Annotated in this window: 59 protein-coding genes, 1 tRNA gene and 1 pseudogene (2 of these 61 running past the window's edge); 18 read left to right on the forward strand and 43 right to left on the reverse strand. The window is 39.5% G+C overall.

What is annotated here, in order from left to right; all coding sequences use genetic code 11:
- The 4 genes from IGI52_RS09340 to IGI52_RS09355 all read right to left on the reverse strand — a co-directional run.
- Positions 1–1,608: the 5' portion of a hydantoinase/oxoprolinase family protein gene (locus tag IGI52_RS09340; RefSeq protein ID WP_438781139.1), read on the reverse strand. It extends 516 nt beyond the left edge of the window; only the first 1,608 of its 2,124 coding nucleotides appear in the window; its start codon is at positions 1,606–1,608; the stop codon falls past the left edge of the window.
- Between the two features lie 17 nt (positions 1,609–1,625).
- Complete coding sequence (locus tag IGI52_RS09345; protein ID WP_438781141.1) at positions 1,626–2,939, reverse strand: citrate transporter; 1,314 nt, start codon at positions 2,937–2,939, stop codon at positions 1,626–1,628.
- 154 nt (positions 2,940–3,093) lie between these two features.
- Positions 3,094–4,269: a Gfo/Idh/MocA family protein gene (locus IGI52_RS09350; protein WP_438781143.1), complete on the reverse strand. Its 1,176-nt coding sequence runs from the start codon at positions 4,267–4,269 to the stop codon at positions 3,094–3,096.
- Between the two features lie 23 nt (positions 4,270–4,292).
- Entirely contained in the window at positions 4,293–5,522 is a 1,230-nt protein-coding gene (locus tag IGI52_RS09355) for an MFS transporter (RefSeq protein ID WP_438781144.1), read from the reverse strand.
- Positions 5,523–5,757: 235 nt separating this feature from the next.
- Here IGI52_RS09355 and IGI52_RS09360 point away from each other — a divergent pair, with 235 nt between their 5' ends.
- Both IGI52_RS09360 and IGI52_RS09365 read left to right on the forward strand, forming a co-directional pair.
- Positions 5,758–6,654 (forward strand): LysR family transcriptional regulator, encoded by an 897-nt coding sequence (locus IGI52_RS09360; protein ID WP_016181389.1) that lies wholly within the window; start codon positions 5,758–5,760, stop codon positions 6,652–6,654.
- 221 nt (positions 6,655–6,875) lie between these two features.
- On the forward strand, positions 6,876–7,592 hold the full coding sequence (locus IGI52_RS09365) for a hypothetical protein (RefSeq protein WP_016181388.1): 717 nt from the start codon (positions 6,876–6,878) through the stop codon (positions 7,590–7,592).
- Between the two features lie 221 nt (positions 7,593–7,813).
- Here IGI52_RS09365 and IGI52_RS09370 read toward each other — a convergent pair whose 3' ends face one another.
- Positions 7,814–7,957, reverse strand: a complete 144-nt coding sequence (locus tag IGI52_RS09370; protein ID WP_438781146.1) for a hypothetical protein — start codon at positions 7,955–7,957, stop codon at positions 7,814–7,816.
- Between the two features lie 555 nt (positions 7,958–8,512).
- Here IGI52_RS09370 and IGI52_RS09375 point away from each other — a divergent pair.
- The 7 genes from IGI52_RS09375 to IGI52_RS09405 all read left to right on the forward strand — a co-directional run bounded on the left by IGI52_RS09375 (position 8,513) and on the right by IGI52_RS09405 (position 11,967).
- Positions 8,513–8,716, forward strand: a complete 204-nt coding sequence (locus tag IGI52_RS09375; protein ID WP_016181385.1) for a hypothetical protein — start codon at positions 8,513–8,515, stop codon at positions 8,714–8,716.
- A 17-nt stretch (positions 8,717–8,733) separates the two neighbouring features.
- Positions 8,734–8,946, forward strand: coding sequence for a DUF2922 domain-containing protein (locus IGI52_RS09380; protein WP_438781147.1), 213 nt, complete (start codon positions 8,734–8,736; stop codon positions 8,944–8,946).
- 63 nt (positions 8,947–9,009) lie between these two features.
- Positions 9,010–9,393: a hypothetical protein gene (locus tag IGI52_RS09385; RefSeq protein ID WP_438781148.1), complete on the forward strand. Its 384-nt coding sequence runs from the start codon at positions 9,010–9,012 to the stop codon at positions 9,391–9,393.
- Positions 9,394–9,438: 45 nt separating this feature from the next.
- The gene (locus tag IGI52_RS09390; protein ID WP_438781149.1) at positions 9,439–10,101 is read left to right on the forward strand and encodes a hypothetical protein; all 663 of its coding nucleotides are present in this window, start codon (positions 9,439–9,441) and stop codon (positions 10,099–10,101) included.
- 102 nt (positions 10,102–10,203) lie between these two features.
- Positions 10,204–10,635 carry a phage holin family protein gene (locus IGI52_RS09395; RefSeq protein ID WP_016181381.1) on the forward strand — a complete coding sequence of 144 codons (432 nt, stop codon included), beginning with the start codon at positions 10,204–10,206 and terminating at the stop codon, positions 10,633–10,635.
- Positions 10,636–10,648: 13 nt separating this feature from the next.
- Entirely contained in the window at positions 10,649–11,446 is a 798-nt protein-coding gene (locus IGI52_RS09400) for a peptidoglycan amidohydrolase family protein (protein WP_396002680.1), read from the forward strand.
- Between the two features lie 74 nt (positions 11,447–11,520).
- Complete coding sequence (locus IGI52_RS09405; protein ID WP_102871629.1) at positions 11,521–11,967, forward strand: hypothetical protein; 447 nt, start codon at positions 11,521–11,523, stop codon at positions 11,965–11,967.
- 85 nt (positions 11,968–12,052) lie between these two features.
- Here the strand turns inward: IGI52_RS09405 and IGI52_RS09410 are convergent, their stop codons facing one another.
- Complete coding sequence (locus tag IGI52_RS09410; RefSeq protein WP_240668030.1) at positions 12,053–12,589, reverse strand: TetR/AcrR family transcriptional regulator; 537 nt, start codon at positions 12,587–12,589, stop codon at positions 12,053–12,055.
- 196 nt (positions 12,590–12,785) lie between these two features.
- On the opposite strand from IGI52_RS09410, the gene IGI52_RS09415 reads away from it, so the two are divergent.
- Positions 12,786–13,634 carry an oxidoreductase gene (locus tag IGI52_RS09415; RefSeq protein WP_438782243.1) on the forward strand — a complete coding sequence of 283 codons (849 nt, stop codon included), beginning with the start codon at positions 12,786–12,788 and terminating at the stop codon, positions 13,632–13,634.
- A gap of 111 nt (positions 13,635–13,745) precedes the next feature.
- Here the strand turns inward: IGI52_RS09415 and IGI52_RS09420 are convergent, their stop codons facing one another.
- The 11 genes from IGI52_RS09420 to IGI52_RS09470 are packed head-to-tail and all read right to left on the reverse strand — an operon-like array spanning position 13,746 to position 26,493.
- A complete protein-coding gene (locus IGI52_RS09420; protein WP_438781151.1) occupies positions 13,746–14,855 on the reverse strand; it encodes an ABC transporter ATP-binding protein in 1,110 nt (369 codons plus the stop codon).
- A complete protein-coding gene (gene pgmB / locus IGI52_RS09425) occupies positions 14,852–15,520 on the reverse strand; it encodes a beta-phosphoglucomutase (RefSeq protein ID WP_438781152.1) in 669 nt (222 codons plus the stop codon). The genes IGI52_RS09420 and pgmB overlap by 4 nt, the downstream gene beginning before the upstream one ends.
- Positions 15,513–16,634: a glycerate kinase gene (locus IGI52_RS09430; RefSeq protein WP_438781153.1), complete on the reverse strand. Its 1,122-nt coding sequence runs from the start codon at positions 16,632–16,634 to the stop codon at positions 15,513–15,515. Before IGI52_RS09430 ends, pgmB begins: the two co-directional genes overlap by 8 nt.
- Before the next feature lie 4 nt (positions 16,635–16,638).
- Positions 16,639–18,810 carry a glycoside hydrolase family 65 protein gene (locus tag IGI52_RS09435; RefSeq protein WP_438781154.1) on the reverse strand — a complete coding sequence of 724 codons (2,172 nt, stop codon included), beginning with the start codon at positions 18,808–18,810 and terminating at the stop codon, positions 16,639–16,641.
- Positions 18,807–19,838, reverse strand: coding sequence for a Gfo/Idh/MocA family protein (locus IGI52_RS09440; protein ID WP_311894063.1), 1,032 nt, complete (start codon positions 19,836–19,838; stop codon positions 18,807–18,809). Before IGI52_RS09440 ends, IGI52_RS09435 begins: the two co-directional genes overlap by 4 nt.
- Before the next feature lie 39 nt (positions 19,839–19,877).
- Positions 19,878–20,678 carry a sugar phosphate isomerase/epimerase family protein gene (locus IGI52_RS09445; protein WP_438781155.1) on the reverse strand — a complete coding sequence of 267 codons (801 nt, stop codon included), beginning with the start codon at positions 20,676–20,678 and terminating at the stop codon, positions 19,878–19,880.
- Between the two features lie 40 nt (positions 20,679–20,718).
- Positions 20,719–21,768, reverse strand: coding sequence for a zinc-dependent alcohol dehydrogenase (locus IGI52_RS09450; RefSeq protein ID WP_438781156.1), 1,050 nt, complete (start codon positions 21,766–21,768; stop codon positions 20,719–20,721).
- 23 nt (positions 21,769–21,791) lie between these two features.
- Entirely contained in the window at positions 21,792–22,631 is an 840-nt protein-coding gene (locus tag IGI52_RS09455) for a carbohydrate ABC transporter permease (protein WP_137439744.1), read from the reverse strand.
- The gene (locus tag IGI52_RS09460) at positions 22,624–23,499 is read right to left on the reverse strand and encodes a carbohydrate ABC transporter permease (protein ID WP_016181368.1); all 876 of its coding nucleotides are present in this window, start codon (positions 23,497–23,499) and stop codon (positions 22,624–22,626) included. The genes IGI52_RS09455 and IGI52_RS09460 overlap by 8 nt, the downstream gene beginning before the upstream one ends.
- Before the next feature lie 9 nt (positions 23,500–23,508).
- Positions 23,509–24,798 (reverse strand): ABC transporter substrate-binding protein, encoded by a 1,290-nt coding sequence (locus IGI52_RS09465; protein ID WP_438781158.1) that lies wholly within the window; start codon positions 24,796–24,798, stop codon positions 23,509–23,511.
- A gap of 24 nt (positions 24,799–24,822) precedes the next feature.
- The gene (locus tag IGI52_RS09470; protein ID WP_438781159.1) at positions 24,823–26,493 is read right to left on the reverse strand and encodes an alpha-amylase family glycosyl hydrolase; all 1,671 of its coding nucleotides are present in this window, start codon (positions 26,491–26,493) and stop codon (positions 24,823–24,825) included.
- 174 nt (positions 26,494–26,667) lie between these two features.
- Here IGI52_RS09470 and IGI52_RS09475 point away from each other — a divergent pair, with 174 nt between their 5' ends.
- A complete protein-coding gene (locus tag IGI52_RS09475) occupies positions 26,668–27,687 on the forward strand; it encodes a LacI family DNA-binding transcriptional regulator (RefSeq protein WP_438781160.1) in 1,020 nt (339 codons plus the stop codon).
- Positions 27,688–27,870: 183 nt separating this feature from the next.
- Here the strand turns inward: IGI52_RS09475 and IGI52_RS09480 are convergent, their stop codons facing one another.
- The 6 genes from IGI52_RS09480 to IGI52_RS09505 form a co-directional block, all read right to left on the reverse strand.
- Positions 27,871–29,418: a bifunctional metallophosphatase/5'-nucleotidase gene (locus IGI52_RS09480; RefSeq protein ID WP_438781161.1), complete on the reverse strand. Its 1,548-nt coding sequence runs from the start codon at positions 29,416–29,418 to the stop codon at positions 27,871–27,873.
- Positions 29,419–29,500: 82 nt separating this feature from the next.
- A complete protein-coding gene (locus IGI52_RS09485) occupies positions 29,501–30,301 on the reverse strand; it encodes a metallophosphoesterase family protein (RefSeq protein WP_127979534.1) in 801 nt (266 codons plus the stop codon).
- A gap of 3 nt (positions 30,302–30,304) precedes the next feature.
- Positions 30,305–31,087 (reverse strand): phosphonate ABC transporter, permease protein PhnE, encoded by a 783-nt coding sequence (gene phnE / locus IGI52_RS09490; protein WP_016181362.1) that lies wholly within the window; start codon positions 31,085–31,087, stop codon positions 30,305–30,307.
- Positions 31,084–31,863, reverse strand: coding sequence for a phosphonate ABC transporter, permease protein PhnE (gene phnE / locus IGI52_RS09495; protein ID WP_438781163.1), 780 nt, complete (start codon positions 31,861–31,863; stop codon positions 31,084–31,086). Before phnE (IGI52_RS09495) ends, phnE (IGI52_RS09490) begins: the two co-directional genes overlap by 4 nt.
- Positions 31,835–32,626, reverse strand: coding sequence for a phosphonate ABC transporter ATP-binding protein (gene phnC / locus IGI52_RS09500; RefSeq protein ID WP_438781164.1), 792 nt, complete (start codon positions 32,624–32,626; stop codon positions 31,835–31,837). The genes phnE (IGI52_RS09495) and phnC overlap by 29 nt, the downstream gene beginning before the upstream one ends.
- A gap of 56 nt (positions 32,627–32,682) precedes the next feature.
- Positions 32,683–33,615 carry a phosphate/phosphite/phosphonate ABC transporter substrate-binding protein gene (locus tag IGI52_RS09505; RefSeq protein WP_016181359.1) on the reverse strand — a complete coding sequence of 311 codons (933 nt, stop codon included), beginning with the start codon at positions 33,613–33,615 and terminating at the stop codon, positions 32,683–32,685.
- 196 nt (positions 33,616–33,811) lie between these two features.
- Between IGI52_RS09505 and IGI52_RS09510 the strand changes: the two genes are divergently transcribed.
- Positions 33,812–34,489 carry a cyclic nucleotide-binding domain-containing protein gene (locus IGI52_RS09510; protein WP_049221533.1) on the forward strand — a complete coding sequence of 226 codons (678 nt, stop codon included), beginning with the start codon at positions 33,812–33,814 and terminating at the stop codon, positions 34,487–34,489.
- Between the two features lie 108 nt (positions 34,490–34,597).
- Here the strand turns inward: IGI52_RS09510 and IGI52_RS09515 are convergent, their stop codons facing one another.
- The 6 genes from IGI52_RS09515 to IGI52_RS09540 all read right to left on the reverse strand — a co-directional run bounded on the left by IGI52_RS09515 (position 34,598) and on the right by IGI52_RS09540 (position 39,408).
- Positions 34,598–35,206 (reverse strand): hypothetical protein, encoded by a 609-nt coding sequence (locus IGI52_RS09515; protein ID WP_438781165.1) that lies wholly within the window; start codon positions 35,204–35,206, stop codon positions 34,598–34,600.
- Between the two features lie 97 nt (positions 35,207–35,303).
- On the reverse strand, positions 35,304–35,852 hold the full coding sequence (locus IGI52_RS09520; RefSeq protein WP_438781166.1) for a hypothetical protein: 549 nt from the start codon (positions 35,850–35,852) through the stop codon (positions 35,304–35,306).
- A gap of 527 nt (positions 35,853–36,379) precedes the next feature.
- On the reverse strand, positions 36,380–36,943 hold the full coding sequence (efp, locus tag IGI52_RS09525) for an elongation factor P (RefSeq protein ID WP_016181355.1): 564 nt from the start codon (positions 36,941–36,943) through the stop codon (positions 36,380–36,382).
- A 172-nt stretch (positions 36,944–37,115) separates the two neighbouring features.
- On the reverse strand, positions 37,116–37,748 hold the full coding sequence (locus tag IGI52_RS09530; protein ID WP_311863644.1) for a YczE/YyaS/YitT family protein: 633 nt from the start codon (positions 37,746–37,748) through the stop codon (positions 37,116–37,118).
- A gap of 266 nt (positions 37,749–38,014) precedes the next feature.
- A complete protein-coding gene (locus IGI52_RS09535) occupies positions 38,015–38,512 on the reverse strand; it encodes an HD domain-containing protein (protein WP_034876793.1) in 498 nt (165 codons plus the stop codon).
- Positions 38,513–38,646: 134 nt separating this feature from the next.
- A complete protein-coding gene (locus tag IGI52_RS09540) occupies positions 38,647–39,408 on the reverse strand; it encodes a TrmH family RNA methyltransferase (protein WP_438782244.1) in 762 nt (253 codons plus the stop codon).
- Positions 39,409–39,525: 117 nt separating this feature from the next.
- Between IGI52_RS09540 and IGI52_RS09545 the strand changes: the two genes are divergently transcribed.
- Positions 39,526–39,798: an acylphosphatase gene (locus IGI52_RS09545; protein WP_438781168.1), complete on the forward strand. Its 273-nt coding sequence runs from the start codon at positions 39,526–39,528 to the stop codon at positions 39,796–39,798.
- A 105-nt stretch (positions 39,799–39,903) separates the two neighbouring features.
- On the forward strand, positions 39,904–40,836 hold the full coding sequence (gene yidC, locus IGI52_RS09550; RefSeq protein WP_048721625.1) for a membrane protein insertase YidC: 933 nt from the start codon (positions 39,904–39,906) through the stop codon (positions 40,834–40,836).
- An 819-nt stretch (positions 40,837–41,655) separates the two neighbouring features.
- Here the strand turns inward: yidC and IGI52_RS09555 are convergent.
- The 10 genes from IGI52_RS09555 to IGI52_RS09600 form a co-directional block, all read right to left on the reverse strand.
- Complete coding sequence (locus IGI52_RS09555) at positions 41,656–42,855, reverse strand: ABC transporter permease (protein WP_016181348.1); 1,200 nt, start codon at positions 42,853–42,855, stop codon at positions 41,656–41,658.
- Positions 42,852–43,538: an ABC transporter ATP-binding protein gene (locus IGI52_RS09560; protein ID WP_016181347.1), complete on the reverse strand. Its 687-nt coding sequence runs from the start codon at positions 43,536–43,538 to the stop codon at positions 42,852–42,854. Before IGI52_RS09560 ends, IGI52_RS09555 begins: the two co-directional genes overlap by 4 nt.
- The gene (locus IGI52_RS09565; RefSeq protein WP_127979545.1) at positions 43,539–44,753 is read right to left on the reverse strand and encodes an efflux RND transporter periplasmic adaptor subunit; all 1,215 of its coding nucleotides are present in this window, start codon (positions 44,751–44,753) and stop codon (positions 43,539–43,541) included.
- A gap of 4 nt (positions 44,754–44,757) precedes the next feature.
- Positions 44,758–45,231, reverse strand: a complete 474-nt coding sequence (locus IGI52_RS09570; RefSeq protein ID WP_016181345.1) for a hypothetical protein — start codon at positions 45,229–45,231, stop codon at positions 44,758–44,760.
- A 193-nt stretch (positions 45,232–45,424) separates the two neighbouring features.
- Positions 45,425–45,841: a hypothetical protein gene (locus IGI52_RS09575; protein WP_438781169.1), complete on the reverse strand. Its 417-nt coding sequence runs from the start codon at positions 45,839–45,841 to the stop codon at positions 45,425–45,427.
- A gap of 81 nt (positions 45,842–45,922) precedes the next feature.
- Positions 45,923–46,393 carry a hypothetical protein gene (locus tag IGI52_RS09580; protein WP_016181343.1) on the reverse strand — a complete coding sequence of 157 codons (471 nt, stop codon included), beginning with the start codon at positions 46,391–46,393 and terminating at the stop codon, positions 45,923–45,925.
- Positions 46,390–46,599, reverse strand: coding sequence for a helix-turn-helix transcriptional regulator (locus IGI52_RS09585; protein ID WP_016181342.1), 210 nt, complete (start codon positions 46,597–46,599; stop codon positions 46,390–46,392). Before IGI52_RS09585 ends, IGI52_RS09580 begins: the two co-directional genes overlap by 4 nt.
- A gap of 161 nt (positions 46,600–46,760) precedes the next feature.
- On the reverse strand, positions 46,761–47,009 hold the full coding sequence (locus tag IGI52_RS09590; RefSeq protein WP_438781170.1) for a hypothetical protein: 249 nt from the start codon (positions 47,007–47,009) through the stop codon (positions 46,761–46,763).
- Between the two features lie 98 nt (positions 47,010–47,107).
- Positions 47,108–48,160 carry a 1-aminocyclopropane-1-carboxylate deaminase/D-cysteine desulfhydrase gene (locus IGI52_RS09595; RefSeq protein WP_438781171.1) on the reverse strand — a complete coding sequence of 351 codons (1,053 nt, stop codon included), beginning with the start codon at positions 48,158–48,160 and terminating at the stop codon, positions 47,108–47,110.
- Between the two features lie 123 nt (positions 48,161–48,283).
- Positions 48,284–48,355 (reverse strand) — tRNA-Glu (locus tag IGI52_RS09600).
- Between the two features lie 245 nt (positions 48,356–48,600).
- On the opposite strand from IGI52_RS09600, the pseudogene IGI52_RS09605 reads away from it, so the two are divergent.
- The 4 genes and pseudogenes from IGI52_RS09605 (at position 48,601) to IGI52_RS09620 (ending at position 53,058) form a co-directional block, all read left to right on the forward strand.
- Positions 48,601–49,231, forward strand: a pseudogene (locus IGI52_RS09605) (helix-turn-helix transcriptional regulator).
- An 11-nt stretch (positions 49,232–49,242) separates the two neighbouring features.
- A complete protein-coding gene (locus IGI52_RS09610; protein WP_016181338.1) occupies positions 49,243–50,055 on the forward strand; it encodes a pyruvate, water dikinase regulatory protein in 813 nt (270 codons plus the stop codon).
- Positions 50,056–50,069: 14 nt separating this feature from the next.
- Positions 50,070–52,004, forward strand: coding sequence for a fructose-bisphosphatase class III (locus IGI52_RS09615; RefSeq protein ID WP_049220055.1), 1,935 nt, complete (start codon positions 50,070–50,072; stop codon positions 52,002–52,004).
- A gap of 112 nt (positions 52,005–52,116) precedes the next feature.
- Positions 52,117–53,058 (forward strand): AEC family transporter, encoded by a 942-nt coding sequence (locus IGI52_RS09620; RefSeq protein ID WP_016181336.1) that lies wholly within the window; start codon positions 52,117–52,119, stop codon positions 53,056–53,058.
- 32 nt (positions 53,059–53,090) lie between these two features.
- Here IGI52_RS09620 and glyS read toward each other — a convergent pair whose 3' ends face one another.
- From glyS to hisIE, 4 genes are all read right to left on the reverse strand, one after another.
- A complete protein-coding gene (gene glyS, locus IGI52_RS09625; RefSeq protein WP_438781172.1) occupies positions 53,091–55,169 on the reverse strand; it encodes a glycine--tRNA ligase subunit beta in 2,079 nt (692 codons plus the stop codon).
- Between the two features lies 1 nt (position 55,170).
- Positions 55,171–56,058 carry a glycine--tRNA ligase subunit alpha gene (gene glyQ, locus IGI52_RS09630; RefSeq protein ID WP_049220060.1) on the reverse strand — a complete coding sequence of 296 codons (888 nt, stop codon included), beginning with the start codon at positions 56,056–56,058 and terminating at the stop codon, positions 55,171–55,173.
- Positions 56,059–56,573: 515 nt separating this feature from the next.
- The gene (locus IGI52_RS09635; protein WP_127979551.1) at positions 56,574–57,401 is read right to left on the reverse strand and encodes a histidinol-phosphatase; all 828 of its coding nucleotides are present in this window, start codon (positions 57,399–57,401) and stop codon (positions 56,574–56,576) included.
- A 25-nt stretch (positions 57,402–57,426) separates the two neighbouring features.
- Positions 57,427–57,671, reverse strand: the final stretch of a protein-coding gene (gene hisIE, locus IGI52_RS09640) for a bifunctional phosphoribosyl-AMP cyclohydrolase/phosphoribosyl-ATP diphosphatase HisIE (protein ID WP_438781173.1). Its footprint extends 388 nt past the window's final position; 245 of the gene's 633 nt are visible here — the last part of the coding sequence; its start codon lies off the right edge, out of view; it ends in the stop codon at positions 57,427–57,429.

Here is a 57,671-nt window from a genome sequence, read left to right on the forward strand (position 1 = left end):
TTCCTTAACGGCACCACTTTCGATGGCCTTATTCAACGCTTCGTTGCGAATTTGTTGAATCTCCTGTTTAGATGGATTAGGGATAATTCGTTCAACCACGTCCTGTACCATCGAGAGCGCAACGCCAATCGATGAGATCACCTCTGCATTTTCAGGGATGCTGTAGTTCAGTTCCATCTTTTCCGCACAGTAGCTTAATAAAGAGGAGGCACCGCCGCCAACACCCACTAACGACAATTGTTCCTTCTCCAGTTTGTACTTACGAGCAAGTCCCATGATTACTGGTTCGATTTTCTCAAAAGCCTTTTCGAGAATAGCCGTAGCAGTCTCCTCAATACTCAAGTTTAAATACTCAGCTAATGGAGCCATCGCCTTGCGAGCTGCTGTTACATTTCCGTAAGAAAAATGCTCCTTTTTCACTAAACCAAGTACATTTGCCGCACAGGTATTTGTCAATGTTACGCGCTTGCCATTTCTCAGTCGAATCGCCACATAATCAGCGGAATCTCCTGTCCTCGGTGCAAAGAATTCTAGCTGCGGATCAATAATTTCTTCCTCTGGAGTAAACACGGCATAGTCCATCCCTCCGATATGAGCACTGCGTGGGCCCACGTCAATCAGCTTATGCTGTCCAGCACGAACCATACTGCCTCCAGCAACGCCCAACACTCGCACATCCAGCGAACTGATGTAGGTACTACGTCCATTAATCTGAGAATAATCAATCACTGGACGACCATCCTTGATCACACCGATATTGGTCGAAGTTCCACCAACTTCAAAGTAAATCCCGTTCGAGGCTCTCAAATAAATCAAGGCTCCCATCACACTCGCGGCGGGCCCAGAAAGCATGGTCAATACTGGCCGCTTCTTCATTTCCTTGACATCCATCACACCGCCGTCACCTCGCATGATCATCAAAGGAACATCAACGCCTGTCCCCTTCACGCCTGTTTCGGTAGAATCAGCTGTTTCCAACATTTTCGGTAAAATAGATCCATTGATGACCGCTGTCCGCGTCCTGCGAGATAATCCATAAAGCTTGGTGATTTCCGAAGCCATCGTGGCCTTCAACCCTTTTGCATGCAAGACATCATTGATCTGCCGCTCTGAAGCCAAATCATCAACACCAAATGCGCCGCTCGTGACAAACACCTGACACCCTTCTGCACAAAGCTCATCAATTGCCTGAACAATCCGTTCCTCACTAAGCTTCTTTTTATGAATGAAACGGCTGCTGATTTGAATCTCACGCCCAGTTCCCAATTCCAAACGGTTCAAGCTGGTCTGACGTTTTGTCAAAAAGGCTTCAAAGCTGCCTCCAGCTGTCGCAATAACTCCCACCTTCGCCACATCACCTTCCAAAAGTGCATTGGTCGCCTGTGTGGTACTGTGTGCGACAAAAACAACCTCATCTGCTGAAATATCATGTTCTTCTAAACATTTTAGAAAAGAAGCAACGACGCCCTCCGCAACCCCTGCTTGCGCAGCATGTGTCGTTTTTACAGAAGATTTTCCGATGATTTGTTTTGTTTGATTATCGATTGCCACTGCCTTGGTATGTGTACCACCAACGTCGATGCCTACTCGAATTTTTCTTTTCTCCATCTGTCATCCTCACCTTCTTAGCCGAACCAGAAATAGGTCAGCAGCTCCAATACGATACAAATAATGATTCCCGGAATAAAAGCCATTTTCATGTAGCTTTTACTTTCGATCTGAGCATACCCCAGCCCCCATGAAACCCATGAGGTAGTGATATCGAAATGTCCCATACCGATCAGGATCGATATAAATAGCGGATAAAGAAATTCAACCGACCAGTCGGCGTTTTGCTGACTGACGACAGCAAGGATCGCTGCCCCGCTGCCAACTAGATTCATCGGTCCACGAAACCAAGTAAACGGTGATAGGAAAATAAACAGTAGACACAGTAACAATGTCGATTGAGGAATGACTCCACCAAGCATTGCTTGAAAATAAGGACCAGCAAAGGATGCAGCCGCATTGAACATGGCAAGACATAACCAGAAACCCACCAGCGAAGCTGTATCCTTGACCGCATCCGCATATTGCTTTGTCAACATCCGACTGATCGAACGAAAATCAGCGCCCAGCTCCTGGCAAACAACTAAAGCAAATAAGCCGCTAAGAATAAAGCACAGGATCATCGGCAATCTTAAAAGAATCACCCCAATCACTGGCAAAAATGGTGTAACTAACGCTAAATTCGGCGCGTTTTTAACTGTTGGAGCTGCTGCTGTCGCTTCCCAGTTAAAGAACTTCGCTTCCCGTTTCATATAGATCAGTGAAAATATTGCTATGATCACCAGCATGACAGCAAATGCTGTAATTCCAAACGGAAAATAATCTGAGTATGTATAGTCAGCCTCCCCCGTGTTAAAAAAAGCCCGATATTGTGTGAAATTGATTGGATTCAGGAAAATTCCCGCAGCAACTGAGCCTGTATAAGAAAACAAGGCGATACCCTTTGGTATACCAATAGAAAATAATATTGGCAGCACCACAACAGCGATAGATATAACAGGACCGGCACCTGTCAGAGAAGTAAAAATGATTCCAGTGATTAAGCTTACCAAAATAAGAATAAGTGCAGAATTATCTCCTCCAAGCTCGACGGATTTTCGGATGATCGTCGAGGCAATCTCAGTATCCAAAAGTACTCGGCCAAACCAAGCCCCAAAAAAGATATTAACTAAGACACCACCCCAACTCTCCGGTGCTCGTTGATAGACCGCCTGCAGCATATCGACAGCAACTGAAACACTGCTTCCTGTTGCCAGTTGATTGATGATTGGAACAATCGTCCATAACGTCGCCATCAAAATAAAGCCGATCATTAAATTGTGTCCTTTAATCGAATACACAACCAACCCGACAAATGACAGCACTAAAATCAATCCACTTATAAAAGACATCATTCTCCCCCTTACTCCTAAAAGCCTGAATCACTTACCAGACCCTTTACTCAGTCACTTCTTGAACTGACTGGAATCGGCACAAAATAATCAGTTATTTTGCCCCAATTCCTCGTCAGCCACTTATTTATTTGAATACATCGTAATCGATCGATCAGAAATCGACTCTGCGGCCTTCTTCTGCTGACAAATACGCTGCATAGATTACTTTAATCGTATCATAAGCTAGATCCAGACCAGACAACGGCTCGCGATTTTCTGCAACCGCATCAACAAAATCTTGGAACTGGTTCAAATAACCTCTTAAGGTTTCTTCTGAAACAAAGACCTTGTTCCAGCCAAGCTTCTCCTGCAGCTGTTCCGAGATATAGACATCCTCTAAGCCATCCTCATCAAGGAAATAGGTAGATAAGTTGTCCGCAGGTGTAATCGTATTAACTAAGGCGCTATCATTCGTGTACACTTCCACGTAGTTTTTCACGCCGCCCAGTGTATTGTCGTTAGAAATAGAAATTGCTTTCGTTCCGTCAGTAAACGTGATAATGATCGTCGCGAAATCTTCTGTATCGACTGACTTCGCTGGGAAATAGCGTTTATCATGTTCATTTAAATTTGGTGCTAACCTTGCCGTTTCAGCTGTTACACTTTGAATCCCAATTTCTTCCCCACGTGCTCTCGCTTCCCGTTCTTTTAAGAACAGCATGCCGCCGATTGGATGACTGCCTAGACGAATCAGGGAACCGCCACCTGCTAATGACCAGTGAGCAGAAGCTGGAGAAGTGGATGAACGAATGCTTTCTTCCCCCTTCATATACATGATCTTGCTTTTCTTCGCTTCAATGATTTCAGCTGAGCGTAAAATATTTGGTGAGTACACATAATTCTCCGCATACATGAACAACACATCTGAGGCTTCAAATTTTGTCCGACATTCATCGATATCCTTTAGAAGACTTTCGTACATTTTAGCTTTTGGAACAGTTAAACCAATCGGCTCTTCCTCGTCCTCTTCACCGAAATAACCAGTCAATGGTTTTTCACAAATGACATGCTTTCCAGCCTCCAACGCTTGATAGGCAAGCTCTAAATGAGTCACTGGCGGTGTGATAATATCGATCACATCAATTTCCGGATCTTCAAGGATTTCTTCATAGGTTTTAGCGACCTGTTCAATAATGTCCCATTTTTTACATAACGCAACTGCTTTTTCTTCAACCACGTCATAAACATATTTGATTTTGAAGTCCACACCACTCACTCTTGTGTAGGCATTTGTATGGAAATTTCCCGCAAATCCTGCGCCGATAATCGCTGCTCTTACTTTTTTCATCTATTCATTCTCCTCAACTCGAATTATTTACTTGCTTCTGCTAAATTAGTGATTTCCTTCATACTGATAAAAGCTTCTGGACCAAAAACTTTTTTATATCTGACAAATACGATTAGCGCTAGAAAAAAGGCTAACCCAGATACCGCCGCGTTATAAACCATCGTATTCATCGTATTCGTATTAGCCAGCCAGCCGGTAATAACAGGTGCTGAAAATACGGCAATCGAATTCAGACTATAGACCATGCCGGTGATCTTCCCTTTGCTTCCTGGGAAAAGCTCAGCCATTGTGGTCAATCCTAATTGCAACATGCCGCTGGTAAAGCCGGTCACCATCACGGTGATAAAACACAAGAGCGGTGATGGAGCAATCGTTAACGCGATCAAACAAACCATCGTGATCAATGGATAGATCAAACAGATAACGATCGGGCGAACACGATCTCTTACTAGATAGCCCGTAACGAAGACACCAATCACGACACCCAAGCTGAAATAAGTCAACATTTTAGATGCGGCAGCAACACTCATTCCCGCATATTCCTCAGCCACTTTCGCCATCCAGACCTGCACGACTGTAAAAATCGTCGTCGAGGTGAAGCCCATTAAAATAAGGCAGACTCCCTCGATTGCCATCTTCGGTTTTTCATAAAAAGTTCGTTTGACTTCTTTTTCTGCTGCACCAGATTGGGTAGACAATGCAGGAAAGCCACGAGTAAACATAAAGACAATATTCAAAACAAGATAGCCAATCACAATATAAAAGGACAGGCTGTAATTCAGATTTTTTTGAATAATAAAACTAAATATGAACGGTATGATAAACTGCCCGGCTGCCGAAAAGAACTTGATTGCTAGATTCGCTGTTCCTGCTGATGTCGGAAAAATTTCCATCAGCGCAGGATAGGTCCCTGCATCAATGAAGGAGTTACACATCCCTGCCAACACCGCAAAGAACAATGCGATCGGCACATTCGGACTGAGCAAAATCCCCATAAAGTAAACGATAAAACCCACCATACCAATGAGAATGAACGGCTTTCGTCCAAACTTATCAGAAAGCACTCCTGAGATAAATAAAACAATAAATTTCCCGATACCGATACCGGAAACAACTAAACCAAAGCCAGTTCTATCCGTTCCAAACTGCTCCATCAAGGCATCCATATTCATTGAAAGAATAATGACACTTACGCCGATCACTATATAGTTCAAATACATGCAGACAGCAGTCAAAAAATACTTATTCTTCATTTTCTACCTCCAATATTGTGTTAGTTTTCACAATAAGATATAAAATTAATCGTTTACATAACAAAACTGTCAGTAATAGTTATGGATAAAAAAGCGCTTTTCTTTCCAAAACCACTATAAAACGAATCCATGATAGAAACAATCTCAATTCTCCGCATTATTCATAACAAAAAAGTTATATATCAATCTGTGAAAAATGATACAATTATAAAAAGAAATCTTGGAGGGGAACCGATTGAATATCAAAAATCTAGAAGCCTTCTGTCGTTTGGCAGAGTTAGAGCATTATGGAAAAACAGCTGATGAACTAGGGATCGCTCAACCGACGCTTAGTCGTACGATTAAACGTATAGAAGAAGAGCTTGGAGTTGTCCTATTCAGACATCATGGACGGAACATCCATTTAACCAAAATCGGGAAAATTTACTATGAAAGTGTCCAACAGGGGCTCGAAAAAATTGCTGCCGGGACGAAATCTGTTCGCGATTTAGTCGATCCGTACTCAGGAAGTATTGATCTAGGCTTCATCTTTACCCTAGGTCCAGAGATTATTCCACAGCTGCTGCAGCAATTCCGCAGTGATAGCCATCGCAGGAATTTCAAGTTTAAATTCTGGCAGGGAAATAGTCCAAGGCTGATCGAAAATGTAAAGAATGAGACCTGTGATTTTGCCTTATGCTCCTTTTTGAAGGACGAGCCTGAAATCGAGTTTATCCACATATTAGATCAGCCGTTGGTAGCTATCGTTGCTAATAGTAATCCTCTTGCGTCAAAAGAAACTGTTTCACTAAAGGAACTATCAGAATACTCCATGATCTTATCCCTAGATAAAACCTATTACATGGAAAAGCTCTTTGAAAAGCAGCAGTTGCCCCTGAAAATCTCCTGCCGCGTAGAAGAGGATCAGGCATTGGCCGGACTCGTTTCCATCGATATCGGGGTGGCCATTTTACCCTTTAATAATTTACTAGAATTTCATGATGTCAAAGTTTTACAATTGGAGGAGTCGCAATCCCGCTGTGTCTATCTCGCGAAAAAGAAAGATGCATTGCTGACCTCAGCTGCATTAGAATTTGAGCGGTTTCTAACAAATAAAGAATTCCAAGAAAAGCTTCTGCCAGAGCCTAAATAATAGGAAAAACAGCCGATCCACGAAAGGGGTCGGCTGTTCTATGGCATTACTTTTCGGTACTCACTCTATCTATGAGTCCCTACACAAAACATAATTATGTCTTTAAATACTTCTTTTTTGCTGTTTAATAAAAAATCGTGAAAGTATTATTTCTACTTTTTCAACTTTGTTATATATTCTACATGCAAAGAATAATTCTAACGTTTTTGAGGAGGAGTATTATGGATAATTTTGAGTATCTGGATGACAAACAGTGGTCACCGTTATGGGAACGTTACTTGGCAAATGCATTGGCTTTTGATCCTTCACTGGCTCATGAAATAAACTGTATTATACCAATTCCCCAAAAAACAGGTGTCCTGATTTTTACAGATGATCATATCTATTTTAGTAAAGTCAGCGCAATAGCAACACTTCACCGTTTTTCTTTAAAACATTCTTTTCCCGAATATCGAGTACTTTCGCTTTGTTTAAAAGAAACAGGCTGCTTTGGAAAATACAAATTTCCTTGGGTCTGCCCTTACTTTTGCTTGTTCCCATTAGAGGGAAAAGACCAAACGACCTGGATTAATCCCTATAAAATCTCTTCTATTTTCAAACGTCAGGGACAGCACTACGCAGAAATGACTAACGGACTTCATCTGATCCTTCCTGTCCAACGAAGACGAGTTATTTCTAGAGCAGAGCTTGCTTGTCTTATTTTAGCTACTATGCGCCGTGGCTTTTTTCACTTTGTCATTCCTGGATATATGCCACTAGATTATTTGTACTTTCCCAATACTGCATTTGCGGACACTCTTCGTGCTCAATCAAAATTAAAGAAGTTTCGAACCGCTTTAGGTGAGCTTAACCATCTTTATAACAGAACTTATTCTCTTTATCACTGTGAAGAGCTGATTGATGATCCTCGAGATATCGATGGGATTGACTGGCTGTGAGTTGATATTAAAAAACATGCTGATGACTAGAATGGACATCAGCATGTTTTTTCAGTCTTTCTAACCACGTCTTTTTATTTGATGAGACTAAATATTAAACATTCGAGTCTAAGGTAACACTAGATAGCCTATTCCGTCTCTGACTTCCACTTTCTCAGCGTCTCAATATCTATGCCGCTTGTCTCTGATATCTTTCAATGAGAGAGAGGTTTGCATTAAGTTTAGAATCGCATTCGTTTCTCTTCCCGATACCTTTTTCGCTCTTCTTCTCGTCCGATTTTCTTTCCCTTTGCTATGCCTTCATCCCTAGCGTACTCCAACTCTGCTTCTGCTATTGCTTTGGCTTTATCGATTTTCATGATCATTTCCTTTTCCTTCTCTTCCAATGTTAAGAAGTCTGTCTTCTTTTTTCGCTTCTTTGATATAGTCAGGGCGTCAGTCTCCCGAATTCTAAGTCTAATAAATCTTTGACGAACGCTTTTAGAATATGCTGGGAATCCTCCGTAGTTAATAATTTTTTGAATAATAGATCGTTGGTTGGTAAATACACTTGCATCTCTTTTCCTGCCTTTCAAACAGCAGGTTTTCTCGCCTACATTATCGCATGGCAAAACAACCGCTATCAAAGTCCTCTTACTCTAAAATACGCAGAAAAATGGAAAGTATTTACTTCAAATCAGCGATCTCTTTTTAGTAAAACTCTTTATTGTAAACCAAATAGAAATCGATTTCAAATCGCAATTTGACACTTCCCCCCCTCAATTTGACCTGTTTTGGGCAAAAATAGGGGGTTTTTACCTCGAAATGAGTCAAATTGAGGGGGGTAGCGGTTATTTTGCGATTCGCATATTTTCGAAAAATTGATTATCTTTTAGTCACCGGCCGGAACAAAAATCATTTATCGAAATGGAGGAAGAAAAATGATCCAAAAAATTGGCAACAAATTACAAGTTCAAATTGATGCAGGCGAAGACAAACCAAAGAAAATGACTTTTCAAAACGTAATCGATGAACCCACCGAGGAAGACGTTCTTGAACTGGGAAATATCTTAACAGAGCTTTCACCTGAAGGCAGCAATCTAGATGGCGTGATCCTAACAAGTCAATCACGTTATACCAAATAATAGAAGGAGGAAAAAATATGGTAAAAATCGTCGCAGTTTTTAAAAACAGTCTAGGAAAGAGTCATACCTGGAGCTTCTTGAATCCAGATCAAAAAAAGACAGACGCAGAGGTCAAAAGCTTGCTGCAACGTCTGACTAACGTAAAATTATTTCACAAAGATGGCGCGGTTCTCTTCGACTCGGTCGAAAGCGCGAAATATGTCGAAACAACTGAGAAAGTTATTTTCTAAGTAATAGGAATTTGAGAAGTGCGGTAGCGCTGCCGCCCTTCTCTATTAAAAGGAGGAAAAAATATGAATGAGCAGCTTTTGTCGCATCAGCAGATCTTTTCACTTAAACCGCAAACGTTAGAAAAACGTATCATGGAATATTACCAAGAAACACAAAACAGTAGTTTAACGATCAAATATATCTTAGCTTTACGCGTGAGATGCCAGTTAGGTGCGCAGGAGTTTGCTCACATTTTGCAGGATCTTGTTCGCTATCTTTTTATGAATACCAAGGCCACACGTACTATGAAGCGGTTCTTCTATTATTTTCAGGATTACTTCATGGATTCTGAGTGGAAACGATTACGCTTAAAAGTCTTTCCATTAAGAAACTTTGGCGAGAAAGTCCAATCAATTGTTCGATCACTCATTTCAACTGTCAGACCAGAAGAAACTACAGAGTCATGATAACCACCTACGCAAATAAAAAATAAAAGAAAGGAAACGAAAAAGATGAAACAGGATTTAGTAGTAACATTTGGAAAAAGCAACGGCAAAGAACACAACTGGACCTATAAAGGGTTAAACCCTAACCTGTCAACGCCAGAAATCAAAGAAGCTTGCGAACTATTAACGACACTAGATATTTTTGAACAAGATGGCGTAAAACTATTTGATTCAGTGGTTACAGCAAAAGTCTTAACTCATAGAGAACGTCTAATCTTTGATCCAGAAAATGATTGCGCGCCTGACGAGCCACAGTCCAACGAACCAAATTGTGCAGAGGAACGCTATTTTGAAGTCAGCGATACATCAGAAAAAACAAAAGAAAACCTTCCATTCAATGTAATGAATTCTCGGACACCTTTTATTGCGTCTATCTCGAATTTAGCATTAGATCAACCACGTGGGCGTCATTATGAACAATTGACGCAGGTTCAACCGCTAGAAACTACAGAAGTCTCAATAAAAGTAAAAAAGGATGCACTTCCACCATCAAATAAACATCATCAGGTGGAAACTATTGATAACGGCGGTCAAAAACAGGAGTCTGATACAAATCGTATCTCCAAAGCGGAAAATCCTAACACAAAAAAAGATAAAGGACTGTTTCAGCGTATCTTCGGAAGAAGGGGTAAAAACAAAGAAGACCCTGCCAGCAATCAACGAGAATAAGCTTTTTCACAACTAAATCCTGTTAATCATGCGTAGGAAGAACTAGCATCCCCTACGATCACGATCCTAGGGGTGTATTTGAAGAAAGAGCAGGTATTTTAAATGAAACTTATCGTATTTTCAGCTGGAGGAACCCTTCTCGATTATCTATTCGGAGGAAGCGTCCCAATCATTGGTATCTTTTTGTCTATGACTGGTTTGGACCTTCTAACGGGATATGGCAAAGCACTGAAAAGTCATACATGGGCATCCTCCATTAATCTTTATGGCCTATTTACCAAATTCATCACCTTTTCAACGATTATTTGTGCCGCTGCATTAGATAAGATCGCACCGATTGTCGGTATTACCTTACCCGTCAATGTGGCACTGATCTGGACGGTTTTATTGATCATCTATGAAATCGGCTCCATCTTGGAAAATGCCCATGACTTTGGTCTGAAGATCACTTGGCTCCAAAAGTGGCTGCAGATTTTTGAAAGCAAAGTCGATGACTATCCTGATAAAGATGATCAGGAAAATAATGTTCAATAAGGAGGCGGACTTATTGCCTAACACTGAAACAGCTTTGCAATACGGGCTGGCATTACGTGGAAAGATTTGCTATTCCATGTCATACAGACTTGGTGAACGTTCGATGGATTGCTCTAGCTTTGTATTCCGTTCGCTGATTGCTGCTGGCTTTCTTCCGAAAAATGCTTTCATCGGCAACACGGAGACACTCTTTGGATTAAATGGAACTTTACTGAAGGAAATTAATCGCAATGATGTTCGTCGCGGCGATTTATGGGTTGCAGGTCATGAAGGAGCGTCACTAGGATCAGCGGGACACACTGGCTGGTTCTTGAAAGATATCTATGGAGACGCCTTGCACTGTACGTATTCCAAAGGCTGTCAAAACATTGCAGTGACGAAAGCGATCGGCTGGATGGGTGATTATTCAGGCTTGCCTGTACGCTATTTTCGGGTGAAAAATACCAGTGTCAGCGGTCCAGGTGAAAATAGCAGTCAGCAGCGAATCTTATCAATCGATGGTTCTTGGGGACCAGCGACTACTAGACGCCTACAGGAAATGTTGAATTGTTCAATTAAAGATGGGATCATCAGCGGTCAGATTGTAAACCGTGCCAATCAATTCATTCCTTCTGTTCGGTTTGGTTACGGCGGATCAAATGTGATCCGTGCACTCCAGATCTTATTACGTGTGTCGTCAGATGGAAATTTTGGCCCTATCACCTGTCTTGCCTTACAGCAAAGGATGGGGACAATTGCAGATGGTATAATCAGCCCAGAATCTGATTGTGTAAAGGTTCTGCAAGATCGATTGAATAAAGGAACGCTATGACGAAATGTATTCTGAATGATGACACCGTAATTTTTGATCGTGGAGTTGATAATTAATAGAAATGAGGGGATAAAATGATCCAAACTAAAATCTTATCTGCGCCAAAATACAACTCATTTTTTGAACGGCAGGCAATCGAACGATTACTCCATTTAAATCATTATTTTCCTACAAAAAGCCATTACCCCATCCGACGACTTCGAATCAAGGAAAAACATGTCGTACCAAGTAATTATCAGGATGGGCAATGGCACCTTTGTCCTGGTTGTAAACACGCATTCCTTGAAGAACTGGGGGATTATATCTACAGCTATCATCCCAGCAACTTGAATCTTGCAAACAACTTCATCAGGTTTGATCGAAAAAAGTGGGAGAACGCAGTTTATTGCTGCTCGAAGGAATGTTTAACCAAAGTAGTCGTGAGATTTGCTCTCGCCAGTGTAACGGATCAGGGAAAGAAGTTTATCCATATGAGGCGAATCCGTATGGATATAAAAGAAGTTATTGAGAACTTTCATTGATTCAGACAGATCATTACAAAACACTCAAGATGGAAGGACCGCTGTATCGCAGGTAATCCATTTTGAGTGTTTTTTTGTTAACCCTTCACTTACAATACTCACAAAACAACTCTGCCATATATTCTTCATCCTCTTTGAAGTCACTTAAAACCCACTCTACTAACATGTTAAAGAAACCACCACATAAGAATTTGATTGTATATTTTTCTTTTTCGGGAGAATAAAATTTATCACAGACGAATTCTTTGCATATCTCTTCTAAAAATGAATTACTTTTATCAAGCAGCAAATAAGACAAATTGGAGTCTATCAAGTTCATCATAAGCGTCTTTTCTGTTTTAAAACTAGAAAAGAACATTAAAACGATGTCATAGGTATTGTTTAATCCGATATCAGATACTTTCTTTTCATACTTCGCAAAAAAAGTATCTAAATAATCCGTTATAACATCTTCCAATACCTCGTAATTCCTATAAAAGGCCATTCTAGAGACGCCCGCTTTTGTCGTTACCTCTGTAATTGAGATTTTATGAAACTCTTTTGTCTTCATTAAAAGCATCAGTGCAATGAAGATGCTTTCTTTTGTGATTGCATTTCTATAACTATTCAGCTTGTTTGCCATTACAATATCCCCCAATCTGTAACGTTTCATGCTTTTGCCCTTGAAGCATCTTATTTAGATTACTATACTGCAATCACCAAGACGTTTCAATCGTAACGTCAAAAGGAAGGGAAATGATAAGTATGAATGAAAATAGAAATAGTAAAAAAGATGGACAGAAAAAGAACTGGCCTCTCAGGTTGGTAAAAATGTTATTATTACTGGTACCGGAGGATTGGGTTATGAAGCAGCAATATCTTTGGCAGGCGCAGGGGCGAACGTCATCATCGCCGGACGCAATGCCAATAAAGGAGCGAAAGCCGTTCAATCAATCAAAAACGAGTATCCTCATGCAACAATTAACTTTCAAAAACTAGATCTGGCTGATTTAGCCTCAATAGAAAATTTCGGGAAAATTATACAATCAACATTTGAAAAATTAGATATTCTAATCAATAATGCAGATGTTATAGCAACACCTGAGCGGAGGGTAACAAAGGATAACTTTGAACTACAGCTTGGAACAAATTATCTAGGTCATTTTGCATTAACTGCTCAGCTTCTTCCTCTTCTTCGCAAAACACCCAATGCTCGTGTCGTAACGGTTAGCAGCATGGCTCATCGTTCAGGAGAAATTCATTTTGATGATTTGCAATTAGAACAGAACTACGATCCAAATGTCGCTTATTCGCAATCAAAATTGGCTTGTTTAATGTTTGCTTTAGAGCTTCATAAGCGTAGCATTGCTTCAAATTGGGGAATTTCCAGCATCGGTGTTCATCCTGGTGGCGTTGCAACAGATTTAATGGATAATGGTCCTGGCAAAAATCTCTATACGAGGTTAATTTATCATACACTGCAAACACCTAGTCAAGGAGCCCGCGCCTCTTTACTTGCAGCGACATCCCCAGAAGTAAAAAGTGGTGACTTTTATGGCCCAACAAGAATGATGGAAATATATGGCTATCCTAAGTTAGTCAAACCTGCAAAACAGGCATTAGATGCAGAGGTCTCATCGCAGCTATGGGATCTGTCATGTGACTTAATTCATGTTGATTTTAAATAAAGTAGGCGATTACTAATTTACTTAGAAAATTCGAAAAATGTAATAGCCAATCGAACGAACTGCTAGCAAGTAAGGTTCGTTCGATTGGCTATTTCTTTTTCATGTTTAAAACTAAAGTAACTTAATGACTTCTCCTGATTCCTTGTCGAAGAAATGTGCTTTTCCTAAGTTGAAAACTAATTCTACTTGTGCGCCTGGTTTATGAAAATCACGTGCATCAACCTTGGAAACAAACTCCGTTTCACCGACTTTAGTGTATAAAAGTGTTTCTGCACCTAATAACTCAGAAACCATTACTTCCGCTTGCACAACTGCTCCGTCTGAAGAATCAATTGCGATCTGCTCGCTATGGATATCTTCTGGACGAATACCGAAAGTAAGTGTTTTTCCTTCATAGCCCTTGCGAACCAATGTGTTCTTTTCACCCTCAGGAATTTTCAAGCTTAAACCATAACCGTCTTTTATGAAGCCATCCTTTAATGTTACTTCAAAGAAATTCATTGCAGGTGAACCAATAAAACCAGCAACAAAGGCATTTTTCGGAGTGTCATAAACTTGTTGAGGCGTTCCAACCTGTTGAATCACTCCATCTCTCATGATGACAATTCGATCGGCCATTGTCATAGCTTCCGTCTGGTCATGGGTAACATAAATTGTTGTAGTTTCTAAACGTTGATGCAGCTTAGCAATTTCTGCTCGCATGGATACTCTTAATTTGGCATCTAAGTTAGATAGAGGTTCATCCATCAAGAACACTTTTGCATCTCGAACAATTGCCCGACCTAAAGCTACCCTTTGGCGCTGTCCGCCAGATAAAGCTGCTGGTTTTCTTTTAAGGTATTCAGTCAGTCCTAAAATCTCTGCAGCATTTTCCACTCGTTGTTTGATTTCAGCAGGATCATATTTTCTTAGCTTTAGACCGAAAGCCATATTGTCAAAAACGGTCATATGCGGATACAACGCATAGTTTTGAAAAACCATGGCAATATCCCGATCTTTGGGTGCTACTTCGTTCATGACTTGATCACCTATTTTCAGTTCACCCTCTGTTATCTCTTCCAATCCTGCTATCATTCGCAAAGTCGTTGATTTGCCACAACCTGAAGGACCTACGAAAACGATAAACTCTTTATCATCAATCTCTAAATTGAAATCAGTAACTGAATATTTTTCTGCATTGTCATATTTCTTATGAATATGTTTTAGTGTGAGCTGCGTCATTTAATATCCCCATCCTTCTTACTTTTTAATACCGATAAATCAAGATTCTCTAAGGTTTCAACAAGCACATCTGCATGTGGTAAGCTTTTTCGGTTTCCTACGCCGATAGCCAACATTCCAGCTTTTTTAGCCGCTTCAATCCCCGCATAGGCGTCTTCAAAAACGATGCACTGACTTGCAGGAATACCTATTCTTTTAGCCCCTAATAAAAATACTTCTGGATCAGGTTTCGCTTTTGAAACATCGTTACCATCAACAATCACATCAAAATAATCCTGTAATTTTGTATTTTTCAAAATCAATCCTGAATTTTTACTCGCAGAGCCGAGAGCAATTTTTAATTTTCTATCCTTTAGCTGATTCAGCAATTCAATTACACCAGGTAAAATTTCTCGTTCATCCATCTGGCTAATATAGCGAACATACTCTTTATTTTTTTGTTCCATAAATTTGTTACGTTCATCTTCTGAATAGCTTTTATTTCCTAATGATAGCAGGATATCCAACGACTTTATTCTGGAAACACCCTTTAAGCGTTCATTGTCTTCTTCTGTAAATGGAATGTCTAATTGATCTGCTAGTTTTTTCCATGCTAAAAAGTGATACTTTGCAGTATCAACCAACACACCGTCAAGATCAAAAATAGCACCTAAATACTCAGTCAATACAGTTACTCCTTACATTCTTTATTAATCTAGCAATCGATAAGCTGGTTCGTCTCAAATTTACCTCGGCATTATCCAATGCTTCACTTAAACTTTCAGGCTGTCCAATAATCGAGAAACACGCGCTAATCCCATAAGCTTCATAATCACTGAGCACTTGATCAACGCTGCCGCAGATCGCTAATACAGTTGTTTTAGCAGGCGCTCGCTTAGCTATTCCAACAGGAGCTTTCCCCGCCATACTCTGCTGATCCATTCTACCTTCGCCAACAATAATGAAATCAGCGTCTTGTGCTCGCTGATCAAAATCTAGTACATCTAAAACAAAATCGATTCCATGAATGATTTTGCCCTTAGCGAACCCTGCGATTCCAGCAGCCAAACCACCGCCTGCACCACTTCCGGGGGTATCAATTAACGTTTGATTGATTAAGCGATAAACTTGTTTCAATGCTTCATCCGTTTTTGATATCTCTTCGGTTTTTAAACCTTTCTGCGGTCCAAAAATAAAACTAGCGCCAGATGCACCACATAAAACATTCGTTACATCTGTCACCGCATAGATTTCTGCCGTCAATTCTTGTACATCTGTGTCATCTATTCTGACAATTTTTGACAAACTTCGCCCATTCGGTTGCAATAGATTTCCTTCTTTGTCATAAAATCTATAGCCTAAGCCTGCAGCAAGTCCGATTCCTCCATCAACGGTTGCACTTCCGCCAACACCGATATAAATTTTCTTCATCCCTTTTTCTTGAAGACGAATGATTAATTCTCCAAGACCAATCGTAAGGATATCCAACGGTCGGCGTTGTTCCTCAGAAAACATCGGCAAACCAACTAAATCTGCCATTTCAAAAAAAGCTTGATCTTGAAAATGCATGTATCGCATGGAGAATGGCTCACCATTCCAGCCGCTAACTGTCTCCCATCTTTCTTCCATCGAAATAGTTTGCGATAAAGCATCCAATGTTCCTTCACCACCATCACCTACTGGTAAAAGTTCAATCGTTGCAGATGGAAAAACTTGTTGGAAACTTTCTCCTAGGATAGTTGCTGCTTTTTTAGCAGAAAGACTACCTTTGAATGAATCTGGCATCATTAAAATTTTCATCGTATTACCTTCTGCTCCATTCTAATTTGTCTGCTAATAAATAGTTCTGACCTTCGATCATGATTGGCAGCTGCTTGGTAGATTCTTTTTTTAATAAAACAGAGTCTTGGGTCATCTGAACAGTAATCTTTTCATTTCTCCAATAAAAGTTGAACGTGAGCTGCTTCCATGCATTCGGAAGCTGTGGATTAATTTCTAGCACATCACCTTTTTTAATACCTGCAAAGCCAAAAATTACCGTCAGCCAAACCGCTCCCAATGCTGCACCGTGAACCCCTTCATCACTTGTATGGGGCTGATCATTCAAATCAATTCGACAAGCTGCTTGAAACATCTCATAAGCCCACTCTGCTTCATGAATTCTAGCTGCAACAATCGCGTGAATCGCTTTACTTAATGATGAATCATGAATTGTTCGATCTTCATAATAATAGAGATTTTGTTTGATTGTTTCAAAGCTAAATAGATCTGGCTGTAAATAAAACAGCATGACTAAGTCTGCTTGCTTTAGAATCTGCCGATCAATGACTTCTTGTCGAGAATACTCGGTCAGAATTAATTGATTCCCTGCCTGTTCCTTATACTTTGATAAGTCAATTACTGGTTTTTCCAAGAATGTATCGTCTTGTGGAATTAAGCCATCAGTATTTTTATCTGGTAAATAGAGTTTGTCTAGAAATTGTCTAAATTGTTCTTGCAACTGCTCATCACCGACCTGCTGCTCCAAAGCAGATCGTACATTATAGGCGGCTAAATAATTGGTATACGCATTATTATTGACGTGTTCCGTATATTCATCCGGACCAATCACATCATGAATTTCAATCCGCCCATTTATCTCAACACCACGGCTCAACCAAAAAAGAGCTGTTTCCTTTAATAGTTCTTTCCCATAATTATCCATAAATTCCTGGTCAGCCGTCGCTTGATAAAGATCCATCACAGCATAAGCGATATCCGCAACAATATGATGCTCTGCTACAGCCGATGATATAATTTGCCGTTTCCCAGTACGAATATTTATCGCTGCGTATTTTGGTGTCTCTTCATACCCTGTTAAGGCGCTTTCCCAAGGAAATAAAGCACCTCGATAGTTATTCTGTCGCGCTTTTTCTTTTGCTCCAGCCAATCTTAAAAATCGATATTTCAATAATTTTTTTGCCGTATCGGGCTCATTATGCAAGAAAAAAGGAAGAATGAATATTTCTGTATCCCAAAATACATGACCTTTGTAGCCTTCACCTGTTAACCCTTTTGCTGCCACACTGAATTGGGAATCATCGGGGGTCATAATTTGCAGATGATAGCATGCAAAATCTAAAGCCAATTGGTCAAAGGCATTTTGACTATTGACGACTACCCGATGTTCTGACCAAAAATCATGCCAAGATTTTTTTGTTTCCTTCGCAATTTTTTCATAAGATATTTCCTGGGCTGCAGCCTTTTTAGCAGACTCCAATGGATCATCAGCTTCTAAGCTGGAATATATATAAGCCACTTTTTCAAAAACGAATGAATCATTTTTCTGACAGTTCTCTTGAATGTTTGTTTGAATTTTTCTATTTTTCGCTGAAATAATTCCTGATTTATTTAGACGCATAGCCAGACCTACTGTCAAATGACTCTCAATCGTCTCATATTCAGCTACTAATAGGCGTTCATCATACACACGTATATCACGTTCGATTAAATGCTGGTTGCCACCGTTAGAAACTTGACCATCAATCCCCGTTTTGATGGAAATTTCAGCTGAACCACTCAATGGCTCTACGATCAGTTGAAAAGCAATCTGTTCCTTATTTTTTTGACTAACAATCCGTTTATTTGTAATTTTGAACCAATCGCCTTGTTCCGTTTGCCATTTTAATGAACGATTCAATTCTCCTGTTGATAAATCTAGCGAACGCTGATAATCTCTCACTTGCGGACTATTTAAGGAAAAAATCTCGCCATTTATTCTTAACTCTTGTTCTGTGATATCAGGCAGATTGACTAATTCAGCTGCCTCTGTACCGATCGTTCGATCAAAAATGCCCCGGACAAAAAAACCTCTATCCTGATTTCGATACTTTTCCTCATGTACTGCACGAACTCCTAAATAGCCGTTTCCCGTCGTCATTAGAGTTGCTTCTTTATTTAGTGTTTCTTCCTCAAATTGATTAAATTCTATTTTCATAGTTCTACTTTTTCACCTATTTCAGCCGATTGATATAATGCTGCAATCACTTTTTGTATAATATAGCCCTGTCTGCCGTCAGCAATTATTGCTTGTGGATCTCCAGCAACTTTACGACAAAAATGATCTATACTGGTAAAATGATTATTCGTTTCCTTACTTTCGATTTGTTTAATAACTTTAAGTTCCCCAGCTTGATCTGTATAAATTTTACCAGGATAGAGATTTGCACCTGCTTCGTCACCGCAAAGCTGAACATCTAAAACCTTATCCGCTTGTATATTTAACGCGAAAGATGTATTGATCCGAAGAATCCCGCCATTTTCAAATTCTAATGTTCCAAACAAGGAATCCTCTACTGTGTATTTTTCCGGGTCCCAAAATCCAAATGAACCTTGGTTCTTACGAGGACCGATTTTTTGATATTGATAACCCGAAACTGCCTTGATTTTTGGAAAATCCAATAGATATAACGCCGTATCCAACATATGTATTCCATAATCAATCAGCGGACCGCCGCCTTGAAGTGTTTTATCAATAAAATTTCCCCAGCCAGGAACCCCTGAACGTCTTAAGGCATTTGCTTCGCTATAATAAATATCCCCCAATAAGGCAATGTTTTCCTTCAACATCTGCGCTTCCGGTGAATAACGATGTTGAAAATCATAAGCCAAACAAACAGATTTTTTTTCTGCCAGCTTCCACATATTTTCTGCTTCAAGGCTCGTCATGGCTGGCGGTTTTTCGCAGAATACTGAACACCCTGCCGCTAATGCACTCATTACACTGTCATAATGAAAACGATTGGGTGTACAAACACTTACGATATCTGGTTGTTCCTCTATCAACATTTCTGTAGTTGATGTGTATGCCTGCTTAAATTGATTTCTTTGACAAAAAAGCTCGGCCCTTGCTAAATTAGGATCAACCACTGCTACTAATTGAAACGTTTCTGGTTTTGTTAAATAATAGGCTGCATGGACTTTCTCTGCTACTTGGCCAGCACCGATAATCGCTACTTTTTTCATTACTCGTTCCTTTCAAGAAAAGCATAGTTGAGCGTTCAACTATGCTTTTCTCATACATTCCTTTAAGAAGTTGATAGAATCTTGATAAATTTTAGGAAGATCTTCTCCACGTAATCGGCATTCGTATACTAAACAACCATCATAATTGATCGCTTTGATTGTCTTGAAATGTTCAACAAAATTGATGGCTCCGGACCCCGGCTGATACCGATGATTATCCGCTAAATGTATGTGTCCCACATAATCCTTTTGCTCGATCAACGCTTTTGAAATACTATCTTCTTCGATATTCATATGGTAAAAATCAGCGGTAATTTCAACATGCACCAATTGATTTTCATCAATGTATTTCCGAGCATCAGCTAATAAGTTGATCATATGATCTTGATACCGATTCAATGGCTCTAAATATATTTTGGTTCCCGTTTCAGCGGCTATCTTCTCTAACTGAATCAAAGAGGCACTAACTGCTTTAAAATCTCCAGCTTGACTTCTTGGAGAAACCATCGGTGGTAAACGATAGGTAAACATGCCCCAAGCCGCAGGAACAACGATGCCTTTCCCGCCTACTTCAGCTAACGCTCTTAAAATATCAGAAATCTGTTCAATCCCTCGTAAACGACGTTCTTCAATAAAATCACCGATCCATCCATCGTAACCATTACAGGCAGTTTCTACTAAAATCCCCGTTTCTTTCATTGCTTCCTTGACTTCTTCTACGTGTTCGACTAACAGCTTGCCATCTATTTCGTAGGTTTCAAACCCTAACTCTTTGATAAATTGAAATTTTTCTTTTATGTCTGTTGGGAAAAATGCTTGATCTTGCGTGCCAAATCTCATGATATAATCTCCTTATTTGTCTTCGTTCAATCCTTTTAGTTTAAAGCTCTACACCCATTTTCACACTTAATGAAGGGTCTTGGTCAATGTAGCGCATATAGGCTTCCGCACTTTCAGCTAACGGAACAATTGGCGCAACAATCTCTGAACAATCTAAGTAACCGCTCATTAGCAGTTCCCAGCAAGTATCTTCAATTCGTTTGCGATTCCAACGCGGATATTCGGGATTCGGCTCACTTGAAGCACGAGCAAAAATAATCTTCGCATTATTAAAATGGGCTTCACGACCAAAATTTAATCCTTCTGGGAAGGGTTTAGCAAAAGCAACATAGGAAATAATTCCGCCATAAGCAATGCCTCTCAAGGAAGCTTGTAAAGCACTAGCAGCCCCACTGGTTTCAATGACAGAATCGACCCCCATTTTATTGGTAAACTCCTTCATTTTTAAACCGACATCTTCAGTTATTGGATCTAGACTATGAATAGCACCAAATTTTTCCGCTAATGTTCGACGTTCTTTGATTGGATCAATGGCGATGACCTTTGCACCAGCATTAACTGCAATTTGTACTGCGATTAAACCAATCGCGCCAAGACCAAAAATTGCAACAAAATCACCAGCGCGTACATTGGCTACGCGAGTACCACCCATCGCAAATTGTGCTGGATCGTAACATACTGCATTTTTCCAACTACCCAAGCTTGCCATTTTCCGTAGTTTATAGTTGTCTACACCTTTGACGACCACTGTTTCTCGAATGGGGCCATAAGTACAAACAATCTCTCCGATTTGATATTCGGTAACCTCATTGCCTATTTCCACTACTTCTCCAACCACCATATTTCCTAATGGCAGATCGCCGAACTCAATACCGCGAGGGCTTCCTGCCTCACGTGGCATAAACATATTCCATTCTGAAGAAAACTCATCATCGATAAATGGACTGATCCCTCTAAAATCAACGACTTCTGTTCCAGGCTTAGGAGAAGCAAACTTCACCTTGATCAGTACTTCGTCTTCTAAAATAGTTCTCTCCTCATACTCTTTTAAACCTGCAACTCGTGGTTCAAGCGCTACTAATTTTTTCACGATTTTCATCCTCTTTTTCTAAATTATCCTTTGACGCCGCCTTCAATGGCTCCGCCTTTAATAAAACGTTCTGAAAGTGAGTACATGATGACTACTGGTAAAGCAGTAATCAGTGAAGCTGCCATCATTCTGCCCCAAACATAGTCTGGGGTACTAAATAACGTGTTCAGTCCGATTGGCAATGTAAACTTATCGGTTGATGAAAGGAAGATCGATGCGAACAGAAAATCATTCCAAGAAACCATAAAACAATACACAAAAACTGAAATAATCCCCGAAAATGCTAGTGGTATCATGATTTGTATGATGATCTGAAAACGGCTCAAACCGTCGATCATCGCCGCCTCTTCAATATCTTTAGGGATTGTTTCAAAGTAACTGCGCAACATAAAAATTGCTGTCGGTAATGTTTGAACCACCATTGTTATGACTAAAGAAGTTCTAGTGTCATATAAACCTAATGAAGAGATAATTTTGAATAGCGGAACGACAATCAAAATACCTGAGAACATATACACCGTATAGAAACTCGCATTGATTTTATTACGTCCCTTAAAGTTTAGACGTGCTAACGCATAAGCACCACCAATTCCAATAATCACAGCGATAACAGATGCAAACAACGAAATAACAAAGCTATTCTTAAAATAGTCGACAAATGGAAAAATCTCTGGATTAAAAATATCGACAAAATGTTCTGTCGTGAATTGACGCGGTAAAATACTCGGCGTAGTCGAAATCGCTTCACTGCTGCCTTTAAAAGATGTCATTAGCATGATCCAAAAAGGGAACAGGTTAATTGCTAAAAAACAAATAACCATGGCATAAAAGAAGATTTTTTTGACTTTTTTATTTTTACCCATTGTTTAGATCCACCCGCTTTCTTGAAATTAGAATCACGACAGCAATAATAACGAATAAAATCACTGAAATAGCCGAAGCTTTACCTAAGTCATTGAATGCAAAGGCTGTTTTATAAAGATAGACACCTAATATATCCACTTTATTTGTCAGTAAATAGACATCAGTAAACATATAAAACATCCAAATAGATCGCAAAACAATAACTGTGGCGAGGACCGGCTTGATCGCAGGTAATGTAACAATCTTGAATTTCTGCCAGAAATTTGCGCCATCGATATCCGCCGCTTCATACAAGCTCTTATCGACAGTTTGCAAAATTGCCAATAAAGAGATGAAGGCATAAGGATAGTAGCGCCAGATTGCAAAGATTACGACTAAAGCAAAACTTGAACCTGGATTATCAAACCATAATGGTGCTTCGCTGAAAAGATGTAATTTATCGACTAAAAAATTATTGATAATACCATAGCCATTATTGAACATATATTTCCAAGCAAAAATTAAAGAAATAGAAGGTGTGACATAGCTCAGAATAATCAAAGAACGAACCAATCCGCGGTACTTAAATTCACGGTTAAACGCAATCGCCACTGCTAAGCCTAAAGCGGTGCTTCCCAAAACGACTAACGCTGTATAAGCGATCGTCAAACCTAATGATTTATAAAAAGCAGGGTCCTTTAAAATATCTAGATAATTGTTCAATCCAACAAAAGTAGACTTTAAATTCGCATTTAACGGCAAATCTAAAAAACTAATCTGGATATTTGACAGCATTGGAAAGAAAACCAATACTGCCAATAAAATCATGCTTGGTGCTAATAAGGCAATAGCAAATTTTGTATCTGTTTTGTTTGCTATATTTTTCATAACCCGCTCCTACTCCTCAATTGATTCTTGAGCCGTTTTTAATGCTTTCTCAGGATCTTCCTTACCAACAGTTACGCCATTTACCGCTTTTGAAATAGCACCAGAGCTAGTAATATCTCCCATTTTTGTAAAGTTTTTATCGCCAACTAAACCAAACACTTGGACCTTATCAAATGAGCTGGCAATTTCTTTCGGAAGCTCGCCAAAAGCACTGATTACTTCATTTGATTGGTAAGAAGAGCTATCGACAACTTTTTTGTTTACTGGTTGTGCTCCGCCAGGTGACATCAAGACCCATTTTTCCATATTTTTGGCTTCTGATAGATACTCAACAAATTTTTCAGAAGCTGCTTTTTGTTCTTTATCTAATCCAGCAGAAATGGTTAATCCCGAAACTGTTCCATAAACGGCCTCTTGTTTGTTGGTCGGAATTGCAAAACCAATCTCTTCTGACTTTCCTTCTTCAAAAACAGACGGCAAAATATACGTTGAATAAATCGCCATTGGGGTTGAACCATTCATGAAGGCATCTTTAATCTCCGTTACGTCATTTGAACCTGGCATGGTGTATTGCGACAATTCTTTATAATAATCCAAAGCCTGCTTCATTTCTGGCGTATTAATCGTCACTTTTCCTTTATCATCCAACACATTTGCATTATTCGAAAGTGCAAACTGTGAAAAGGCTTGTTCAGTCATTGTACTGTCGGCGGTCGGCATTGCGATGCCGTATTTCTTATTGCCTGCATCATTAAAATGCTTCGCGATCTCTAAAACTGAGTCCCAAGTTGTTGGTTCTGAGAATCCAGCATCGCTCAGCGTCTTTTTGTTATACCAAATACCTTGAACCCAACCGCTTATCGGTGCTGCAATATATCCTGAACCATCTTCTGTACGAACCAATTTTTTGGCGCCATCGTAATATTTGTCTTCACCAACTTTTTTCATGACATTGCCAACAGCTTTTTGATCGATCAGTTCATCCTTATCCATTACCTTCGCGAAGTCTTGGCTGACCTCAATAACACCGGGAAGCTTATTTGAACGGGCCAACGTAACAACTTTTGTGTTATACGCATCTTCTTCAACTGGCATTTGTTTCACTTTAATATCTGGATTTTCTTTTTCAAAATCGGCAACCAGCTTATCAATTACTTTCAGTCGATCTTGTTCAACTGAAGAATGCATAAATTCAATTGTCGTTTTCTCATCATCCTTCGCGCTTCCTCCGCCACATGCTCCCAAAGTCAGAGCCAACACTGCCAATGCCGTACCAAAAATCATTTTCTTTGCTTTCATTCCACTGTCTCCTTCTTGATAGTTCTAAATTTTTTCCAACCAAACAAATTGGTAAGGTTCCAAAATTACTTCCTTTTGAATAACGCATTCATTTTTTGTTAATAAATTAATATAGGTTCCAGCATCAAGTGAAATCGTTTGAGCTTGATCGCTCATATTATGTAATACGTAAACCTTTTCATCTCTAACAATTCCAAATGTTGCATGATTCGTTCCCAGAACTCGCATAGCACAATTAGGATGGAAAGCTTCCTCGCTTCTTCGCAGTTGTATCAGCTCTTGAAGTTCACGGTATACTTGGTTTCTAAATGACCCACTTTTCAGTAAGCTGTCACAAATTTCTGAAGCTTTATATTTCTGGCGATTAATTGTTCGATTCGCGCCTGTCTTTTCAACACCTTCATAGTAGTTGCGTCCGCCTAAAATACTTTGCACATAAACTGCCGGTATCCCAATAATCGTCAATAAAATAGAGTGAGCCACCATGAAACGCTTCAGACGCAGCTCATCTTCATCTGATTGGTTACTTAAAGCGTCAATATAGGTTGTATTAATCTCGTAAGGACTGAAAGAACCATCTGGATTTTGTTTATAATTTACTAGTGCTCCCTCTTTTTCTATACTAGCAACTAAATCAAGAATTTCTGCTTCATCAATAATTCCTCGAATCGGATTTAAACCAATTCCATCATGAGATGCTAAAAAATTGAAGAAGGATACTTCTTCCGTTGGTAGATAGATTTCATTTGCCCATTTTTGCAAATAGCTAGTATTCCCTGTTCGAATCGCATGCAATACTAATGGAGGTAACGGAAATTGATAAACCATTTGCGCTTCATTAGTCCCGTCCCCAAAGTAACTGATATTATCTTGATGAGGCACGTTCGTCTCTGTAATCAAAATCGTTCCTGGAGCTACCTCTTCCACAATGCTTCTAAAAAGCTGAATGATCTTATGGGTTTCTGGAAGATGGATACTGCTGGTTCCAGCTTTCTTCCATAAAAATCCTACTGCATCTAGACGAATAAAATCTGCTCCTTGATCTACATAAAACAGCAGCACATCAACCATTCTTAATAAGACCTTCGGATTAGCAAAATTCAAATCTACCTGATCATCACTAAAAGTCGTCCAAATATTGCGTATCTTCCCATCTAAATCGACAAACTCTGATAACAACGGTGACGTTCTCGGTCTTGTAACCATACTTAGATCAATCGAAGGATCACTTTCGATAAAAAAGTCCTTATAGCTAGTGCGATTATTCAAGTAACCTTGAAACCAATTACTTTTTGCAGACATATGATTGCAAACGAAATCGAACATCAAACGAGCATTGCGATTCATTACCTGAACATCTGCCCAATCACCGATTTCAGGATTTACCTGTTCATAATCAATCACCGAAAATCCATCATCTGAGCTGTAAGGAAAAAACGGTAGGAAATGTACAATTGGAAATGTATCTGAAAAAAACTGCTGATACATTTTATTGAAGATGGTTAATTTAGTTTCTCCATCCTCATAAAACTGATCGCCATAAGTAATCAAAAACACATCATCTTGATCCCATTGTCCTTTTCTAGGTCGGATATTCTTATTTTTATATCCCTTGATTCTTTCAGATATTGCTTCTTTTAGAAACATTGCTTCATCTTGATGCGGATAAATTGCAGAAATGATTTCTTCGATCAAATAAAAAACTCCTTTCTTGTGGGAGCGCTCCCACCTCACACCAAGATAATATTATAGTAAGCGGTTTCTGTCAATTGTTTTTTTAAATAATTAACCGCCTTTATGGACAAATCATCGATAATCCAGTAATATTCTAGCTGTGATGGTACCGCTACCAGCGTTAGGAGGATTTTTTTGAAACCAACAATTTATGATATTGCGAACAAATCTGGAGTCTCTAAATCCACAGTTTCTCGTGTATTGAACAATCAAGATAATATTTCACCAGAGGCCAAAGAAAAAGTTTTAGCAGCAATTAAAGAATTGAATTATATGCCGAGTAAGTTAGCACGTGGACTTACTGGTAACGGATTTGATGCAATATTGGCTCTTTCACATCGATCGGTTCGTTCAACAAGCGGCAATCCTTTCTTTTCTGATGTTATCCAGTCTATTTCAGCTGTATCAGAGAAAAATGATTTTGATTTGATTTTGCAAACATCTAAAAACAATCAGGAAGAAGCGCAAAAAATAAGAAATAAACTCAATGAAAAATTGATACGGGGAATAATCATCTTAAGTGCTTCTCAAGATGAACAATATCTAGAGGAACTTGATGCGCTAAAAATTCCAATCGTAATTATCGGAAAACTGGAAAAGGAATATGAGTATATTTATTCGGTGGATACAGACAACTATAGTGATAGTTACCAAATGATTCAAACTTTGATTGATCTGGGACATAAGGAAATAGCCTGTCTGCATGCTCCTCTGAATATTCATGTATCAGCAGACCGAGTAAATGGCTATCGTAAAGCTTTATTTGATAATTATCTAGATATAAAAAATGAATGGATTGTCGATGGGGGCTATGTGCTAGAGGAATCTATTCAGGCGGCTAAAAAATTATTTAGTGGTAAACAATTACCTACTGCTATCTTTGCAACAGATGCTCTAAAAGCTCTTAGTCTCTTTCAAATTATTGAAAAAGAAGGGTATAAAATCCCTGATAACTTCTCTTTGATTGCATTTAATGATGAATCCTACTCTGCCTTTTTCACCCCTCGTCTTTCAGGAATCAATGTTCCTACAAATATTTTGGGTACAAAAGCAACAGAGCTACTTTTCAAGCTGATTAACGGAGAGAAAGATTTACCAAAAAAGGTCATCGTACCCACTGAATTGATTTTGACGGACTCTGTAGCAAAAAAATAGATAAACAAGGAGCTGTGACAAAAGACTTGTCATAGCTTCTTTTCCCGAATAAACGGTGTTCCAGAAGTAGCTTCTTCGGAAATAAGCCGAAATTTCACAAAAATTTGAGAAACAATTTTCGGTAATTCCTTCTTATTTCTTGAAGCTGACCACTTCTATCACAACCTCTGTTTATCTTTTCATCTACAAAACCACCTGAAAGTTCTGGTTCGTCTTTGCTTGAATTATCGGATGCTGCTTCAAGTAATCCGCAATTAATTCTGTCATATCTACCTGAATTTCTCGCACGATTTTCTCCGCACCGAACATCTCATAATTTCCTCCACCAATTGCTCGGTAATGATTGGTGACTATTTCCAGTTCTTGCTCTGGCAGGATTGCTTGATTTTGGAAGGTTAGGTGAGTGATTCGTTGGCCAACAGGTTGATTCATGTCAATAGTATAGTCGATCCCTTCATACATATCATAATTGTAGTATTGCGGCTTAGGTTTGATAAAGGCAGGATTGAAAACAACCTTCCCCTTTTCAACCGCCAGATAACTCGCAGATTGCTCTAATGCCGCACGCAAGTCGGCTCCGCTGACTTTGATCACAGCTAGTGTATTAGGATAGATATAGTTGGTGATGACGTCCCGCATAGTGATCGTTGAACCAAATCCTGTTCCTTCGTTATTGAACAGAGCCGTTCCAGAAATTTTTGCCTTACTAGCTTTCATTTGCACGCGATTAATAAATTCTACATAGGGATGTTCCACTAAACGCGCTTCCATCGGATCGTTAATCGCCATGTCACCTTCAACTTGTCCCAAGGTTCGGTCCAGCCAATCGTCTAAATCCGTTTCTGCGGTTTCAACGGCTGCAAGAATTTTCGGATCAGCAGCCACATCTTCTAAAGAATGCACCCCGGCTTGGCTATCTGTCACTACTACTTTTCCTTCTATTTTCTCAACTGTCAGCTGGATTTCTCCGATGTGATTTCCACGATACCCTGGCTGAACAACAGGCACACCATTGACAATGTCGGCAATTACTCGATGCTGATGTCCAGTAAACAGCGCATCGATCCCTGAAACCTCCTGCAGCAACTGATAGCCTTCATTCTCGCCAGTCAGAGCCTCAGTTGGTTCTCCTGTCATTAAGTTCCTTTCGAAGCCGCCATGATAACTGACTACTACGACATCTGCTTGCTGCCTTAAGATTGGTATATATTTTTTAGCAGTCTCAACAATGCTTTCAAATGTAATACCTTTAAGAGTAAGGGGCTTTTCCCAATGTGGAATATATTGAGTAACCAGTCCAAGAACAGCAATTTTTAATCCTGCTTTTTCAATAATCGTATAGGCTTTTCCAAAGTAGGGGTCTCCTGCTTCATTCAAGATGTTCGCTGCCAGCACAGGTGCTTGATAGCTGTCGATAGCTGCTTGTAAATACTCCAAGCCATAGTTGAACTCATGATTGCCAATCACTTGAACGTCATAGTTCATTTGATTAATTACTTTGGTTAACGTACTAACCGAATACTTTCCTTGAGCAATATAATAACTTAACGGTGAACCCTGAATAAAGTCGCCATTTTCAATCGTCACAACAACACCTTCAGCTTTTTCCCGTAATTTCTTTAATTTTGTTGCGACTTTAGCCGCACCAAGGGCTAGATCGTGTTTTCCAGCATAATCAGTTGGGTAAACATAGCCGTGCATGTCACTGGTTTCGAGAAAGGTTATCTTCAATCGTATCGCTCCTTCATTGATTAGACGAAAAAGACCGAAGCACAAAAAGCAGTTCGGTCTCTTCAGTACTTTTATTAGTTTATCAGCGCATGTCCAGAGTCTTCAACACATGCCCTGAAATAAAATTTTCTGTCGTTTGATGGGTGATCCTTCCCTGCTCCACACAATAAAGATTATAGCCGTAGCGTTCTTCAAAGCGGACCAAGCCGTCGCCTACATTTTCTCCGACAAAGGACATACTAGCCACAGTAAAATAAGGAATACCATTGATTTCATCCATAAAGAAGTGATGCGTGTGTCCGTTTAAAATACAACGAATATCATATGGTTCAATTAACGCTAAAAAGCGTTCTGTGCCAGGCCATTTTGGCATATTGCTTTGCTGCGACAGTAAATGGTGGTGGGTTACCAGTATAATCGGTTGCTCTTTATATTCTTCCAGCACCTCCGCTAGCCACTGAAGCTGCTGCTCATCTACAATTCCATCTGCATAGCCATAGCTGGAATTATCAAAGGAGATGACCGAAAATTCTGGATACATCACAACCTGGTTGTAAGGTTTTTCAGAAGCCTTTTCTCCAAACCAGCCAGCCCAAAAGTTCTCCTTAATATCATGGTTACCAAGTGTGACAATCATCTCTGTTTCGCCTAAAGCTTCCTGCAGCCAGTTCTTCAGATAGCGATAATCTTCTACCTCGCCATCTTCAGTCAGATCACCGCTGATGATTACCAAATCAAGTGTTGTCCGTTGTTGCAGCTGATGCAGGTACTTCTCCAACGGAATAAGCGGACTTTGCATCTTGGCTAACATGCCTTTATAGCCGCCCTCGCTCGTTTCATATTCTCTGCGAAAATGTATGTCTGATATATGCAATATATTCATGTGCTATCTCAATTTCTTTCTTATAATTCCGGTTATTTGGTCCAAAATAAATACGGTAATAACAACCCCGATTAAAATAATACTGACCTTGCTCCATGACCGTGTTTGGATCGCAAAAATCAATGGTGCCCCGATCCCGCCAGCACCTACTAATCCTAGTGTAGCTGCACTTCTAACAGCAATTTCAAAATGATTTAATGCCAATGAGCTGTAAATTGGCAACAAATAAGGTACTCGAACAAAGAAAATCGTTTGCCAAAAATTAGCTCCGACCGCTTCCATCTCTTCGGTTAATCGTTCATCCATCGCTTCCATTTCCTCGGTAAACAGCTTCCCTAACATACCGATTTGATGAACACCAATCGCCATCACTCCAGCAAATGGACCTGGACCGACAACTTTCACAAAAATAATCGCAAAAACTAATTCTGGAAAGGCTCGCAATACATTGCAGACGAACTTCCCAATTTTTGTAACTAACGGATGTGCCTTCCAGAGATTAACAGCACTCAGCAAGGTTAACGGAATCGCCAAAATTGTCGCAATCATCGTTCCTAAAAAAGCAATGCCAATCGTCAACAGCAGCAAACTTACTAAATCCTCTCCACTGCCATCATAAAGAAATGCCCAATCTGGCTGCGCCAGTCCTTTAAATACATCCATTCCCATCGAAAGAGAAAAAGTACTTAAACCTGAATAATCCAAACTGAAGGCTGACCAAATCACCAGCAGCGCCACAACCGTAAGAAAGAGCAATGTTCGTCTACTCATGTCGCGAATCATCATAACAGTGCCCTCCTCACACGTTCACTCAGTTTATCTACCAAGGCCACCGTGACTAAAATCGTTAAAATAATTATTGATACCCGTTCATAATTTAATAAAGCCAGTGAGGAATTCAAAATAACGCCAATCCCGCCAGCACCAACATAACCCAGCACTGTTGAAGCCCGTACATTCACTTCAAACGCATAAAACATATAGCTGACAAATTGACTCAACACTTGAGGAGCAATTGACCAGACAGCAATTTGCAACTTGGTAGCTCCTACTGCAGCCGCCGCTTCGATTGGACCATAGTCAATTGTTTCAATTGCTTGAAACATCAACTGAGAAATCATTCCAAAGGTAAAAACAGCAATCGTCAGCACCCCAGTAGCTTCTCCTATGCCAAAAATAGCGACAAAAAGAGCGGCTAATAGCAGGTTAGGAATTGTCCGAACCAAGCCCAATAAAAACCGAAAAATAGTGGATAGCCAGCGGTTTTCCGTCACGACCGTCGTTGCCAGAAAGCTGATAGGAATCGCAAAAGCCACACCAATCACCGTTCCGACTAACGACATTTGCAGCGTTTTAACCATTGGAGTGACCAGCTTCGACAAATAACTAAAATCTGGATGAATAAGTCGTGACAAAAAGTCTGTCATTTGCCCAGAGTTGGCAAACACCATCGCAAAATCAGCCGAAGTCAGGCCCACACTTGCTTGAAAACAAAGCACTAAAACTATCAGAATCAACAGGTGCTTGTACCATTTAAAGTGGACAGTCTCTTGCAATTTCATCGCGATCCCCTGCCTTTTCTTCAAAAATGGCTTTGCCGTAAATTTGAGTCAGCTGCTCGTCGGTCAAAGCATCCGGCGAGCCATCAAAAACCACCTGTCCAGCTTTTAAAGCAATCACTCGCGTAGAAAACTCCCGAGCTAAAGGTACCGAATGAAGATTGACAATCACGGTTTTAGCCATTGTTTGATTAATCTTTTTTAAATCCTCCATCACCTTTTGGGTGGTGATAGGATCTAAGGAAGCCACCGGTTCATCTGCCAAAATAATCGGTGCTTGCTGAACGAGCGCACGAGCAATCGAAACCCGCTGCTGCTGACCACCGCTCAGTTCATCACTGCGGGTTTGCAGCTTGTCAGATAAGCCTACTGTTTCCAAGGCTTCTTTGGTTCGTTGATAATCTTCCTGCGTAAACAGCCCAAAGATACTCTTCCAGGTGGAATAGTAGCCTAGTCGGCCCGATAGAACATTTTTCTGAACAGTACTGCGCTTCACCAGATTAAAACTTTGGGAAATCAATCCAATCTGACGGCGAATCAGCCGCAGCTCACGCTTATTGGCCTTAGTTATGGATGTACCGTTAATTTGAATGTTGCCATCTGTAATTGGAACCAATCGATTGATGGCTCGCAATAACGTACTTTTACCAGCACCACTTAGTCCAATGATCGAGACAAATTCCCCATCATCAATAGTCAAATTGATATCCTTTAGGCCCACCACTCCATTGGGATAAACCTTTGAAACATTCTCAAAAATAATCATGCTCGTTCTCCATTTTTAAGCGATCGCCGACACATTGGTCGACAATCGCTCGTGTTTTATTCTGCAGCTTTTTTAGTATATTCTCGAATCGTATCATAGGCTGAATCGGCAGCTTTTTCGTAGCCTTGGTGACTCCATAAGGCCATCGCTTCTTTTCCTTCTTTATCGTCTTTCATGCCTAAGAAAACTTTTTTGATTTTTGCTTTCAATTCTTTGTCCATATCAGGCTGAACAGCAATTGCATCATTAGGGATATCCCCTTCTGTTAAATACAATACTTTCAAATCCTTCATCAGGTCATTATCAGAAAATTTTGAAGCAAAGACATTACGCGCACCTTCAAAGACGAATGCTGCATCCATTTGACCATTTAAAACAGCAGTAATTTCACTTGGAATATCATTCACCGTGGTCATTTTCGCATCCGCTGTTGGATCAACTCCGGCATCCTTTAACTCCGCTACTGGATAAATATAACCGCTGGCAGAATTAGGACTCAACGTCGCAATATTTTTTCCTTTTAAATCTGTTAACTTTGTCATATCGCTGTCTGCTTTTACTAGAACTTCTCCTTTGAAGGTATTAGTCAGTTTGTCTTTTAGCGGCAGACCAGACTCTTGATCATAATCGCCTAGCTGAGACGTTAAAATAGCTTCTGCAGCGTCCATGTCTTTTGCCTGTACATATGCTGCGGGCGGCATAATTCCTACATCAACCTGTCCTGAAGACATGGCCTCAACAATTGTTGAATAATCGGTTGCTAAGGTTACCTCGACATCACGATCTAGTTTTTTCGATAAATAGTCTGCAAAAGGTTTTGCTTTGGCTTCCATGCTGCCATCGTTATTAGTTGGCACAAATTGGACAACTAATTTTTCCTTGCTGGTATCCTTTGAGCTATCGCTGGTATTTCCCGAACTACCACAACCTGTCAATGCTGTTAGTAACATCACACCTATGAAACCTTTTGCTAACTGTTTGAATTGCATTTTTTCTCCCCCTGTTGGAAATAATTTCTATTACCTCTAAATCATAGCAAGTTCATCAAAATAATGAAGTGACACGTGTCATCTTTTACACGATTTTTACATACAATTTACAAACAAACAGAATAATTGTTCGTGTTGAGTCCCAATCTATTCTAGGCTATAATGAAAAAAATGAACACTTTAGGAGTGGTTTCTTATGAAGAAAATTCACGATTCTCAGCTGCTGGCTGCTTACGTGAAGCAACACGATCTTCAAAATTATATGGATGCTGACATTTTAACAATGGCTTCTTTGCAGTCCTTTCAAAAGGAAGAACATTTGATTCGTACCGGAACCACTTCTGATTACCTGTATTTTCTGGTGGAGGGCAGTATGATGGTTTATTCCTACCCCTCTGATACCCAAAATATTTGCATTGATTTTGTCACAATCGCTACGCCACTGGGGGAAGCGTCATCATTATGGGGCCTTCTGCCTAAAAGCAGTGTCAAGGCTGTTACTGATTGTATTTGTGTTTCGATTCCCTTGAATCAATACCGCAACACCCTGCAGCAAGATGTTCGTTTCTTACAGAATATTTGCCAACTGCTAAGCTATCGGTTAAATTCCGGCGTCAACCTCGCAAACTCATTAATTGAACCAGTAGAAACACGACTGGCGAAATTTATTCTAGCCCATCAGAAGCAAGGAAAATTTTCATTTCGCCTGACTACCTGCGCTTCAATCTTAAACGTCAGCTATCGCCACCTTTTACGAACAATCACCAATTTCCGCGATGCCCAGATTTTGGAAAAGCAGAAAAGCTATTACCGGATTTGTGATATCCAAGCGTTAGAAGAATTGGCGGAGAATCTGAGCCATTCAGCACGGTAGGATCTAATTTCCATAAACAGAAAATCCTCACAAACCAAATAATAGCCTTCTTTTTAGATAAAAAAGAAGCTTAAACGTGAAAAGTTTAAGCTTCTTGATTATCTCAGCTTATCCTGCTACGAATGAGCGTACCATCTCTGTAACAAGCTCATCATTTCTTTCAAAGAATGAAGGCAGTCCTACAAAGTTAAGAATAATATACTCCGTCTCTGTTTCTAAAAAATAGAAGCGGATTTCTGTATTTGCTCCATCAGCAACTCCTATAAAGCTATAAAGTTCTCCTGTATAATGTGGTGTTTGATATGGCTCTTCCTTAATCGTGTCTTCTTTTATTCGAACTTCATCATCAGATTTCATTTGTTCTTCCATCGCACTCTTTAAAGCAACGAAATCATCGACATCGGTCTTCTTTACTCCTGAAACCATTACTCCTTCAACGTTATTATCATTCTCGGCACTAAAAGAGAATTCGTCGTCTTCAAGAACTTTCCAGTTATCTAAAATCTTCATTTTATAATTCGTTCCTTCAACTTGAAAATCAACATCCTTCATTTCTATTTTCTTTTCTGAAGAAGATGTTTCTGTTTTTGAAGTTGAAATTTCTGTCGTGGATACTGATTCGCTATTTTTCTCTGATTTACTGTTTTCCTTTGCTCCACCTGAGCCGCATCCAGCTAAAGCTGCAACCATTACTGCTAAAACAATCCATTTTTTCATCCTATATTCTCCAAACATCCTAGTTTTAGATGACGCAATTTCCAAACAAAACAAATGGGTTATACGAAGTTACCTAATTATTATTTTGTTAGGTGCTTTACACGGGATCAGAATTTCCTTGTATGGCATCCGTATCTTCTTGTGTGATCAAGATATTTCCCACCTCAGTTTGATCGGGTCTTAAATAGATCACTTGAATTTTCGCATCAGGAACCATCCCTTTGATTGAATCCATGATTGGTTTCATTGCCTCAACCATCACAGGCTTTAATGATGCACTATCCATTTCAAAGCCTGGATCTTCAGGCAGAGTATACCGATAAATAATTGTGTGATTTTCACCCGCAGCAATTTCAATGTTTGAATAAGCTGCTCCTAATTGCTCTTTCATCGCAGGAAGTTGAGACTGTGCCGCTTCGATCATAAATTCAAAAAGCTTAGAGTTCCCTTCTTCTGAACTTGCTGTTTCTTCAGTAAGTATTACTTCTGAAGAAGAAGCAGAAGATTTCTCGACCACTTTCCTCGTTTCTGAAGAAGCTTCTTTCTCTACTGTTTTAGAAGTATTAGCTGATTCATTTTTAGAACAAGCAGCTAAGCTAACAAAAGCAAAACCAACAACGATAGCCTTTAATATTTTCTTTTTCATCCTATATTCTCCTCACTATAAATTTTGATAACTTTTTCAACCCTAGTTACAGTTTACACTAATTTTAAATTGATTAATAACTTAATTTATTTTTTCAGCAAAAAAAGAAACACATATCATAATTTTCCATTATACAAAAAAAAATAATCATTCTAATAAACTGAGTTTACGCCTATTAATTTTTTAATATGAGAAAAAGTGCTGATTAATTTCCTTCGTACATTTGAAACTATGTCTAACTCTAAAATACCTATTATCACAGTTCTCTTCTGCAAAACAAATAAGCCAATTTTTCTTTTTACTGATAGAAGTAAATCCGCTTTTTATGTTTTATTTGAAATGGATGCATATGTGAAGTTGTACATAGTGATAAATGATAATACAAAAGACTAATTCCCCTCTTCTGAAGGTGTAATTAGTCTTTTTTGGAGTCCTATATTCCGATTTAAATCTGAATGTTCTCAGGTTGTACCTAGAGAACGAAAAAACACCACGATCTTTTAAAATCGTGGTGTTTGCTTAACTAACTATTTATTCGCGCGTTTTTGGTACGTACCTTCTTGTGTATTGATTTCAAGCATTTCGCCTTCTTCAATAAAGTCAGGAACATTCACGACTAAACCTGTTTCCATTGTCGCAGGTTTACCAGAACCAGTAACTGTCGCTCCTTTGATTGATGGTTGTGTTTCAACGACTTTCAGAACAACTGATGTTGGCAACGTAATACCAATCACTTCGTCACCAAAGAATTGAATTTTAACTTCCATGTTTTCAAGAATGTATTTCATTTCTTCTTCAATCGTGCCTACAGGAATTTCATATTGTTCGTAGGTTTCTAAATCCATGAAAATCGCTACATCATCTTGGCTGTATAAATATTGCACAGGTTTCGTTTCGATCATCGCTTTTTCAAATTTCTCTTCTGGACGGAATGTCGTATCATACGTTGAACCAGAACGCACGTCACGTAATTTCATACGCATAACTGTATTTCCTTTACCAGGTTTGTGGTGGCTAGCATCTAATACTTTGATCAACTTTCCGTCTTGAACAAAAGTCATACCAGCACGTAAATCGCTTGCTGAAATCATTAATAAGCACTCCTATTCCTATTTTATATGTTTGAATTCTCTACTATGAAAACTCGATGGATCGTTATTCTGATCCAAATCTACCATAAAATGAACCTTATTCATTGTAGCAAATAACCCTTGTAGTTACTAGGAAAAAATCATTTGCTCCATCAAAAACAATTCAAAGCAATTATTTTGCTTCCTGCACACGGAAAAATTTTAGCTTTGGCAATTGGTTCAAGGTAAATTCCAACGATGGTCCCATTAATAAAAGAACAATCAATGTCCCTAAGCCAATATGTCCGCCTAAAAGGAACCCAGTCAAAAAGAAAATAGCGTCTAGTACAATTCGAGCAACCTTGACTGAACTCTTTAGCATTCGCTTCAATAAAATCATCAAGGATTCATAAGCCGCCGACCCTGAATCCGCTAACAAATAAATACCAGTGCCGAAACCAAATACGATTGAACCAATGATGATTACCAAGTAGCTCGTTCCATCCGGAATTGTATGCAAAATCCCTGTCCAATCCAATAAATTCAAGCAAAAACCTATCCCGAAGCTATTGATAATACTTCCTATTCCGATCATCTTTCGGTCATAGAAAAAAACCATGACTAAAATTATCCCATTGAAAAGCATGCTAACCGTTCCGAATTTCAATGGCACATGCTGTAAAATGCCTAAGACTAAAGTACTGATCGCATCTGCTCCTAATCCACTAACAACGATCAAACGGATACCGACTGCTGCAATAAATGTTCCTATTACAGCAAAAAATAACTGTTTGGTGATATTTGGTTTGATAAGCTTCGCCCTCACTTTCTATTCTTGTAACAAGTAAACTGTTTTACTAACCTTAATAATAGCTTCATATAGGCGATTGCGGCCTAACTCTTACTAAGTAAATCCTTTGACAAAACCGTGTAAAATAAATTTATCTTCGTACGCATATCATCACGCTAAACCTATTTAATCAAGATATCTTATACTAAGTAACGTCTGCATTAACACTAATAAACTGCAAAAAGCGTGACTGACAAAAAAGGCACCAAACAAGTTTTTGTTTGGTGCCTAAAATTGTTTTATTAGTTCCATTCTTTTCTTAGTCGTGCTTTGTAGGAATTAAATCTATCTACTAAAGGAACGGCGGCTTCTCTAATGGCGCAGTATTTATCGACCATCGTTACGATGTAGCTTTCCTTATATTTTGGAGGAGTGATTGTTGCTCCCCACATATGCTTAATAATAATATCACGTTCAAGGTCAGACAATTCGGTGATTTTTTCTGCATTCTTCACGGCGATGCGTGGATGCATGTAGGCATGTGAACCTTCATCAAATTTTGTTGTCCGCCAATCATAGTAAAACAAATCATGTAATAAACCGGCACGAGCAGTCGCTCTTGCATCGCCATTGAATTGTTTTGCTAATTTGTAGCTATTGTAAGAAACACTAATAGAGTGCTCCAATCGTGTTGAATTCATATGTTGGGTGTAATCTGCTAGTCTTTGTACTTCATCGGTAGCTAGTAAATCCTCAATATAAGAAACGTATTCTTCGTCGTCACGCCAATTTTCTGTCATGGATAAAAAAGCCCCTTTTCTTCTCTTCGTTCTGTCGCTCATTATATCACGGCTCACGAACATTGAATAGGCTTCCATGAGTTTGTGAAAAAAGTTTAAGGGTTCCTTAATAACAGTTACGAAAATGTGAAGACTTATTTAAGTAAATGGAACATTAGGACTCCTGCGGCGATCGCAACATTCAAAGACTCTGCCTGCCCTTTGATTGGAATGTAAAGATTTTGATCGGTCAACGCTAATAATTCTGCCGACATCCCTTGACCTTCATTTCCCATCACAAGAGCAAAATCAGACATTTTCTCAACGTTTAAATAATCCGTCGCTTCTTTGTCTAATGCTGTTCCTAATACTAAACTTCCAGCTTGCTGAAACTGTGGAATTACTTCTGTTAAATCGCCAACTCCGACAGACAAATGATAAAGGCTGCCTTGTGTGCTGCGAAGCGTTTTAGGATTATATAGATCAGCACTGCCTTTACCTAAAATGACACCAGTAAAGCCAGCCGCATCCGCAGTCCGAATCATGGTACCAACATTCCCTGGGTCCTGAACATTGTCCAATAATAACCACGCACCAGCATAATCTTCTTTCTCTTCTTGCGGCATCTCAGCAACTGCAATTATCCCTTGCGGAGTTGGTTGACTTGCTAATGTTTTTAAGACCTCATCAGAAACCAAATAGTAATCCGTGAGCTTTTCTTCGATCCATTCAGACCACTCCTTTAACCCACGTTGGCTGATAAACACTTCCTTCAGGATGACATCGGCTGCCTTTGCTTCTTGGATTAAGTGAAAGCCTTCTAATAGGTAGCTTTGTGTTTGCTGACGATATTTCTTTTGCTGCAATTTTTTTGTTTCTTTGATTAATGTATTTTTACTTGATAGGATTTCTTTCAACATGTTCCCCTCACTCATTTATCGTTTCGTTTGTCATTATAGCACGCGAATTCTTGTAACAACCAGCAAAACTCGCTATCATAGAGAATAAGAAATAAATTAATAGGAGGCTTTCTTATGAAGAAGTATATAAATGTGACTGGACGCGTGCAAGGTGTCGGCTTTCGTTATACAACCTATCAACTGGCAATTGAGATTGGACTGACTGGTACAGTGAAAAATGAAGATGACGGCAGTGTCACCATTGAAGCAGTTGGAACAAAAGAGCAATTGGATCAATTCTTGGAAAAGCTCAAAGTACCGCAAAATCCTTTTGCCAAAGTTTCCCATATTGAACAATACGAAGATACTACCATTAAGGACTACACGCAGTTTAATGTGGTGTATTAAAAAAAGGACAAGGTTCCCTGACTTTTTTCGAATTTGATTGAAAAGGCCTGTGTTATCTAGTATAGTATTTCCTGTATAAATTTTTATTAGCAGAGGAAGAATTAAATGAATAAATTTAAAAATTGGCTTTTAGGCTCCGGCCTATTGGGCGTTCTTTTACTATTATCGGGCTGTGTCCGTCAAAATAGTGACGGGACTCCAGATACATCTGGTCTTGTCTATCGAATGCTTGTTGTCCCATTGGAGAATTTCCTTAATTGGATGGTAACCAGCTTCGATTGGTCATACGGACTGGCAATCATCGTTTTGACGATTATTGTTCGCCTAATCATTATGCCATTAGGGATTAACCAATCAAAGAAATCTCTGATCCAATCTGAAAAAATGCAATCGATCAAACCTCAGATCGATGCGGCTCAAGCAAAGGTAAAACAAGCAACAACACAAGAAGAACAAATGGAAGCACAGCGGGAAATGCAAGCTGTTTACAAAGAGAATAATGTCAGCATGATGGGCGGTATGGGCTGTCTGCCTTTACTGATCCAAATGCCGATCTTCTCAGCACTCTATTACACGGCTCGCTTCTCAGAAGGTATCCAGCACTCGACGTTCATCGGAATCGATTTGGCAAAACCAAGCTATCTCCTCGTTGTTTTCGTAGGGGTCGCTTACTTGTTGCAAGGCTACATTTCACTAATCGGTGTGCCTGAGGAACAGAAGAAGACAATGCGTAGTATGATGATTGCTTCACCATTGATGATTGTCTTCATGTCCTTCACATCACCTGCCGGAGTGGCTCTTTATTGGGTAGTTGGTGGTGTCTTTAGTTGTATTCAAACCTTTATCACCAATGTCTTGATGCGTCCTCGTATCAAAGCACAAATTCAAGAAGAATTGAAGAAAAACCCACCAAAACAAGTAGTAACAAAGCCCATCAAAAAGGCTGAACCAATTAAACCAAAACAAGTTAGTCAACCTAAGAATAAAAACAATAAGAACGGCAATGGACGAAATGCCGGCAAACAACAACGTAAATAACATATACAGATAAAACCATCGCTTGAGGCGATGGTTTTTCTTCGTTTCATTTCATGTTCATAAGGATAATCCAGTCGGAAAGCTAACCAATATCTTTAAGCAAGCTGATTTAAATAAGATGCAACATCCAAAATTTAGAAAGGCTTGATCCACATGATGATTTATTACGCTGTATTCAATTTGGCAGATGCTGGTATTAACGTCATATTTCCAGACTTAAATAACGCCACTACATTCAGTCAAGACATGCATGAAGCTCTCCATACGGCAAAAGATTTACTTGCCAGTTGACTCATTGATACTGAGGATGATAAGACGATTTTCCTACTCCCTCTGCTCACTATAGCATTTCATTAGCATCTGATGATCTGTTGATCCTGATTAAAATGGATCTAGCATTTCACCACAAGAAATTTGAGAATAAATTACTTAAGAAGACACTAATAATTTCAATGATTTGAGCAATAAAGCTGATATTAACTTTTCTGCTACATTAACTGAAGCACTTAAAGAAAAACTACAAGTCTAGGGTTCGCTAGATTTCTTATTTTGAAAAAAAGGGATCTTCCCCAAAAATCTAAAAGTCTTTTGGGGAAGATCCTATTCGCAAATAAACAGCAGCTCACACGTAATATCGGCGAAAAATAAGCCGATAATTCATAAAAATTTGAGAATTACTGAGTAAATCTATTTATCATCAGTTCCTATGTCACTGGGTTTCTTGGTAAATTTCGGAATGTCCTTCTTATTTCTTGACGCTGAACACTTATGAGTCGATTTCCATTAATAGCAACTTAATTGAGAAAATCAAGGCATCCTTTATCTCAAAATATCGATCAAATCTTTCTTGGCTGCTTCTGAGGCCGGCATTACAGAGAATATTAACCCGATACCACTTGAAACACCGACTGCTAAAGCAACGGTAAACAGATCAACAGACACTGAAATATCCATTACATTACCAATCGCATAAGCAACGATCATTCCCAATAGATAGCCAATAATCCCCCCAACTAAAGTCAACGTCATTCCTTCTAATAAGAATTGTAGTCGGATCGCGCCGCGCGTGGCGCCCAAAGCTCGGCGAATCCCGATTTCTTTTGTTCGCTCTGACACAGAGATGTACATCATATTCATGACACCGACTCCCGCGATGAACAGTGAAATTCCTGCAACAGCACTAATGAAGAGTGTAATGCTGCTTAACACCTCACTGATACCATCTGTCATCATCGCCATATTAGAAACATGGTATTCGCCTTGCTGTCGCATCGCACCAGCTGATTCTAGCTTCTTAATGGCACGATCAGCAACTTTATTCAGCTGACTCCCGTCGGCTAAGGTCAGAACCACCGCACTCGTATCCTGCTCATTTCCAAAAAAGTGGATGTAAGTTTGACGCGGCAATAAAATTTTGGTAGTTCCTTCTGAAAACATCGTTTCTTCAGCACCTGCTGGAAAAACACCGACAATCGTAAAAACTTGATTATCCAATTCGAAACCACGGCCAACTGCGCTACGGGCTGATCCGAAAATTTCTTTGGCTAAGCTGGCGTCAATCGTCACAACTTTATTCTGGGTTTGATTATCGTAAGCACTGATGGCACGACCATAGCTGACAGAATCACCGCTATTCGAGACAACGCCGATCCGATAGTTCTTTGTTTTATCCTTTATCTTAACTTCCTTGTAGATATAGGTTAAATCATTTTTTGGATAGTCAGCAGATTCTACGCCCTCGACATCTCTCAAGATGCTCAAATCAGAAGCTTGAATCATATCGACATTTGAGTAGTACAACGCGTCATTACCCGGGATAAAATTAATATCAACCTTCAATTGATCCGATTCATCGTCAGTTAGACTGGCGATCGTGTCTCGTTCAAAGCCGCGACCGATAGATAAGATAGCAATCACTGCTGCAATCCCGATCACGATCCCGAACATCGTCAGTGCGCTACGTTTCTTATTCTTAAAGATCGAACCAAGAGAAGAACGCCAATTTACATAAAATTTCATTCTTCGATCACCGCCTTGTCTTCAGTGATTGCACCATCTCTGATTTTAACTAAGCGTGTACAATATGGTACTACCTCTGGATCGTGGGTAACCAGAAAGATTGTCGCATGATCGCGACGATTCAGTTCTTTAAAAAGCTCCATTATTTCATTTGAAGTATGAGTATCCAACGCGCCGGTCGGTTCATCTGCAATAATGAACTTTGGCTGATTAATCAGTGCCCGAGCAATCGCCACCCGTTGCTGTTGACCACCTGAAAGTTGGCGCGGGCGCTTTTCAGCCTTATCCGCAATTCCGACCTTCTCTAAAACCGACATCACTTTTTCCTTAGTCTGATGAAAACCATGACCATTATAAAGCAATGGCAGCTCCACATTTTCATAAACAGTATAGTTCTCGATCAAACTAAAATTTTGGAAAACAAAACCAACCATTTGATTGCGGGTTTTAGATAAGCGATCATCGGTCGTAGCGACTAGATTCTCTTCTTCGAATAAATACTGACCCTCAAATTTCGTATCAATAAAGCCCAGCAAATTGATCAAGGTTGATTTCCCTGAGCCAGAGGGTCCCATGATCGCGATCATTTCACCGGCATCCGCTTTTAGATTGATGTCCTTTAAAACGTGCAGCGACTCCTCATCGTTGCGATAATACTTGTTGATATTTTTTAGTTCGATCATTTAATCCACCGCCAATTCCTGACCGTCACGTAATGATTTGTCAGGATTTGAAATGATACGATCGCCATCTTTTAGACCATCCTTCAAAATGAAGTAATCGCCCTTATCCTCTGCTTGAATCGTAACCTCATGAACTTTTCCGTTGCGGTAAGCAAAAACATATTTGGTATCACCTGTTTTCTTCACTGCTTTTTTAGGCAGACGAATCTCATTCAGCGGAAGAACCACTTGAACATTGTAGCCATACTGTAGTTCTTCAGTTGGCTTTACGATGAAGCTATAGTTAGAGACTGAGCTAGTTGAACTGCCACCAGCTGTTCCAGCCTGACTAGTCGCTTCTGCTTGATCCGGTAGCTTATTTACATGTGTAATAGTTCCGGCGATCTCTTGATTTGTTGTGATTGGTTTTATGGTCACTGACGCGTCTTGATGGACCTGCGGATAATCATATTCAGAAGCCTTTGCTTCGATCGTGACCTCATTACTAACCACCTTCACAACTGGAACAGAAGGATCATTCTTGCCCTTTTCATTGATGTAGGCTGTTCCCTTTGTCGCACTAGCAACGGTGGAGCTAACTTTCCCTTGCATTTTCGTTACGCTTTGTGATGCTGAATTCAGCTCAACATTGGCACTTTCTAGTGCTTGTCTCGCTTGAACAACGGCATCAGCCGCAGCATCAACACTGCTTTCGTATTGTGTTATTTCTTGCTTGTATTGCTCTTTTTTGGCGGCTCCTTCTTCACTATTTTCATTGGTGTTATTATAGTTTGCCGTTGCGTCGTTTAATTTCTGCTGCTCTTTTGCTTGCTTGTCCTGTGCGATTGCCAGACTTTCTTGCGCATTTGAAACAGCGAGATAGAGCTTGTCTAGATTCGTGCTCTGCTCGTCCGCTTGTTCCTGATATTCAGTATTCGTATAGCTCAGCAACGTAGCGCCTTGCTCTACCTCCTGTCCATCCTGAACATTGATCTCAGAAATCTTGCCTAGCGTTTGGTCAAAGTAATAATCCTGTGTATGCGTTGCTTCCACAATCCCATTGAAGGTCAAGGGATCAGATTTTTTCAGTGTAACTGCTTTGTATTTGTTATCTTTAACAGTTGAATTTTTTGTTTGAGAGTAAACAAATGCGCCAATAAATAGCACTAGCGCAAGCACTCCGGCTAGAATACTCCAACGGATCTTTTGCTTTTTCGTCAATTTTTTCTTTCTCATTCTGCTACTCCTCTGGTTCTGCTTTAAATAGATGAACAATGACTAAGATTGCCGGTATTAGGAAAACAATCTGGAAGACTATCCCAATAACAGTCGTCATAAAAGAGAAATCCATCCCTTCCATTTGTATTTTTGGCTGCATCATGAAACCAATCGCTGAACTTAAAAGACTCCAACCAATTTTAATATAGTATGGAAATTTTGCTGGGATAATCTCATCTGCTAACTTCTTATTCGCGATGAAATAGAAAACCAACAAAACGATCGAAATTACTAAAGACAACACTGAGATTCCTTTTATTAGCGGATTATTTGCATAATCGAACATCTCCTGAGCCATTGAGCCCATCATTTCGTAATCACTCAGCTTCGGATTTAACGATTTGGGTAACCCAACCACCGATGATACCACCGAAATCAACCCTAAAATAATCAATACCATGTTCCATGTTTTTGCTTTCTTCAAATGCTTTTCCATCTAATCACTCCAACTTAACAATTTTTAACTATTTGTGTAAATGTTGCGACAACCCTAAGCGAACATTACAAAAAGTTATTTTCATTATACTATTAATTTCACCCGATTTTGAAGAATGATCTTAAAAATAGATTATTTTGTCTTGAACGCGTGAAAAGAAAAAATATTGCCGATAGTGATGGTATCTATTTTGTTAATGAAGCATCAGAGGCATAAGAATAAAAATTAGAATAATAATAATTGGAATCAAGATGTTTTTCACTTTTATTAATCCAAAATGATGGCGTCTAACCATATAACTAATGCCAAGTATTGAACAGTCAAAAAAGAAACTATCAAAATGCAAAGGAGTATTACCGATCAAAGCCAAAGAGCTTCCAGAAAAAATAAAAGGTGCCCAATCGTAAGGAGTTATAAATGATAGAATCAATTGTCCAAAATTCACAACTAAAATAATTACCATGCTCATTGCTAACGTCTCGATAATAGCTTTCATTTCTAACTCATCATACTGTTTAAATCTAACTAAAACTCTAAATAATGTAAAAATACCAATAAATGAATAAACACTTACCACACAAAAGATAACAGCCATAGTCATTCTAATCATTATCAAATCTCCTCTATATAATTTTTTAAAGTCCTTCTTCCACAAAATGTCTATTTCTACAAAAAGTGGGATAATAACAATTTATGCTTTCATTAATAAATCAATAAGATTTGGTAAAAAAGTGCACAGCATTGACACAGCGATCACTGGTAAGAATTTCTTTCTAAAAAAGAAATTCTTGGATATTATTCCATACTGAACTTCTTTAAGTTTATAAACGAATCCTATTACCGCTGAATAAAAGAGAATACTGTGAATATCCAAAGTCATATTACCGATTATTGCAATAAAATATTGATTCCCTGGTAAAAGAAATTGTCGCAAATCTTTTGGCAATAACTCAGGCAACTTCCAATGAATAATAATTAACAATAAAATAGTTCCGATACTAACCAACGATGCTTCAGCAACCATTTTCTTATTCTGTTCATTAGTTATACGTCCAGTTACAATATTTTTCACTGAAAAACAAAATGGAATAAAGGAGATAAAACCAAAAAATAATAGTGGAAATCCAATGAGATTTATGATGGCTACTGTAAAAAGTTTCATTTTTCTTCCTCCTTCAACTGAAAAATTTCTTCTACTGGCATTTCAAAATACTGAGCAATCTTTAGTGTTAATTCCAAACTGGGATTGTACTTCATCGTTTCAATCGCAGTCATTGTTTGACGGGAAACATTTAACTCCTCAGCCATTTTCTTTTGAGGAATTTTTTTTGATTCACGGATTGCTCTGATTTTATTATGAACGTTCATTTTTATCCTCTCGATCTTTTTGTAAAGATATCTTTACATAGAGAATACTCCTTTCTCACAAATAAATAAGTAAAGATATCTTTACAAAAAAAGAACCATCCCTTTTGTGAATGGTTCAATAATCAATATAAAATTATTTTTATATAGAAAGAAAATAACTTCTACAGATACTCAGCGATCCTCTCCTTAATCGCTGAATAATCATACTGCATAAGCTCCAGCTCAGGGATCACCACAAGGTTGTGATATCTGTCTTTGTCTAGATAGATATCCATGGCTCGACTGCAAACAGTAGCATCACCTTTAGGTATTTCATCTTCCGAAATATCATCGCTGATAAACTCAACTTCCCACTCTGGTGCTAAAGCTTCTCGAACTTCTTTTTGATATTTATAAGGTCTGACTAACATGCCAAATGTAGTCGCAAATCCTCTGGTACCTTAATTCGCATTTGTCGACCAGATCCAAACCACCTTTTTACTCATTTCCTATTCCCCCAATCGAATAATTATTTATCCAATAAATTCCCCAAAATTTCTTTTTCTGCAAATAGTGCTGTGGCTCCACCTGTATGCAGAAAAATCACGTTGCTACCTTGCGGAATCTTGCCTTTTTCAATATAATCCAACATGCCCGCAAAGGCCTTGCCAGAGTAAACAGGGTCTAGAAACAGTCCCTCTTCTCTTGCTAATAGTCGAATCGCATCATTTCCTGCCTCACTTGGCATTTCATAGCCAGGAAGAAAATACTGATTGTCATGCTCAAAGTCTTCAGCTGTTAAGCAAGCCTTTGCTCCTAGCCACACTAAGCTTTCGTTTCCTAATTTCGCTGAACTGTCTAAATAACTGGAATCATGACCGATCACATCAAAAGAGAAAATCCGTATGGGATGATTCAATAATTTCTTTCCGGCGACTAATCCTGCCATCGTTCCCCCTGATCCAGTTGCATGAACCAAGTAATCAAATTCTACTCCCGTATCTGCGGCTTGCTCTGCAAGTTCTACAAATCCATCGATAAAACCGACTGAACCGATCGAACTAGCGCCGCCCATGGGAATCTCGTAACAGTTATGCCCTTCTTTTGCTAATTTATCCATATGCTCTCGTGCTAGTTTGACAGAACGAGCACTCATTTCCGCCTCTGTCTCACCGGGATTTTTCAAAATGACATGTACCTCTGCTCCCAAAATTCGATCCAGCAATAAATTACTGCGAAGATCCTGCTCATCAGGTTCAACATAAGCAACTAAATATAGAATTGGCTTCAACCCTTCTTTACGACAGGCTTCGACTGTTTGCATCGCATGATTGGATTGAGTTGCTCCGAAGGTAAAAACATATTCTGCGCCTTGTTCTTTAACATCTCCGATCAGATACTCGAGCTTTCTGATCTTGTTGCCGCCAAATAGACTCTGGCCGGAAAAATCTTCTCGCTTGATAAACAAATTGACTCCTAGCTTTTTAGACAAATTAGTTAACCGATAAAAGGGTGTCGGATAAAAGCCCAATTCTGCTTTGGATTTTTGCTCTAACAGTCGTTTTACACTCGCAGCTTCCATGTTGTTCCTCCTCGCCTAGTTATGTTTTACTACCTATAGTATATAGTACAAATTCTTTCACATGCACTAGAAAAATGAACAAAAAAAAAGAGTCGATACCCAACTGGATATCAACTCTAGATATAACCCGTACGGGATTTGAACCCGTGCCTCCGCGCTGAGAACGCGGCGTCTTGACCCCTTGACTAACGGGTTATTTCATATCAACAAAAAGAATTATACTGCTAAACTCTTTTTTTAGAAAGCAATACCCCTTTTATTTCTGAAATTTTTAAATATGTGTTTATTTAATCAATCATGTTGTTTATATAGTTATTACGTGTATAATAGGGTGTGTATTCAAGTCATTGAATTTTTGAAGCATCTTCTCAATGACAATTAAAAGAAAAAACCAATTCATTTTTTCTCACAGAAGAACGAATGCATTACTAGGAGGACCTATGAATCTATCACAAAGGCAAGAGAAAATTATTGAGATCGTCAAACGCGATCAACCGCTAAGTGGCGAAAAAATCGCCGATCACTTAGGAATCTCGCATGCTACTTTACGTACAGATCTCTCCTTCTTAACGATGGCAGGAATTTTGGAAGCAAGCCCAAAAGTTGGTTACACCTACACAGGTGTGGGCATCGAACAATTTCTGTTCGACAAAATCTTTTCTGTCAAAGTTGAAGAGATCATGCTGTCACCTCTGCTAACGCCACAAGACACTTCGGATTCATGATGCGATCACTAATATGTTTATGTATGACGTTGGCTCGATTTATGTGACCGACAAAGAACAGCATCTTGTCGGGTTATTGTCGCGCAAAGATTTATTGCGTGCATCATTGAACAGCAATCTGCAAAATACACCAGTGGCGGTCGTTATGACACGTGCACCGCATCTGCAAACATGCACGAAGGATTACACGATCTTAGAAGCTGGCGCAGTCTTACTTGATTATCAAGTTGATTCACTGCCTGTAGTCAGTGAAGACGATCCGAAAAAAGTGATCGGAAAAATTACGAAATCACGTATTTTTAATTATATCATGCAGCAAGCAAAACAAACTGAAACCAATCGATAGGAGCGAAAACAATGAAAACAAGTGTACCATTATACATGATCTCTGATTCAGTCGGCGAGACTTCGCTGAAAATAGTTAATGCCGCAGCAGCTCAGTTCCCTACAGTCAATTTTGATTTGTCTTATCGTTTTCCGTTTACAAAAGATGAAGAAGAATTGAAAAGTATTTTAGGCGATGCCTTGAAAGACAGTGCCGTTGTGGTAACAACCTTAGTCAGCGAAAATTTGACTAAAATTGTCGAAGATTTCGGTGAACGGACAGGTCTGCAATACATTAATTTGATGAGCCAATTCATGGATATCGTTCATCAAAAAACCGGTGTGGCTCCGTTGCAAAAAGCCGGCGTTGTTCACAAACTGAATCAAGAGTATTTCGACCGTGTCGCAGCAATCGAATTCGCGGTGAAATATGATGATGGAAAAGATGCGAAGGGCTTTTTGGAGGCTGATCTTGTTTTGCTGGGTATTTCACGGACCTCGAAGACTCCGTTAAGCATGTATTTAGCGAATAATCGTTTGAAGGTGGCGAACCTTCCTTTAATACCGGAAGTTCCTCTACCTGAACAAATCAAACACGTTCCGAAAGAGAAAATTGTTGGTTTGATGATCGAACCAGAAGTTCAGAAGAAAATCCGTATGAGCCGTTTGAACTCCTTAGGCTTAGCTGAAAATTCACGCTATTCAGATATCAATCGGATCAAAGAAGAAGTAGATTACGCCTTGAGTGTATATGATGAACTGGGTGCCTTTACTCTGGATGTTACTAACAAATCGATTGAAGAATCAGCGACATTGATTTGTGAGCATTTGGATAATCGCTTATAAAAGGGGAGCACGTTATGCTATCAACCCGTGAAAAATATTATCAAATGTTGGAAAAAGAATTTAGTACCAAGGAGGCAATCATGACTGAACTCATCAACTTAGAAGCCATCATGCATTTGCCCAAAGGAACCGAACTTTACATCAGTGATATTCATGGGGAGTTTACCGCCTTTGATCATATCCTGCGCACTGGTGCCGGCAACATCAAGGAGAAAATCAGCCTGCTCTTTGGAGATCGTCTGACGGAGCACGAAAAAGATAAGCTAACAATTTTAGTGGCCTATCCACGTGAAGCATTAGATGATAAAGAGTTTTATGCGTATCGAGATCGCTCTTGGTATCGAAAAAAAATCCGTCAGCTATTAGAACTGCTGGCCTTTTGTTCGACCAAGTATACACGCTCAAAAGTAAGAAAGGCACTTCCTAAGCGTTATGCCTATATCATTGAAGAATTGATGTATACCGATACAAATTACTCTGACAAGGCAGCCTACTTCGATCAGATTCTTGCCCACCTTTTAGATTTAGAACAAGGTCGGACATTTATTATCGCCCTATGTCAGAGCATCCAACGTCTAGTAGTCGATCATCTCCATGTCGTTGGTGATATCTATGATCGAGGACCAGAGGCGGATAAGATCATGGATAAGCTGTGTCAGCATCCTTCTGTCGATATTCAGTGGGGAAATCATGATATTCTCTGGATGGGGGCTTACGCGGGCTCTCGCGCTTGTTTAATGACTTTATTGCGAATTGCTGCGCGTTATAATTATCTATATGAAATCGAACAGGCATATGCGCTGAATCTGCGGCCGCTATTCATGTATGCAGAGGAGCATTACGAAAAGAATCCGATTTTCACACCGAAGGAAAAAAACAGCAGTGAAAGTTATTCGATTGAAAGCTTAGACAGCTTAGAGAAAGTCCATCAAGCCTTGTCGATCCTGCAATTTAAATTGGAAGGCCAATTGATCAAACGTCATCCTGAATTTCAAATGGATGATCGGTTGTTGTTTGAAAAGATTGATTTCGATAAAAATACAGTTCATTTAGCTGGAAAGGACTATCCGCTGCAAGGCAGCTGCTTCCAAACCTTGCAAGAGGATGTTCATGCTTTGACTAAGCAGGAAGATTATGTGGTGGATATGCTGCTGGCTTCCTTCCAGCAATCGACCAAAATGCAAGAGCACATGCAGCTGCTCTTGAATAAGGGCTCAATGTATCTTGTATACAATCAACATCTGCTCTTTCATGGTTGTCTGCCGCTAAAAGCCGACGGCAGCTTCCTACCATTGACTGTCGATGGAAAAGATTATGCCGGCAAAGACCTTTTAAATTTCTTTGAAGAGCAAATTCGTACTGGATGTCAAAGTCAGCAAACGGATAGTCCAGCTGCTGATTGGATCTGGAATTGCTGGACCGGCAAGATTTCGCCCCAGTTTGGCAAGAGCGCCATGACGACGTTCGAGCGTTATTTCATCGCCGACAAAAAAACTCATAAGGAAATCAAAAACCCTTACTATAAATTTCGCGATACTCATGAGACTTGTCAAATGATTCTAGAGGAATTTGCTCTATATTCGCCAAATTCACGAATTATCAACGGTCATACACCAGTTAAGGTTCAAGATGGCGAATCACCAATTAAGGGTGAAGGAATGCTCTTTGTAATTGACGGCGGACTTTCTAAAGCGTATCAGAAGACCACGGGAATCGCTGGTTATTCGTTACTGAATAATTCCTACGGCTTCCAGCTGGTTACTCATGATCCATTTGAATCCGTCGAAAGCCTATTAGCCAAGCAGGCTGATGAAACTTCCTTGAAACGGGTGATCGACAGAGATCTGAAACGCATCCTGATCAAAGATACGACAGTCGGCGATAGTTTGGAAGAACAGATCGAAAATCTATCTGGGTTGTTGAATTATCAAGAACATAACGACAACTAGCTTACTGTTAATAAATTATTTTCTAAACTTGCTGAAATAGAAAGATAAAGCGGGTGTCATCAACAATTGATGACACCCACTTTTTTCTGTATAATAGATGCGAGGTGAAAAAATGGTTTCCGCATATATTAATATCTTTTTTATTTTTGTTTTAATGTTTATCGGCTATGTGCTGACATACAAGCAGTGGTTCTCTAATCAAATCGGCGATGCTTTTTCAAAACTGGTCTTACAGATTGCATTGCCCTGTAATATGTTTTTGACAATCACGAAAAATTTTTCCCGATCAGAATTTCTGCATCTTGTCAGTGGGATGATCATTCCACTAATTTCTATGCTGCTAACATTTGTTGTGAGCTTTGCCTATTGTCGCATCTTTCGGATTACTCCTGCTCGTAAAGGAATTTTTTCTACAATGTTCACTTGCTCTAATACGATTTTTATTGGATTGCCGATTAATTTGGCAATCTTCGGTGAACAAGCAGTTCCTTATGTCCTGCTCTATTACATCGTCAATACAACGATCTTTTGGACCTTGGGTATTTACTTTATTGCCCGCGACAATCCTCAAATTGAACAGGCCACAGTCAATTTCCATCTAATACCAATTTTGAAAAAGATTTTCTCTCCAGCACTGTTAGGTTTTTTGCTTGGGTTGTGTGCAGTCTTGGTTAACATTACTGTTCCAGATTCCATTGCAACCTTTTTAAGCTATCTAGCTAATTTAACGACACCCTTATCAATGTTTGTCATCGGGATCATCGTCTATAATGTGGGAATCAAAAATCTGACTTTAAATAAAGACATTATTGGTGTCATCGTTGGTCGATATGTTATCTCTCCGTTAATTGTATGGTTATTAGGACAATGGATCAGTGTACCGCCTTTGATGCTCTCTGTCTTTATCATTCAAGCAGCGATGCCGGTTCAAAACTCTGTCCCCATTCTGGCACGTTCCTATGGTGCCGATCAGAAGTTCGCGGCTTCTTCATTGGGTTATTCAGTGCTATTATATCTCGCGTATATTCCATTATTATTAAAATTGATACTATAAAAGCCTTCGAGCGCAAACTCGAAGGCTTTCTATTATTTCGTAATAATTTTATCGATACTTGCTAACGCATTTGTCATACGAGTGATGATCGCTAATTGATTCAAGCGATTATCACGTACTTTTTCATCTTCTACCATAATCATGGTTTCATTGAAATACCGTTCAATCACTGGGCGCAAATTCGTCAAGGTTTGATAGTTTTCAGCCATGCTTTGGTTTGCGAATTGATCTTCGGCCTCTTTCACTGCAACGTACAATTCTTCTTCTGTTTCATTTTCAAACAGCTTAGGATCGACCTTGTAGGTAATAACATCTGGTTCCATTTTCTTCGTTAGGTTAATTACACGTGTCAAAGCTTCCATCGCTTCTTTAAAGTGCTCATCGGTCAAATGCTCATCAAAGATTTGAGCTGTCTTGAAAACTTGGACTAAATCATCCTGGTGTGAATCCAATACCGCATCGATAATATCATGCCGGACATTGTAGATTTGCAGCCGTTGACGGATACGTCCCTTAAAGAACTCAATGAATTCTTTTTGATCGCGGTTGAAATGGATTCCATAATCCAAAACATCCTCGTTGACAGCGTCGACGATCGCCCCTTGCATATCGGTGAACGGGAAGGTCCAGCCTTGTGCTTCGACAATCCGGACAATTCCGTATGTTTGACGACGCAATGCGTAAGGATCATTTGAGCCGCTTGGAATCATTCCTACAGCGAAGAAGCCTAGTACGCTGTCAATCTTGTCAGCGATCGCTAAAACTGCACCAATCGCTGTTTTTGGCAAATCACCTTCTGAAGAAATCGGCATGTAATGCTCACGAATCGCGGTGGCAACGGCAGGTTTTTCCCCTTTCAGCAAGGCGTATTTTTCACCCATGATTCCTTGTAATTCTGGGAATTCATTCACCATGTTCGTCACTAAATCGAATTTATAGATTTCTGACGCCCGCTTCAAATCAGTTAATTCTTCCTCGCTCAAGCCGACTCGCTTTCCAATGACTTGACTGATTAAACCGACACGCTGCATTTTTTTATACATGCTACCGATTTTTTCGTGGAAAGTTACGTTCTTCAATTTTTCAACGCAGTCTTCAATCGATAATTTCTTATCCTCTTCAAAGAAAAATTCACCGTCTTCCAAACGTGCAGCCAAGACTTTTTGATTTCCTTTGATGACGTTATCTAGTTTCACACTGTTTCCGTTACGAACAGAAATGAAGTGCGGCAATAGCATTCCCGCTTGGTTGCGAATTTCAAAGTAACGTTGGTGTTCCTTCATGGAGGTAACCAGCACTTCTTCAGGAACCGATAGGAAACGCTCTTCGAAATCGCCAACAAATGCGGTTGGATATTCCACTAAGTTCGTTACTTCTTCTAATAAATCAGGATCAAGATTGATCACCCATTTATTCTTCTCAGCGATTTCTTCAATTTGGTTTACGATCATCTGTTGACGCTTGTGAGCATCTGCAATCACAAATTGTTCTTCTAATTTTGCTTCGTATTCGCTTGGATTGGCTAATGCAACTTGATCACCTAAGAAACGATGACCTTCTGTTATGCGACCTGTTTGAACATCCAGTAATTCAAATGGAATTACTTCTTCATCCAACAATGCGATGATCCAATGAATCGGACGAACGTATTCAAACATCGTATCGCCCCAATGCATCATGGTTGGGAAATTCATGCTCTTCACAACATCTAATAAGCCAGTCAAAACTTCTTTACTTTCTTTTCCGTGAATATATTTTGTCACATAGACATATTCCACACCATTGACTTCACGGAAAGTGATTGCATCAGTTGTTAGACCTTGCCCGCGGACAAACCCTTCTGCTGCTTTGCTCCAATTTCCTTCCGCATCTAACGCGATTTTCTTTGCTGGACCTTTGACTTCTTCTTGCACGTCTTCTTGACGATCAGGAATATTGGTTACTCGGATCGCCAAACGACGAGGAGTTGAAAAGGTTTCAATGGATTCGAAGGTCAAGCTGTTCTCTGCTAAAAACTTCGAAACTTTTTCTTCTAGTTGTTTGATACTTGGCCAAACCACGTGGGCTGGCATTTCTTCTAAACCAATTTCTAATAGTAGATTTTTCGCCATCTTATTTGCCCTCCTGATTCAATAATGGGAAGCCTAGTTTTTCCCGTTCAGCCACGAATATCTTCGCAACAGAGCGAGCCATGTTACGGATACGAGCCAAGTAGCCCGCACGTTCAGTGACTGAAACAGCCCCGCGTGCATCCAACAGGTTAAAGGTATGGCTGCATTTCAAAATGTAATCATAAGCTGGGTGCACTAGATTTTCATCAATACAGCGTTTCGCTTCTTTTTCAAATTTTTCAAAATTCTCTAAAAGCATATCTTGATTACTTTCTTCAAATGAATATTTTGAATGCTCATATTCTGGTTGCTTAAAGATTTCGCCGTATTTAACGCCGTCGCTCCATTCCAAATCATACACACTGTCGACTTCTTGAATATAAGAAGCCAAACGTTCCAAACCATAAGTCAATTCAGAAGTCACTGGGTTGACCTGCAAACCGCCAACTTGTTGGAAATACGTGAACTGAGTAATTTCCATTCCATCAAGCCAGACTTCCCAACCAACACCAGCACAACCCATTGAAGGATTTTCCCAGTTGTCTTCTACAAAACGGATATCGTGCTCTAACGGGTCAATTCCCAATAAACGTAAGCTGTCTAAATACAACTCTTGGATATTTTTGGGAGAAGGCTTCATTACTACTTGGAATTGGTGATGCTGATATAAACGATTGGGATTTTCGCCGTAACGTCCATCAGCTGGACGACGTGAAGGCTCTACATATGCCGCACGCCATGGTTCAGGTCCGATCGCCCGTAAGAAGGTGTAGGGACTCATCGTTCCCGCTCCCTTTTCTGTATCGTAGGCCTGCATCAGCATACAGCCATTGTCTGACCAAAACTTTTGTAACGATAAAATCATTTCTTGCACTGTTAATTTGCTCATTCTGTTTCCTCCTGGTTTATTATTGAAGTTTATTTATCTTTTGACTTGCAGGGTGGCTAGCTCATTTGAAGGAAATTCATTTTTCCAAAAACAGGAAAAATGAGCTTATTTTCGTACGCATACCATTGCACTAATAACCTTGATCACAAATTTGTTCAAAACCATTGTTTTCTTCTTTCACCATATAAACTGCGAAAAGTGCAACTGGCAACTCGCAAAAAAGTCCCTATGCCGAAATAATCGACATAGGGACGTATCAACGCGGTTCCACCCTACTTCCAAGCAGTTGCTTGGCAGCTTTCACTAAATGTGCTCACAAACGCCAACAAAATTTGTTTCCCTTTCAGGCTTCCACTATCCCTGACTCGCTGTGTTTTCCACAAATTTTTAAATTTGATCCTCGCACCTATTCAACTTGGTTCTATAATAGCGACACCAGACCCCTTTTGTCAAATCTTTCTGTGTACATTGGTTAGCAAATTCAGTTCCAATCGAAAATGAATTCCTTAAAATGGCTAGTCAAAAGGAATCGCTTGAAAAATCCCATCCTTTAATTGCATCGTTTCTGTGAAACCGATCGTTTTTAATAATTCAACCGTTTCAGGAAAATGACACGTCAAGGTCGATGTTTCATGACTATCGCTGGTGATAATAATCGGACAGTCTCTTTTCTTTAAAAGCTTCAGCAGGAAAGGATTGGGATAAGGCGTCGTACGCCAATTCCGAGAAATTGCCCCCGTATTGATCTCCACCATTCCATCATAGGTTTGAATAATGTCGATCACATCATTCAGAGCCTTCGAAGCAATCGCCTGATACTCCACACTGTCTTCATCCAGCCAAGGCTGCTTTTCATTAAATTTCGTAATCAAATCAAAATGACCCACGATTTCCGAATGATTCTGATCAATATGTCTTACCACCGTATCATAATAGTCACGCACCATCTGCATCTGATCACCTCGATACCACTCATTTAAGGTTTTCATCAAACTTTCCGGACTTTCATCCACGCTGCGAAAAATCCCTTGACGTGGTGGAAAATAATGTACGGAGCCAACAGTATAATCATAGCCATCAATTGGATCGGCACTGTAATAATCCCATTCCAAGCCTAAACTGATATTTAGCTTTCCCGCTAATGTTTTCTTGAGCTTGCGTAAAGCAGTTTGATACGTCACTTCATTCTGTACCCCAAGACAGCTAGGATCAAACAGGGCCGGTGAGTGACAAGTAAATCCCAGATCCGTAAAACCTAATTCAATTGCGGCTTGTGCCATATCTTCTAAACTATCTTTGCCATCGCACCACGTACTGTGAGTGTGCGCATTTGAATAGAACATCGCTGAACCTCCTAAATTTCGGATTCTACTGCATCCGTTCCTGTTTGACTTTTTTATCAACAACGTGGCGATTTTCCAGCTCTTGGCGTACTTGTGCCAAATCGATTCCCATCTCCACCATTAATACAAGAACATGATACACCAAATCAGAGATTTCAAAAACAGTTTCATTATAATCTTCCTTCATGGCGCCGATCACGACTTCCGTTGATTCTTCTCCAACTTTTTTCAGAATCTTCTCGATACCTTTTTCAAACAGGTAACTCGTAT

The sequence above is a fragment of the Enterococcus sp. DIV0187 genome (genome assembly GCF_051713785.1).
GTDB classification, from domain to species: domain Bacteria; phylum Bacillota; class Bacilli; order Lactobacillales; family Enterococcaceae; genus Enterococcus_A; species Enterococcus_A avium.

Bases quoted from the DNA above. Each gene is read 5' to 3' on its own strand.
- IGI52_RS09365 (WP_016181388.1), top strand. From the start codon at position 6,876: ATGGATAATTTTGAGTATCTGGATGACAAACAGTGGTCACCGTTATGG.
- IGI52_RS09440 (WP_311894063.1), bottom strand. From the start codon at position 19,838: ATGAAAAAAGTAGCGATTATCGGTGCTGGCCAAGTAGCAGAGAAAGTC.
- yidC (WP_048721625.1), top strand. From the start codon at position 39,904: ATGAATAAATTTAAAAATTGGCTTTTAGGCTCCGGCCTATTGGGCGTT.
- IGI52_RS09485 (WP_127979534.1), bottom strand. From the start codon at position 30,301: ATGAATATATTGCATATATCAGACATACATTTTCGCAGAGAATATGAA.
- IGI52_RS09545 (WP_438781168.1), top strand. From the start codon at position 39,526: ATGAAGAAGTATATAAATGTGACTGGACGCGTGCAAGGTGTCGGCTTT.
- phnE (WP_016181362.1), bottom strand. From the start codon at position 31,087: ATGATGATTCGCGACATGAGTAGACGAACATTGCTCTTTCTTACGGTT.
- IGI52_RS09460 (WP_016181368.1), bottom strand. From the start codon at position 23,499: ATGAAAAATATAGCAAACAAAACAGATACAAAATTTGCTATTGCCTTA.
- IGI52_RS09555 (WP_016181348.1), bottom strand. From the start codon at position 42,855: ATGAAATTTTATGTAAATTGGCGTTCTTCTCTTGGTTCGATCTTTAAG.
- IGI52_RS09520 (WP_438781166.1), bottom strand. From the start codon at position 35,852: ATGAAAAAGAAAATATTAAAGGCTATCGTTGTTGGTTTTGCTTTTGTT.
- IGI52_RS09510 (WP_049221533.1), top strand. From the start codon at position 33,812: ATGAAGAAAATTCACGATTCTCAGCTGCTGGCTGCTTACGTGAAGCAA.
- IGI52_RS09590 (WP_438781170.1), bottom strand. From the start codon at position 47,009: ATGTTAGTCAGACCTTATAAATATCAAAAAGAAGTTCGAGAAGCTTTA.
- IGI52_RS09575 (WP_438781169.1), bottom strand. From the start codon at position 45,841: ATGATTAGAATGACTATGGCTGTTATCTTTTGTGTGGTAAGTGTTTAT.
- IGI52_RS09375 (WP_016181385.1), top strand. From the start codon at position 8,513: ATGATCCAAAAAATTGGCAACAAATTACAAGTTCAAATTGATGCAGGC.
- IGI52_RS09535 (WP_034876793.1), bottom strand. From the start codon at position 38,512: ATGACAGAAAATTGGCGTGACGACGAAGAATACGTTTCTTATATTGAG.
- IGI52_RS09445 (WP_438781155.1), bottom strand. From the start codon at position 20,678: ATGAGATTTGGCACGCAAGATCAAGCATTTTTCCCAACAGACATAAAA.
- IGI52_RS09350 (WP_438781143.1), bottom strand. From the start codon at position 4,269: ATGAAAAAAGTAAGAGCAGCGATTATCGGCGCAGGATTTGCGGGAAAT.
- IGI52_RS09620 (WP_016181336.1), top strand. From the start codon at position 52,117: ATGGTTTCCGCATATATTAATATCTTTTTTATTTTTGTTTTAATGTTT.
- IGI52_RS09560 (WP_016181347.1), bottom strand. From the start codon at position 43,538: ATGATCGAACTAAAAAATATCAACAAGTATTATCGCAACGATGAGGAG.
- IGI52_RS09595 (WP_438781171.1), bottom strand. From the start codon at position 48,160: ATGGAAGCTGCGAGTGTAAAACGACTGTTAGAGCAAAAATCCAAAGCA.
- IGI52_RS09435 (WP_438781154.1), bottom strand. From the start codon at position 18,810: ATGAAAATAGAATTTAATCAATTTGAGGAAGAAACACTAAATAAAGAA.
- IGI52_RS09610 (WP_016181338.1), top strand. From the start codon at position 49,243: ATGAAAACAAGTGTACCATTATACATGATCTCTGATTCAGTCGGCGAG.
- IGI52_RS09465 (WP_438781158.1), bottom strand. From the start codon at position 24,798: ATGAAAGCAAAGAAAATGATTTTTGGTACGGCATTGGCAGTGTTGGCT.
- IGI52_RS09395 (WP_016181381.1), top strand. From the start codon at position 10,204: ATGAAACTTATCGTATTTTCAGCTGGAGGAACCCTTCTCGATTATCTA.
- IGI52_RS09565 (WP_127979545.1), bottom strand. From the start codon at position 44,753: ATGAGAAAGAAAAAATTGACGAAAAAGCAAAAGATCCGTTGGAGTATT.
- IGI52_RS09615 (WP_049220055.1), top strand. From the start codon at position 50,070: ATGCTATCAACCCGTGAAAAATATTATCAAATGTTGGAAAAAGAATTT.
- glyS (WP_438781172.1), bottom strand. From the start codon at position 55,169: ATGGCGAAAAATCTACTATTAGAAATTGGTTTAGAAGAAATGCCAGCC.
- phnC (WP_438781164.1), bottom strand. From the start codon at position 32,626: ATGATTATTTTTGAGAATGTTTCAAAGGTTTATCCCAATGGAGTGGTG.
- efp (WP_016181355.1), bottom strand. From the start codon at position 36,943: ATGATTTCAGCAAGCGATTTACGTGCTGGTATGACTTTTGTTCAAGAC.
- IGI52_RS09430 (WP_438781153.1), bottom strand. From the start codon at position 16,634: ATGAAAATTTTAATGATGCCAGATTCATTCAAAGGTAGTCTTTCTGCT.
- IGI52_RS09390 (WP_438781149.1), top strand. From the start codon at position 9,439: ATGAAACAGGATTTAGTAGTAACATTTGGAAAAAGCAACGGCAAAGAA.
- IGI52_RS09385 (WP_438781148.1), top strand. From the start codon at position 9,010: ATGAATGAGCAGCTTTTGTCGCATCAGCAGATCTTTTCACTTAAACCG.
- IGI52_RS09370 (WP_438781146.1), bottom strand. From the start codon at position 7,957: ATGATCATGAAAATCGATAAAGCCAAAGCAATAGCAGAAGCAGAGTTG.
- IGI52_RS09505 (WP_016181359.1), bottom strand. From the start codon at position 33,615: ATGCAATTCAAACAGTTAGCAAAAGGTTTCATAGGTGTGATGTTACTA.
- IGI52_RS09515 (WP_438781165.1), bottom strand. From the start codon at position 35,206: ATGAAAAAATGGATTGTTTTAGCAGTAATGGTTGCAGCTTTAGCTGGA.
- phnE (WP_438781163.1), bottom strand. From the start codon at position 31,863: ATGAAATTGCAAGAGACTGTCCACTTTAAATGGTACAAGCACCTGTTG.
- IGI52_RS09635 (WP_127979551.1), bottom strand. From the start codon at position 57,401: ATGTTCTATTCAAATGCGCACACTCACAGTACGTGGTGCGATGGCAAA.
- IGI52_RS09585 (WP_016181342.1), bottom strand. From the start codon at position 46,599: ATGAACGTTCATAATAAAATCAGAGCAATCCGTGAATCAAAAAAAATT.
- IGI52_RS09380 (WP_438781147.1), top strand. From the start codon at position 8,734: ATGGTAAAAATCGTCGCAGTTTTTAAAAACAGTCTAGGAAAGAGTCAT.
- IGI52_RS09410 (WP_240668030.1), bottom strand. From the start codon at position 12,589: ATGGCAAACAAGCTGAATAGTTATAGAAATGCAATCACAAAAGAAAGC.
- IGI52_RS09345 (WP_438781141.1), bottom strand. From the start codon at position 2,939: ATGTCTTTTATAAGTGGATTGATTTTAGTGCTGTCATTTGTCGGGTTG.
- IGI52_RS09570 (WP_016181345.1), bottom strand. From the start codon at position 45,231: ATGGAAAAGCATTTGAAGAAAGCAAAAACATGGAACATGGTATTGATT.
- IGI52_RS09420 (WP_438781151.1), bottom strand. From the start codon at position 14,855: ATGACGCAGCTCACACTAAAACATATTCATAAGAAATATGACAATGCA.
- IGI52_RS09405 (WP_102871629.1), top strand. From the start codon at position 11,521: ATGATCCAAACTAAAATCTTATCTGCGCCAAAATACAACTCATTTTTT.
- IGI52_RS09355 (WP_438781144.1), bottom strand. From the start codon at position 5,522: ATGAAGAATAAGTATTTTTTGACTGCTGTCTGCATGTATTTGAACTAT.
- IGI52_RS09580 (WP_016181343.1), bottom strand. From the start codon at position 46,393: ATGAAACTTTTTACAGTAGCCATCATAAATCTCATTGGATTTCCACTA.
- IGI52_RS09455 (WP_137439744.1), bottom strand. From the start codon at position 22,631: ATGGGTAAAAATAAAAAAGTCAAAAAAATCTTCTTTTATGCCATGGTT.
- glyQ (WP_049220060.1), bottom strand. From the start codon at position 56,058: ATGAGCAAATTAACAGTGCAAGAAATGATTTTATCGTTACAAAAGTTT.